The following is a 57,671-nucleotide window of genomic DNA, read 5'->3' on the forward strand; positions in this document are numbered from 1 at the left end:
AATACGCGGGGCTGCTGCAAAGCTCCACGGCGGCTGCCAGCGCATAGGTGATATGTACGAAAGGGTGTGGCGTCAGGTGAATGTCGCTCTATATACCTACAACACAAAGCCCAGAGGCGGGGTGGTACACACGCTGGCCTTAGCCGAGGCACTGAAGGAACAGGGATGTTCGGTTACGGTCTTTGCTTTGGGCTTAAACGGCACAAAGCAGTTTTACCGTCCGGTGGGTACGGAAACAACTGTGTTCCCGTTTGAAACCAGGGAACATGAAGGATTTGAAGACCGCATCCTTCGTTACATCGAAACGTATACCGACGCGTTAGAGAAGGAGCGGTTGGAGGCATTCGACATTCATCATGCGCAGGATTGTATCAGCGCCAATGCATTGACCCGACTTGGAAAGAAGGGCCTCGTTCCCTTCTTTCTTCGTACGGTCCATCATTTGGACGATTTCGTTACCCCGGCCTTGGTGGAATGCCAGCATCAATCGGTGCTTCAGCCGAGGGCCATCGTCACGGTCAGCCAAAGTTGGAAGGAAAAGCTGGAAAGCCTGTATTCGCGTTCATCGACGGTGATCCACAACGGCGTGGACGAGCGGTTCTTCACTTCCGATGAAAGCTCCATCGATACGGAGACGTTGGCCCCCTTAAAGGGGAAGATCGTTTACTTAACCATTGGGGGCATCGAACCCCGCAAAAACACGATCGAAACGCTTCGGGCTTTTGTTGAAGTAAAACAGCGTATTCCTCAAGCCGTGCTTGTCATCGCAGGGGGTACGACGCTGTTCGATTACCGGCCTTATCGTACCGGGTTCGAACGTTTGCTGGAAAGCCTGCCTGCTGAGATCAGGTCGGACGTGCGCATCATCCCCTCTCCCGATGATCGGACAGTCAAGCATTTATACCGGTTAGCGCATGTGTATCTTCAGCCTTCGATCAAGGAAGGCTGGGGGCTGTCCATTCTTGAAGCCATGGCCAGCGGAACTCCTGTTGTTGCTTCCAATATTGAAGTGTTTCAAGAATTTATGACGCATGAACATAACGCGCTGCTTTCAGATCCCATGGATTCAGGGGCTATCGCTGCCAATATGCTTCGTTTAACCCATGACCCCGCCTTGGCCGACCGTTTGCGCAAAAATGCCGGAATGACGGCCCGTCAATATACTTGGCCGCAAACGGCCGGAGGTCATATCAACTTGTATCGGAGGGTGCTGTCGAATGAATGAGTTAAGCAGGCTTGTGAGCCACCTGGCGGAATCCTCCGGATTTCGCAGAAAGAAGGATATTCAGATTCCCCTGCAAAAGTTCCAGTGGGATCCAAATGCTATGCTGGACCCGATCGGCGATGATGCCGCCGTGCTTCCAAGTGCCGAGGGTTACTTGTTGATGTCGTGTGACGGAATCATTCCTGGGCTGGTGAGGGAGGATCCGCTCTGGGCGGGTTACTGCGCAGTGCTCGTAAGCGTAAGCGATATTTACGCCATGGGCGGTCGGCCTGTGGCTATGGTGAATATGCTGAGCGCTTCGGATGAAGCGACAGCTTCTTTGATCGCCGAGGGAATGGCGGAAGGGTGCCGCAAGCTGGGGGTGCCTATGGTCGGAGGGCATTATTTGCCCGAGGAAACCGAAGGGGTGGCGACGGCCATCATCGGCAGAGCCACCCATCTTCTGCGGGCATCGAGCGGCAGGGCCGGGCAAGCTTTGATCGCTGCGGTAGATTTGGATGGAACCCCTTATAAACATTATTTACAGTGGGACTGCACCAGCGCCAAAGAACCTTGGGCATTGTTGAAAAAACTGGAGCTGCTTCCTGCCATTGCGGAGAAGGGGCTGGCCGTCGCCGCCAGAGACATCAGCAATGCAGGATTGTTAGGAGCACTTGCGATGCTGGCGGAAAATGCCGGCTGCGGTGCTTATGTCCATATCGACCGTGTGCCGAAACCGGAGGCCGTGGAGCTCGAACGATGGCTGCAAATGTTTCCCGGGTATGGTTTCATTCTGGCGGCGGATGCTGAGCATACGGAGGAGATCCTATCGATTTTTGCCAAGGAGGGAATCACCGCCGCCGTCGTTGGCGAATTGACTTCGGATACCCGGGTGCTTGTCGGGAACGGTGCGGAGGAAGTGGTGTTGATCGATTGGGCGAATGAATCCCTGGTGGTGGCCCGGCATGGATAGGAAAGCGCGCATTCCGTCAGGTTTCAAAGCGGCGGCGATTCAATTCAATCCGTCGCTCGGGGACACGTCATTGAACCGCGAGCGCATGGCCTGTCTTCTCCGGGAAGCGGCTGCAAACGGCGCCCGGCTCGTCGTATTTCCGGAAATGTCCTCCAGCGGGTATGTGTGGAAGAACCGGGAGGAAATCGCCCCCTATGTCGAAACGATCCCGGGTCCGACTACGGAAGCCCTTTGCTCTGTAACCCGGGAGTATGGCTGCTATGCCGTCGCTGGCTTGCCGGAAGTCGATCCCTCCACAGGCGCGTACTATAACTCCGCCGTTCTTATAGGGCCGGAGGGCGTGGTTGGGAGCTATCGGAAAACGCACCTCTTCGCAGCCGATCCGCGATGGGCCAGGGAAGGCAATGAGGGGTTTCCTGTCTTTTCCACCCCCATAGGAAACATAGCTATGCTGATCTGCATGGATGCGATGTACTTTGAGCCTGCCCGGATCGCGGCGTTAGAAGAAGCGGACGTGATCGCTTTTCCGACAAACTGGGTTGGCAGCGGGAATGGCGGACCAAGCAAGACTTGGTGCTTGCGCGCGAAGGAGAATGGTTTGTGCTGGATTGCGGCGAACCGCTCGGATACGGAACGAGGCGCCCGATTTACGGGAGGAAGCGCAATTATCGATGCCGATGGGTCCGTTCAGGAGTCGCTGATATCGGGTGAAGGGATTGTCTACGGGACGGTTCGGGCTGATCCGGACAAGAGAAAGAGAATCCTGAGAGGCCGGAGACCGGAAGCGTATCAGGAGATTTTGCTTCACCCGTATCTTTGGAAAGAAGGGGAAACGCGTCCAATCGGAGAACCGTCTCCATTTGAAGTCGTCGTCCTTCCGCTGGACATGAATGGGGATGGATCTGGAACCCTCGATCAATTGAGGCAATCGCTGGAGTCGGTTCAGCCGCGTTTAATGACCACCAATCGTTTATATGTCCTTCCTGAGATCGGTACAGCCGCCTTGGGCGCCTTGGGAACGGATCGGGCGGAAAAGCTTTTACACGAGCTTCAGCTGTTGGCCGGGTTATTCCGAGGTTATATCGCCCTGAGCGTCTTGGCATCTGATTCGGGAGAATGTGCCATGTACTTAGTCGGTCCTGAAGGGGTCGTCGGTTCCTATAAACAGGTTCATCACAAGCTCCATCGGGAATGCACCGGATTCCGCACCTTTGAAGTTCCTTTCGGGAGGGTGGGTATTCTGACCGGGAGGGATGCCGATTATCCGGAAGCTTATCGCGTGTTGGCCAAGCAAGGGGCGGATATCATTGCAGTCAGCGGTTCGGGACAGCATGACAGCGAAATCTGGATGAAGCGCATTTGGGCGTTCGAGAACGATGCGATATTAGCATGCGCTGTGCCTGCAGGCTCTTCCGGAAGTATGCTGTTTTTGCATCGTCAGGTGGCCTTGGAAGGAATAGAGCCTCCGGAACCTTATGTGCAGGCCTTCCAGCCTGAAATGATGGCTGTAGCCGGAAGCAGGCCATTCCTGCGGCGGATGAAAACGCATTTGTATGACCGGCTGGTCATGGCTGAACCACAAAGCTTGAAAGGATGAGAACCGGAATGAAAATGCTCGGGATATCGGGGACCATTATTGGAGAAAAAACAAGCTCGGTTGTGAGAAAGGTCGTGAAACATGCGGCGCTTCTGGAGCCGGACCTGAAAACGGAAATGCTGGATTTAAGAGATTATGAGGTGCAGTTTTGCGACGGCCGCAATCCGGCGGCGTATAACCTTGATACGCAAAAAGTAATGGCAGCCGTTTTATCGGCAGACTGCTTTGTGATCGGGACACCGGTCTTTCAGGCGTCTATGGCTGCCCCGCTTAAAAATGTGTTTGACCTGCTGCCTCCGGATGCTTTTAGGGATAAGGTCATCGGTTTTATCGCCACCGGCGGGACCTATCAGCACTTCCTGGTTATCGAGAATCAACTGAAGCCGATTGCCGGGTACTTCCGGGCTTATGTGACCCCGGATTATGTGTATGCGCACCGGGATCATTTTAACGACAGGCATGAAGTCGTCGATGCGTCCGTGCTGCAAAGAATCAAAGGTTTAGCCCGGCAAATCGTTGAAATGTCCAAAGCATTGCAAGGAATCCGAACAGCCGCGGGGTGAACAGTGATGTATAGAGCCGCGATAAGCGGGATCGGCGCTTATTTGCCGACGGGACGTATGACGAACGAAGATTTAAAGCGACTGATTTCTTTAGAAGATGAGTGGATCGTCAGCAGAACGGGCATCCGGGAGAGGCGGATATCGGGCGTCTCGGAAGCCACGTCGGATTTGGCTTATCTGGCCGCGTTAGATGCGTTGGATGACGCCGGCATCCTGGCATCGGAAATTGACTTGATTCTTGTTGCTACAGAAACGCCTGATCATATTCTTCCGCCTGTGGCTTGCCAAATTCAGCGTCAATTGGGATGTCGTCCTATCGGTGCCATGGATGTTCATTCCACCTGCGTCGGATTCTTATCTGCGCTTCAAATTGCCGACCAGTATATCAAGGCGGGGATGCACCGGTGCATCCTTGTGATTGGTGCGGATACATTATCCAAACTAACCGATTATTCCGATCCGTACACGAGCATCCTTTTCGGCGATGCCGCGGGAGCGGTTATCGTCTCCCGAATGAAGGATAACGATGAGGGTGAAATCATCTCGACATCGCTTCATGCCGACGGGGTAGCTTTCGAGTTTTTATATGTTCCGGGCGGGGGCAGCAGGCACCCGGCTTCGGAAGAATATAAATCCAAAATGGTCATGGATGGAGGGAAAATATTCAAGGCGGCTGTAAAAGCCATGACCTCGGGTGCCGAAGAAATATTGGAGAGGAGCGGGTATCGCATCGATCAAGTAGATTGGTTCATTCCGCACCAGGCCAATGAACGCATCATAGACGCTGTGGCACGGAATCTTCATTTTCCGGAAGAGAAAGTGGTCAAGACCATTCACAATTATGGAAACAGCTGCTCGGCAACCATACCGGTATCATTTCACGAAGCGGTAAGGGACGGGAGAATCCGGCATGGGGATACGATTTTAATGACGGCATTCGGTGCAGGCTTGGTATGGGGAGCCGCCTTGATCAAATATTAGACTGGCCGAAGGGAGATGGCAACCGCGGATTTGGCAGGAAGGTTGCTGTTTCAACCGCTCGGCATTCCCGCAGGCGTTATTACGGCAGGAATCGGCCCCCTTTTTCTTGTACCTTATGTTTAAGCGGAGGATGGCGCATGAAGGGGATTTACATTTTGATTGCATATTCGTCCTGTTATTGGGAAAGTTATAGGTAATCAAATGTATGGAGTGGACAAGATGGAAACTAAAGATGGAAGCTCGGGAATTTGGGTTGCTATAGTGAGTTGGGTTGTGCTTATAGCTTTCTTCATCGGAATATTTTTGTTGTTTGTCCGCACGTGAGTATGAATGCATGAATTCAGCGATAGCAAGCTTCCCGCGGTCCTAGGACAGCCGGGAAGCTTTTTACTGTCCGGAACTTCAGGAGGGACTTCCAGGAAAAGTAATGCCGGTGATGACAGGGGGAGTGTTGACAGAAAGACATAAACATCATAATATAATACCCATAGGGGTATAAGTATAAAATGAAAAGGAGTCATCGATATTTTGACATATGGAGGAGTGATAAAAGTGGCAGGTAAATATTCAAAAGAGATGAAACCTCAGGAAGTAAAACAAAGATTAGAACGGGGGGAAGCATTGACCATTCTGGATGTTCGGGAAGATAACGAATGGGAGTCCGGGCATATCCCCGGCGCCAGGCATATTCCATTGGGGCTGCTTGGTCAACGGCATACGGAGCTGGATCCTGAGAAAGAAACCATCGTCGTATGCCGCAGCGGCAATCGGAGTGGATTAGCCTGCGAAATGCTGGAGTCTTTCGGTTATAAGGTCATGAATATGCCGGGAGGCATGATGGAATGGACTGGAGAAGTCGAGTACTAATCTATTGGCTGCAGAGAAAAAATTCAAGCTTTTTTGATACGCATAGGAGTATAAGTATAAAATAATAAATCCAAAATGGAGGTTATGAGATGTCGACGCCGTCAGCGGTTCAAGCAGATCTAACATTGGATTGTAAAGGACTAGCTTGTCCGATGCCCATTGTCAAAACGAAAAAAGCCATGGACCAATTGAATCCCGGTCAAGTCATTGAAGTGCAGGCTACCGATAAAGGCTCATTGGCAGATATCCGGGGATGGGCAAAGAACACAGGGCATCAATATTTGGGAACCATTCACGAAGGAGAGGTATTGAAGCATTACCTGCGTAAAGCCAACCCGAATGAAGTCAAGGAAGCAACAAAATTTCCGCATACATTGACGAACGAGGAGCTGCAAATCAAGCTGGAATCCAATGAAAAACCGTTGGTGTTGGATGTGCGCGAACCTGCGGAATATGCTTTTCATCGGATTCCCGGGGCCGTTTCCATCCCATTGGGCCAGTTGGAAAACAGGCTCATCGAGCTGAAACCGGAGCAGGAAATACATGTCGTTTGCCAAACGGGCACCCGGAGCGATTTGGCCTGCCGGCTGCTCGCCGACAATGGCTTTAAAAACGTAAAAAACATCCTGCCCGGTATGTCCGGCTGGACCGGTCCGACCGAGAAAAATCAATAAAATAAACGGAGGTCATTCCTGATGTCAACGAAAGTCGCTATTATTGCCAGCAACGGCGGATTGTTCGATGCCTATAAGGTATTCAACATCGCCACGGCCGCGGCCGCTACCGATTCCGAAGTCGCTATATTCTTCACCTTTGAAGGACTTAATCTCATTCATAAACAGGGATATCGGCAGCTGCCGCTGCCTGCGGGTAAAGAGAATTTTATAGAAGGATTTAAAAAAGCCAACGTACCGTCCATTCCCGAGCTGGTTCATATGGCGCAAGACATGGGGGTCAAAATCATCGCCTGCCAAATGACCATGGATGTGATGAACATGAAGAAAGAAGATTTCATTGAAGGCATCGAAGTCGGCGGGGCCGTGACCTTCCTGGATTTCGCGAAGGATGCCAACGTCACTTTAACGTTCTAATTAAAGGGGGATCGGGCATATGGCTGCGGCAGACGATATACAGGGAATGACGGCGGAAGAAGCGGCAAGATTTATTCTCGATAAGAAAGAACTGTTCATTCTGGACGTCCGCAACGAAAGTGACTTTAACGACTGGAAAATGGAAGGGGAAAGCATCGAAATCCTCAATATCCCGTATTTTGAATGGCTGGAGGGAGCGGACTCTGTTCTGAGTCGGATTCCGGAAGGCAAACAGATTCTCGTTGTCTGCGCCAAAGAAGGATCGTCCAAATTTGTTGCCGAACAGCTTGCAGAGGCCGGCCGGAGCCCTATTTATTACCTTGAAGGCGGGATGAAGTCCTGGAGCGAGTATTTGGAGCCGGTCAAGATCGGCGATTTGAAGGACGGGGGCTCCATTTACCAGTTTGTCCGTATCGGCAAAGGCTGCCTTTCGTATATGATCGTTTCCGATGGCGAAGCAGCTGTTGTCGACATGGTTAGAATGACTGACGTGATTGAGCGCTTTGCCAAAGAAAACGGGCTGACGATTAAACACGCGATCGATACCCACCTGCACGCAGATCATATTTCCGGAGGAAGAATCCTGGCAGAGAAAACAGGAGCAGCCTACTGGCTGCCTCCAAAGGATGCGGCAGAGGTCGTGTTTGCCTACGAAAAGCTCGAGGACGGCAAAGAGATTACGGTTGGAAACACACGGATTAAGATTCAACCTGTATACTCGCCGGGCCATACGATCGGGAGTACATCGCTTATTGTCGATGATCAGTATTTGCTGACCGGAGACATTTTATTTATTGAATCGATCGGCCGGCCGGACTTGGCGGGGAAAGCCGAGGATTGGGCCGGGGATTTGCGTCATACCCTGTACAGCCGCTACAAAGAATTGTCCGACGATTTAATCGTGCTTCCCGCCCACTTCGGAAAAATATCCGAGCTGGGTGAAGGCGGAAAAGCAGCCGCCCGTTTGGGAGATCTGTACCAAAGCAACCCCGGGCTAAACATCCCGGATGAAGCGGAATTCAGACGCGCGGTTACCGATAATCTGCCGCAGCATCCTAATTCCTATCAGGCGATTCGTCAAACCAATATGGGCAAAATTCAACCGACGGACGAAGAACAGCGTGAAATGGAAATGGGTCCTAACCGTTGTGCGATTCACGATAAATAAGGAGGAATAAACACGAACTGGCCTGAGGCCAAAGCAAATGTATAAGATTTGGCAATCCATTCGAGGATTGCAGGATTGCAAAACCATACCGCACACGTTATATTACCTGTAGGGGTATAAGTAATATTTAAAAGGAAAGTCAACCTGTTTATTTAATAGCAATCATAGAAAATACAGTGTTCAGCTGGATGCAGGGCAGCCGCCGCAAACGGATACTTGAGGTTTGAAGCGGTTGCGGGTTTTTGCGAGGGGGAAGGAAAGTGTCTATTTTATTGGTGCTGTTGGCCATCGGATTGATATGGTTCATAAGAAGTGTCTGGCCTGTAAGCGGGCTGTCCTTCGTAGATTCGAGGATATTGGAGGCGGCACGGGAAGAAATGACGACGTTGAAAATTGTTGATGTACGGGACGCGGCGGATTATCAGAAAAATCATTATCCCGGCTCAATTAATATATCGTTAGGTCGTCTGCCGTTCGTCTGGCGGAATGAGCTTTCACCGGACGAGCCTGTCCTGATCCTCGCCGATAGCCGCCGTAAAAGCATAAAAGCCGCCCGTGTACTCAAAAATAAAGGCTTCTCTCAGTTGTATGCACTGCGCAGGGGGAGCGGCTATTAATATACCTGGACGGGATCGGAATGGAGGAAAATCGAATGATAAAATACGATGAAAGCGTGCTTCGTCGGGTTAAACGCATCGAAGGGCAAGTTCGCGGTATTTTGAAAATGATGGAGGAAGGCAAAGATTGCAAGGAGGTCGTGGCACAGCTTTCCGCTGTACGCAGCGCCGCAGATAAAGCGATGGCCTACATCGTCGCCGTCAATCTGGAGCAATGCATTATTGAAGAGAAGGAAAAAGGAAAGGATACGGGCATGATTGTGAAGGAAGCTGTAGACCTGCTAGTAAAAAGCCGATAAGAAAGCGGGATGATCATCGTTGGATTAGCATTATCTTGTCGCTGTGCAAAAATAAACTTAAAGAAGGCGGAATGATCAAATAATTCCGCCGTTCTTATCGATCTTGAGGATTAGACGTTCTTTGGAATCGTCTAAATGAATTTTGATAACGGATTTGATCTGTTGAACATTCCCGTCTCTTAACGATTGAATAATCGCCAGATGCTGATTGGCGGCAGTAGTAATCATATCCTCTGAAATTAAAGAGGTCTCGGCCGCCAAAAATCTGTAATTCATAATATTTTTATAAATTTCAGTATTTTTATTGTTTCTGCCCAACTCCATAAATTTCAGATGGAACGCCATATTGTAATCGTTTTGTAAATATTGTTTTAAAGACAATGTTTTTATATCTTTAAGCGATCTTTGAATAATGGCCTCCATCACCATTAATTCTTTTTCCAGTTCCTCCTTGGGGACATCAGCCAACTTTTCCGCCACCCAAAATTCCAGCATCATTCGAGTATCCATAATGTCTAATACATCATGAATCTCGATGCCATTAACAAAAGTGCCGACCTTGGATACCGTTGTCACCAAACCATCCATCTCCAAACGGTTTAATGCGTCCCGAATCGGTGTTCTGCTTACGCCAAGCTGCTCGGCCAATTCGGGGATTAAGAGCTTTTGATTCGGTCTAAATTCCCGGCGGATGATTCGTTCCTTTAATATATTATAGGTTTTATCCCATAAATTCGAAGTATCGATTTTAGGCAGTTCCATATATAAACTCCTTTTGATCCATTTTTCTTCATAAGAGACTATCATTAACCCTTCACGATTATGATGCCTATATGTTATATACATCATATTTCATTTTCTATATTACAGCCATTAACAAATGACGTCAATTGCAGAGAAGGTTTTCCCATTTTATTTGGAAGCGGTTATATAAATACGTTGACAAAATCATTAATCATCCATTATGATTTGATTAATGTTGTATACAACATAAAACAAAAAAAGAAGGTGAAAACGGGCAGCGATCGCCATGCCAATTTCAGGAGTTCATCTTATTCAGAAAGGATTGACTGTAAAAACCAATTCAAGTATGATGGCTCTAGCTACCATGTATACAACATTTAATATACTTGGTGTTCAATATCAGAATCAGTGGCCGTTTCATCATTACATTTATGATAGCGGTAACACTGTAGCACTGTATCGTTCTGGATCTTCTTATGCTATTTCATTATTCGGATTATGTTCGTTCGTACATAGAGGAGGAACCATCGAATGTTAAAACCAGAAGGCATTATTCCGGCTATGGTGACACCGTTTACATCATCGGAAGAAGTAAATGAACCCGTACTCCGCCAATTAGTTAAAAGATATGTGGACGCCGGTGTTCATGGATTATTTTGTTTAGGAACGAACGGAGAGTTTTTTTCACTAACGTTCGATGAAAAAATAAGAATTGCCGAAATCATTATAGATGAGGTCAAAGGGAAAGTACCGGTATATGTGGGTGCGGGCTGTATCACAACTTCCGAAACCGTTCGTATGGTCAAAAAGCTGGAGGAAATCGGCGCCGATGCGCTTTCCGTCATTACGCCGTATTTTCTGACGTTCACACAGGACGAGCTCGTGGAGCACTTTAAACGGATTGCCGATTCGACCCGCCTTCCTGTCGTTTTGTATAACATCCCATCCCGAACGGGGAACAGCCTGCTGCCAGGCTCGGTTGGGGTATTATCTCAAATTCCTAATATCGTCGGGATTAAAGACAGCAGCGGAAGCTTTGATAACACGCTGCAATATCTTGATGCCGTCGGACCTGAATTTTCCGTATTAGCCGGGACGGATTCCCTCATCTTGCCGACCCTGATGGCCGGAGGTAAAGGAGCTATAGCGGCGACAGCCAATATTTTACCGGAGACGGTCGTATCGATTTATACTCACTGGCAAGCGGGACGCTTTGCGGAAGCCGAGGAGGGGCAAAAACAGCTAAGGGCCATTCGATCGGCCATGGGACTGGGGACATTGCCAACCGTCTTAAAAGAAGCGATGAACATCATGGGCTTGCCTGTCGGGCCGGCCAGAGCTCCTGTTGCCGCGCTGCCTGAGGCAAAATACAACCAGCTCATGAAGGTTATGGATGCCTATATTCAGAAGGGCGTTATCCAGGCATCGAACGGTAGTGCAATGGTTTAAATGAATGCGCTTTATTATATATGTGTAAGTTGTTGATTGATATTCTATTAGGGAGGTCATTATACATGAAGAAAAATGTGATTACTATGATGGCTGTGCTGTTAACTTTAACTTTACTGTTCGGCTGCGCACAGGCGCCTAAGCAAGGAGAGCAAGCCCAATCGGGTCAGCCGGAAGCGGCAAAGGCCAAATTCCCGACCAAACCGATTAATTTAATCGTTCCCTGGGCTGCCGGAGGAAGCACCGATTTGATGGCCCGCACATTGGCCAAAGAGGTGGAGAAAGAGCTTGGCCAGCCGGTCATGGTGGTCAATAAGGCCGGAGGAGGGGGAACCTTGGCGGTTACGGAGGTTTCCAAGTCTGCGCCTGACGGATATACCTTGGTCATTAGCTCGAACAGCCCTTTCACTACGCAGCCGCTCCTGAACCAACTGGAATATTCCATTGATGATTTCAGAATCGTGCACGCTACGACCTTTGAAGATCTTGTATTTGCAGCGCATGTGGATTCCCCGTATAAAACACTTGATGATGTACTGAATGCCAAAGGCAGCGGTAAGGCGATTAAATATGCGACATCGGGCGCCGGCGGATTATCTAATCTGGCTGCGGAAACCTTCTTTGAAACAGCGGGGATGAAAAGACAGCACGTTCCTTACAAGTCGGGAGCGGAAGTAGCCACGGCCGTACTTGGCCAGCAAGTGGATATCGGTATAGCCCATCCGGGAGAACTGATGGAGTATGTGAAGTCCGGGAAAATCAGATTTATCGGCGTATTCAATGAAAAGCGTGTACCGGAAATGCCCGACGTGCCTACGATGAGCGAAAAAGGCATTGACGTCAAATGGGGCGTGTACAAATTTATCGCAGTTCCCAAAGGTACGCCGGAGGATGTATATCAGGTTTTAAACAAAGCATTCGCCAAGGCTTTCGCATCTGATGCGTTTCATGACTTTTTGACGAAATCAAACTTGATTGCCAATAACGACAGCCCGCATCAAGTGGAAGAAAAAATCCGTACAGAATTGAAAGTGACCAAAGAATGGATCGATAAGATCGGTTTTGGAAAATAAGATACTTCCATGCAGCGACTGGGCTGCTTACCATAAACAATCATGAGATGGTGCTTCACGGAGGGTAAGCAGTCTTTTTTAACGGCAGTAAAGAGCAATATGATTAAAGGATGTGTTTCCTTGTGAGAAATGCGGGGGTTTGGGTAGGCCTTGTCCTGCTGCTTTTTTCAGGCACGATGTTTTTCAGCTCCTTATCTTTGGAATATCGCGGTTCAATCGGGCCGGGACCGGGATTGTTCCCGTTATGGTTAAGCGGATTGCTGATCCTTCTGTCCGTGCTGTATATTATCGAATCCTTTATTAAAAAAGAAGTTGAGGTAAGCGACATCTTACCCAAGGGTAAAGCATTGCGAAGGGTGCTGCTTTTTGTTGGTTCGTTCCTTTTTTTTCTTCTGATTGTCCCGTTTACCGGTTTTTGTGTGGCAGGCATTGCGATGCTTTCCCTCATGTTCATGCAAGCCTACAAATGGTATGTGGGAATGGCCATTTCAACGGTGGTCACGCTGGTCTTTTTTGTCGTTTTTGCGGTTCTTCTAAAAATCCCGTTGCCGGTTAATTCTTTTGGATGGTAGGTGAGGCTGATGGAATCCTTCAACATGTTATTGCACGGATTTGAAACGGCCCTGTCCTTTTGGAATTTGTTGTATTGTTTGATCGGAGTAACCGTAGGGATGCTTGTGGGCGTGCTGCCGGGGCTTGGTCCGACAACCGCTACCGCCATTCTGCTTCCGATCAGCTTCGGTATGGAGCCTGTATCCGCCATTATTATGCTTGCCGGGATTTATTACGGCGCCATGTATGGGGGCACCATTACTTCGGTGTTAATTAACACCCCCGGGGAAGCTGCTTCCGTCATCACATGCCTGGACGGACATCCGCTAGCCAAGCAAGGGCGTGCGGGCGCCGCGCTTGGAATAGCAGGGATCGGTTCGTTTATCGGGGGGACCATCTCCATTATCGGGCTTGTTCTGATCGGTCCTCCCGTTGCCGAATATGCTCTGAAGTTTGGTCCGCCGGAGTTTTTTGGGCTGATGGTGTTAGGCATGATCATGGTCATTGGCTTGATGGGAAAATCCCTCATTCGCGGTCTCGTTGCAGCCGTCATAGGCCTGGTGTTGGCTATGATTGGCATGGACCCGATGACGGGAACGGTGCGCCTTACCTTTGGCCAGGATCAATTAATGGACGGCCTTGATTTTGTGATGATTGCGATGGGCCTATTCGGCTTATCCGAAATTTTAAGCGGACTCGAAAATCAGGAGAAAGCGCAGAAAATTCCGAAGGTGAAGGGCGTTCTGCCTAAGCGGGAGGAATGGAAGCCGTCGCTTAAATCCATTGGCAGAGGAAGCCTTCTCGGCTTTCTTATGGGGTTAATTCCCGGGACGAACTCCGTCATTCCGGCGATTTTGTCTTACTCGCTCGAGAAAAAATTGGCCAAAGATCCTTCCAGATTCGGAAAAGGAGCCATTGAAGGCGTGGCCGGTCCCGAAACGGCTAACAATTCTTATTGCGGCGGAGCTCTTATTCCGTTATTTACCTTAGGACTTCCCAGCTCGCCGACGATTGCGGTCTTGTTGGGAGCGTTCATCATGCATGGTCTTACCCCGGGGCCTACACTGTTTGTAAAAAACCCGGATATTGTATGGGCGATTATCGCCAGCATGTTTATCGGTAATCTGCTGCTTCTGATCATGAACCTGCCGCTTGCCGGGATTTGGGCCAAAATTGCGTTGGTTCCGGCAAAATTACTGTTTCCAATCATATTGATTATATCGATCATCGGATCATACAGCGTCAAAAACAGCTTGTGGGATGTAGCGGCTATGTTCGTTTTCGGCATTGTGGGATATGTATTCAAAAAAGTGGATATTCCGCTCGCACCCATCGTGCTCACTTTTGTATTAGGGGAACTGATGGAGAATTCATTATTGCAATCCCTTGCCTTGTTCGAAGGCCATTTTATGGGTTTCTTTACGCGTCCGTTAAGCGCAACATTGCTCGTGCTTTCTGCTATGATTCTGATCGCAAGCTTTGTTGCGGGGCTGATGAAAAAGAAGGATGGTCTTTCGGCGGATGTTGAAATGTAAACGTGGGTGTGATCCGGACGTGGATCGGCCTCGGCACGGTTTTTGATAATAGAAGAAAATCTAAGTTATCAGCGGAGCTGAAAGTTTTCTTTACCGCGAGAAAAGGTTCTAAAGGGGAGATTCAGTAATGAAAGTCGTATCCACATCGCCATCCTTTGCCAAATATTCGAATGAGCCTGTGAAATATCTAGAAAAACATGGGATGCAGTTGGTTCAATTGCCGGCGGATATTCAAGAGGAATCATTTATTGCCGAAATCCAGGATGCGGATGCCGCCATTGTTGCTTTTAATGCCATTACGCCGAATGTTCTGGCTCGTACGCCGAATTTAAAGATTATTTGCAAACATGGCGTAGGGGTGGATAACATCGATTTGGAAGCGGCCAGGAAAAGTCAAGTTTGGGTGACGAACGTTCCCAATACCAACAAGCATGCGGTAGCTGACTTTACCTTTGCCTTAATGCTTTCCTTGGCCCGTCAAATTCCGGCGGCCGTCGAATTAACCAAAAAGGGCGAGTGGCCAAGAATATTTGGCTCCGACGTTTATGGGAAAACGGTTGGCATCATAGGGCTCGGCAACATTGGCAAGGAAGTAGCCCGCAGGTCCAGAGGCTTTGATATGAATATTCTGGCCTTTGATCCTTACCCCGATCACAGCTTCGCGGAGAAGCATGAGGTCACATTCGTTTCCCTTGAAGAGCTTTTGAGTAAAAGCGATTTTGTAACTCTTCATATCGCGCTTACGGAACAAACGGAAAATCTCATCGGGCGCAAAGAAATGGACATGATGAAGAAAAGCGCCTATCTGATCAATGCTTCCCGGGGCGGGATTGTATCCGAAGATGCCCTGTACGAGGTTTTAAGAGACGGCTCCATTGCCGGAGCCGCATTGGATGTATTCGAACAAGAACCGGTTCGGGAGCATCCGCTGTTTGGTTTGCCCAATTGTATAGCCACGTCTCATATTGCAGGTTATACGAGCGGAGCTGTCAATGAAATCGGCATGATTTGCGTGCGGAATATCGTGGACGTTCTTGTGAACAAAAAAAGACCCGAGCATGTCGTAAACGGAATGTAGCCGCAGCGCCCGATCCTGAAACATGAGGAGAACGATGATGAATAAAATCATAGCATTACTGCGCGATATTCCGATTCCCAGGATGATCAAAGTACAGCAACACTTCATTGCTCCCGAAATTGGCGATACGGCATCGGTTGTCCGCAAAGCGATGAAGGAAGCCGGCGTTCTGCCGCGGGTTTCTCAAGGAGATCGGGTCGCTATAGCCGTGGGCAGCCGGGGAATAGCCGATATTGCCATTATCGTAAGAGAGGTCGTCCGCGCCGTCAAGTCTGCCGGTGCCCATCCCTTTATTGTACCGGCTATGGGAAGCCACGGCGGAGCGACGGCTGAAGGCCAGGCCGAAGTATTGGAGCAATTGGGGGTTACGGAACAATCCGTCGGGGCTCCCGTACATTCGAGCATGGACGTCGTGGAGGTGGGCTGATTACCTAAGGGTTTGCCTGTCTACACCGATAAAATTGCTTATGAAGCCGACAAGATTATCGTGATTAACCGGATTAAACCGCACACCGCCTTCAGCGGTCCGATCGAAAGCGGTTTGATGAAAATGATCACGATTGGCCTCGGGAAGCATAAGGGAGCTGATGCCGCTCATGCCTACGGTTTTAAATACATGGCTGAGCATGTCCCCGAGATGGCCCGAATCGTTCTTTCCAAGCTCCCTGTTATTTTTGGAGTAGCTGTTATTGAGAATGCTTATGACCGGCCCGCCAGGATCGCTGCCGTACCTGCCGAACGGCTGGAAGACATCGAACCCGGGTTACTGCTGGAAGCCAAGTCCCTCATGCCCCGGTTATTGTTCGATCCTATCGATGTCTTGATTGTAGATGAGATCGGAAAGGATATATCCGGCAGCGGCATGGACCCTAATATAACCGGACGCTTCCATACACCGTACGTCAAAAGCACGGCTCCCGCCATCAGCCGTATTGCAGTTCTGGGATTAACGGCCAAAACCCGGGGCAATGCGCTGGGCATCGGCTCGGCGGATGTGATTACGCGTAAGCTTTTTGATGAAATGGATTGGGAAAAGGGCTATATGAATGCTTTTACAAGCACGGTCCTAACCCCTGTCAAGGTTCCCATGGTTCTTCCGACGGAAAAATTGGCGATACAGGCGGCGATAAAAACGTGTAATGTGCCCGATTTTCATCAAGTGAGAATCGTCCGGATTAAAAATACGTTGGAATTAAAGGAAATCCGGATATCCGAAAATCTGCTGCCCGAAGCATTGGCTTCAAAGGCCATTGAGGTATTGACGGGGCCGGTTACGATGCATTTTTCCGACGTACCATAGAAAATTACAGGACTAACCCATGGGTTATCCAGAGGCGGTCTTGTCGGCGCCGGAGGCATCCTTGCGGGCCGATCGAAGCGCCAAGACAAGGACGGACACGATGATACAAAGGCTGCCGAGGAGCTGGACCGGGTCCATAGGCGTATGTAAAAATACGGTGGTAACCAGTACGGCTGTTAACGGTTCGGCGCTGCCGAGGATACTGGCCTGGGCCGGCGTGACAAACCGCAGGCTGTCCAGGAACAGATAGAATGGAGTAATGGTGCCTACGATGACAATAAACGCAAGCAAGGCAAACAGAAGCAGGGAGCCTTGGCTCCAATCGAAAAACCATGGCGGGTGAAACAGACTAAGTCCGACACCGCCGATGACCATGCTCCAGCCGACGACGGAAACCGGTCCCCAGGCTTTCAACAGCTTTGCCGGGAACAAGGTATAGAATGCCGCGGCTATGGCGGACAGGATTCCCCATATAAACGCTTCCAATGTTATCGTTAAAGAATCGACAGAGCCGCTCGTCGTCATGAAGAAAATGCCGGTCAGAGCTAACAGGAACGCAATGAGCTCCCGGCTGCCGGGCATTCGTCTGAACTGCAGGGAAACATAGACGATGATGAAGATCGGTCCCAAATACTGCAGCAGGGTGGCTGTGGCCGCATTTCCATGGTGAATCGCGGCAAAAAAGGTGTATTGAACGCCTAACATCCCTATTAAACCAAAGACAAGTAAGGTAAGCCGGTCCTTTTTATGCGACCAGACGGAAAAAGCGTTTTTGGTTCCCTGAATCAGGCTTTGCAGCAGGATCATGATGACACCGGCAGAGAGCAGACGAATAGAGACAAGGATGCCGGGCGCTGCCGCAAAATGCTGAAAAAACAGCTGAGCCGCGATTCCGGATAACGCCCAGCAGACAGCCGCGCACAGAACCATAAAAACTCCTTTGATCTTGATGTCGTTCTCCTCCTTGCAGCTTAAACAATAATAAGACAATATCTATTACACTACCATTATCTCCTCCATGTCGTAAACCCAAATTTCTAAATGATTCCATCCGCGCAAAAAGACCCTATTCCGTCCGGTTTCGGAGAGAACAGGGTCTTATTCATGATTCGGCTTCATCCAATCACCCTTTTTTTATTCGTACATCCGGCTGCGATACTGATTGTAAACCGAATTGGTTTTGTCTTCCTTGACTTCCAGAGCATCGATAAACTTGTTCAAAGCAGCCACCAATTTTTTTAACATTTGAACAACCTCCTCCCGATCTATAGCTTTATTATCGTATCTCCGTCAGGTTTTGACAAAGCCGATATTCCTCTATGAAAACGGCAATCATTTCCAATGAAAATCAATGAAAGCGGGTATCATGCCACTCGGTCTCAGGATTTTAACGAATTTCAGAGTTTTTCATCACTTTTCATAAAATCCGGTTTGAAACGGGGGAGTTAACACTCCGCAAACATTTGAAGTGTATAGTGGTAACAAGGCATGTGGAGGTGGAATTCATGAAAAATTATCCGATCATCGCTTCGGTCACTAAGGAGGAGCAAATACAAAGCGTGCTGGACAGCGGCGTCAAACGGGTGAATCTGATGGCAGGACATATCGGTAATCTGGAAACGATCATTCAGCAAATCCATGACAGCGGCAAACAGGTTTACGTCCATTTGGAGATGGTCTCGGGCTTGGGCAGGGATTCGCACACCGTGGACTACTTGGCGAAGCAATTTAAGGTGGACGGGATCGTAACGACAAAGTCTAATGCGGTAGCTGCGGCCAGGCAAGCGGGAATCCAGAGCATTCAGCGCATCTTTGCCATTGATACGGCGGCCGTCCATACGGCCATTCGAATGATCGCCAGCACACAGCCCGATGAGGTCGAACTAATGCCCGGTTTGATGCCAAGGGTCATTCGCGAGCTGAAGAACACGATTAAGCAGCCGTTGATTGTGGGCGGCCTGATCCGTTATGAGGAGGAAATAATCGAAGCGCTGGAAAGCGGCGCGGATTTTATTTCCAGCGGTGATCCGTCCATGTGGCGGCAGCGGCCTTCATGGAGAAATTTACAAAACAACAACATGTCGTTTATCGCCCCTTAACAAAACGATCTTATGATCTACCTATAAGTAGAACAGATTTACTGGTGAATATGGGTTGAGAAGAGGAGAAAACCCTTGTTCAGTAAAATGCCAAAAAAGCCGGAGCATCTATCCGATGGTTCGATGACGCTTTTTTCATTTTCGGACAAGGGTTATTTTTTGTGGAAAAGAGGCACGAAGGTGACAGGATATTGGACATATCGCAAAAGCAAGCACGATTTTAGGCGAAGGGAAGAGGCGAAGACCAAAGGGCAGTATGCCAAACGCCCCAAAAGTTTAAATGAATTTCATGGCTATTTGTTTGATCTGGACGGCACCGTGTATTCCGGTGATACCTTACTCCCGGGTGTGCTGTCCACGTTGAATCGTCTCCGCGAACAAAACAAATCGCTGCTGTTCGTGACGAATACGACCATACGTACGGTAGAAGAGGTGCGGATGCGTCTGGAGCAGCTTGGGGTCGTTTGCAGCGAGTCTGAAATTATGACAGCATCATGTGCTGCAGGCATGTATTTTCAGGAATATGAACCGGGCGCTAGGGTGCTGATGATCGGTGAACAGGCCATGAAGCGGGAGCTGGAGCGCTTTGACGTAGAAACGACCGAGGATGCGTCCGGTGCAACGCATGTACTGGTTGGAATGGACAGGCAGTTTACGTATGACCGGCTCACCCAAGGCATGAAGGCTCTTCGCAACGGGGCGCTGCTCATCGCGGCCAACCCGGACCCGTTCTGTCCGCTGGACGACGGGGCGATACCCGATACGTGGTCGTTGGTAAGGGCGTTGGAGACGGCAAGCCTGCGGCAGACGTTTACCGTGATCGGCAAGCCTTCGGCTTATTATGCGGAAAAGGTATTCCAGAAGCTGGATATCGCTCCGGAGGAGTGCCTGATGGTCGGCGACCGGATTGAAACCGACATCCGCTTCGGCAATGATCACGGCATGTATTCTGCGCTCGTCCTGACAGGAGCGGATTCACGCAAAGACATCGTGTTAACGGGGATCGAGCCGGATTATGTCCTTGCTTCCCTTAGGGATATACTGGCCGACTGGTAGGATGATACGGAGCGCGGTATGATGCTAACGGCAAGGATAAGAGATAGAAGACAATAGCAGGGAGAATTGAACGGCTGCGCGAATATGGCCATGCCTACGTCAGCGGCCATTTTTTATGGCATTATTTTGATATTATGTAAATTTGATTTTCATTTTAAAAACGCAATAAAAAGATTTACTGGAAAATTGTTCCTTTTATATAATTTAAATCGTACATCCCCGGGTACCCGTATCACATCTGGCTCGGAACCCCCATGTGGTACCATGGGCTGTTTAAAGAATGGTTTTTGAACTCGGTTGAAATTCCAAGCAAAACCGTTGATGCCTTATGTGAAAGCGCTAACAAAAATAATATCCACGTGGTAATCGGCATATCCGAACGCGACGGGAATACATGCTACAACACGATTTTGTTTATCGATAACCGGGGGAAAATATTCGGCAAGCACAGAAAATTGATGCCGACCCATGTGGAGCGCGTACACTGGGGCATGGGAGACGGAAGCTACCTGAATGTATATGATACGGATCTGGGCCGGATGAGCGGACTCGTATGTTGGGAACATACCATGGATTTGGTGCGCCATTCTCTTATTGCCCAGCGTGCTCAGCTTCATTGCGCCGTTTGGGTCGGATTCTCGAGCATTACGGGATGGGAAACCCTGTTCGACATGTCCACGGAACTTTCCGCCCGCTATCATGCGCATGTGGGAGAATGCTTTGTCCTAAATTCCCAAAGTACGGTCGACAAAGAAAACGTTGAGAAATTGTCGCAGACCGATTATCAGGGGCAGTGGATCAAACCTGGCGGCGGTTGGACGGCCATCATCGCACCCGGCGGGGCGATTCTGGCAGGTCCTTTGAAAGGAGAAGAAGGAATTCTATACGCTGAGGTCGATTTGAACATGATCGCCGACATGGCTCATTGGCATGATGCAACCGGACACTATTCCCGTCCGGATGTGGCAAGCTTGTTATTAAACCGCGAGCCTTATAAAGTGACGCGGAACATGAACAGCATTTCCAACAAAGCGGGATCGGCGATAGGTTTCGGAGCCTCCCAACAGTCTTCGGACCAGCTTTTGAAAATGATGCAACAATTAGAGGGTAAATTCGGCGATTCGGAAGAATGGACACGAAAATTAGCGGAGTTGAAGCAAGAGGCTTTGCAGAAAAAGAAATAGAAAAACAATTCAGTAAGGAATAGCGGTTGAATGAAGCTCTATAAATGGGCTTCATTTTTATTATATGGAACAACTCTGCTTGCCAATGAGGATCTTTGGGAGTACCGGCCAGAGCTAGCACGTCACAGCCGTAAGAGGTATGCTTCATACCGAGAAGCTGTAATATGTCTTAGGGAACGGGCAGTCCGTACTACTGCAAGAGAAAGCCAATATTTGACGGAGGTGCTATAATAGCATAGAAGTGATTTAGAAAGGGAATTCGGTATGGAAGCCAGTTCAGATTTTTTCAATCGAAAGCACAAAGACCACGGCGTGGCCTTAAATCATGTCCAGAAGCAGGCGGTTCTGCAGACGGAGGGGCCCTTGCTTCTTTTGGCGGCTCCGGGTTCGGGGAAGACGACTACGATGATTATGCGAATCGGCTATCTCATTGAAGTGAAGGGAGTGGCTCCGTCACGAATCAAGGCGGTGACCTTCAGCCGCGCATCGGCGTCCGATATGAAGGAGCGGTTCACACGCTTTTTCCCAGATCTTCCACCTGTCGATTTCTCTACCCTACACAGTCTGGCCTTTGAGATCGTCCGGGAGCATTTTCGTCAAACGGGAACAGCCTATCAAATGATTGAAGGGGACATCGATTTGGAGGAGCGGGTCGATTTTGATTCGGAGCACCCGCCGCTGCATAAGAAGCATATTTTAAGACATTTATTTAATACGATCGTTGGCGAAATCATCACGGATGATCAAATGGACGAGCTGACTACGTATATCAGCTATATTAAAAACAAAATGATCCCCAGGGAAGAATGGCCGCTCGTGGAGTGCGATGTCAAGGAAGCTGAACGGATTCTGCGGGAATATGAGGCGTTTAAACGGTCGGGCTCGGATAAGCTGCTGATCGATTACGATGATATGCTGACTCTGGGAAATGAGATTCTGGAGCGGGATAAGGTACTGCTGCGCAAATACCAGCAGCGATACGATTATGTGCTTACGGATGAAAGCCAGGACACCTCACTGGTGCAGCACGCCATCATAGAAAAGCTGGTCCGCCGGCATGGCAATCTTTGCGTCGTAGCCGACGACGATCAATCCATCTACGGCTGGAGAGGTGCGGAGCCTTCCTATTTGCTTAACTTCAAGCAAGTGTATCCGAAAGCCGTTATTTTGTTTATGGAGCAGAACTACAGGTCGTCCAAAGACATTGTAAGTGCGGCCAACCAGTTCATTAAACGAAACAAAAGCCGGTATGACAAAAACATGTTTACCCATAACCCGTCTCATCAGCCGATTAAAATCAGGAGCTTGGCCGATTATCAAGATCAGGCCAAATACTTGGTTCAGGAGATCCAAAAGGTGGAAAGCCTGCGTGATGTGGCAGTGCTGTACCGGAACAATGCTTCTTCCATTCCATTAATGAACGAATTTGACCGGGCGGGGATTCCTTTTTACATGAAGGATGGCGATATTCGATTTTTTTCCCATTGGGTAGTGAAGGACATCTTAAACTTTATGCGGATGACCTTTACGGATAAGCGTGCGGATATTTTGGAAGAGATTCACACCAAGATCAACGGGTATATTACCAGACGTCAAATGGCCGCACTGAAGGAAATAACCAATAACGAATCGGTCTTTGATAATTTGCTGAATTACGTCGAACTCAAAGATTATCAGCGTAAACCGCTGCAGGAGTGCAAAGAGACCCTCCAACAAATGAAAGGAATTCCGCCGTTGGACGCCATACGTGCAATTCGGAGAAAATTGGGGTACGAGAAAGCCGTTGAAAAGATGAGCGAGCGTCTGGGCTTCAGAAAGGAATACGTGTTCGGGATCCTGAACACCCTGGAAGAGATTGCCGACGGTCTTGAAACGATGGAGGATTTTGCGAAGCGGTTAAAGTATTTGGAATCGGTGATGAAAAGCTCAAGGTTCAATAAGAACCGCAATGCGGTAACCTTCTCCACGCTTCACAGCGCAAAAGGCCTGGAGTTTAAGCGGGTTTATATGATCGATTTGATTGACGGCATTATCCCTTCTAATGATGATTTGGAGAAAAACGGTGCAGGGAAGCAGGAGTTCATGGAGGAAGCGGTTCGTTTATTCTATGTGGGGATGACCCGGGCGAAAATGGAACTGAAGCTCATCACGTACCAAAAACGGGATGGCGAAAAGGTAAAAGAGTCCCTGTTTGTTTCGGATGTCCGCAGCATTATAGCTCCTCCAAAGCCGATGCAAACACAAGTGCCTAAAGAAGAACCGTCAAAGCCTCATAACCCGAAGGCAATCCGAAATAAAAATGAATTGAAATTGGGTAGCATCGTAGAACATCGTGTTTTTGGCCGGGGAGAAATTATTAAAATCAACGGGGAACGAATCCACATCCGCTTTCAAGCCGGCGTCAAGGCCTTGTCCATTCTTACATGCATCGAAGCGGGATTGTTGGAACCGGCGGTGCGGGTTGAAGCAACAAGCGGTGAAAACGGTTATCCGGTATGAAACGATAACGGTGCAAGCTGGGGGTTTTTCCTCAGCTTTTTTAAGTTTGGCTATTCTATTTGGTTATGATAAACAATGAGGAATATGAATGATATGCTTCTGCTCATTTGTGATACGCTGGAACCAAGCCGGATGAACAAATGGGATGAAGTTGTGCCGCAGCGATGCATGATCTGCTGCTGCGGTGGAGGAGGTGCAGATGAACAAATTGTCCGGAAATGCCACGGTGCTTAAGATTGTACTGCTGATCATGCTGGGATCTCAGCTGATGTTGAATATGTCCAGACCCGTGATCACTCTATTCGCTTCCAATCTCGGTGCAAGCACCCTTGAAATCGGCTTCCTTACCGCTTCCTTTGCCTTCTTACCCCTGCTGTTTGCTATTCGCGCAGGTAAAATAGCCGATCGGTTCGGTGACCGGCTGCCGGTCGTGGCTGGGGGGATCGGCTGTTCGCTGGGGATGGCGCTGCCTTTTGTTTTTCCGGCCATGTGGGCGTTGTTTGTATCCCAGGTCCTGGTGGGGTTATCGCATGTTTTTATTGCGATTTGTTTGCAAAATGTGTTGGGAAACGCGGCGGCGTCTAAAGAACAACGGGACCACTATTTCAGTATGTTAAGCATGGTGGTCGCCATAGCCCATTTTGTCGGACCTCTGGTGGGCGGATATACGGCGGAGCATTATTCATACCGGACGGTATTCCAGACGGCCATGCTGATCGGCATGGTTCCCATCCTTATTTCATTTTACATTCCTGTGATGTTGAGAAAGAAAGAGGAGACGGACCCGGCACCGTATTCGACGACTTTGCTCAGTCTGTTGAAGCTTCCTGTCCTTCGGAATGCGTTGGCGACGAGCGCATTGGTCCTGTATTCCAGAGATATATTTGTCGCTTACTTCCCGCTGTATGGCGAAAGGATAGGCATGTCGGATTCAAGTATCGGGTGGATTATAGCGATTCAAGGTCTGTCCATGGTACCCGTCCGGTTATTTTTATCCAGACTGACTGCGGCCTTTGGCCGGGAGCGTATCCTGCTTCTTTCCATACAAATCGCCGGCTTTGCCTTTGTTCTTATCCCCTATGCGGGACATATATCCCTGCTGCTCCTGTTAAGTGTATTCATGGGAATCGGTCTAGGGTGCGGACAGCCGCTGTCCATGTCAACAACGTATAGCGCGTCCCCCAAAAATAAAACGGGGGAAGTGCTGGGACTGCGGCTTGCAACAAACCGCCTGTCGCAGCTCATTGCTCCCCTTTTCTTCGGGGTGGTGGGCAGCTGGATCGGGTTGGTCTCCGTATTTTACGTGAGCGGGGCATTTCTTATAGGAGGCGCTTTGCTGACTAAAACGAAAGCCGGCCACCAGGATCAGGAAGGGGTAGGGATGTAACCAGGGATGAATCAGGGATGGACAAAATCAACGGATTCGCTCATATCCTGCAGATCGGTGGTTTTAATAAAGTCGACAAACGCTTTGACGACATTGTTTTGCAGCGATTCCTCATAGTAAAACATCCATGTTTCCCGCTTGAGAGGAATATTGTCCTTATCCGTCAGCTCGATTTTATAAATATCCTGTACATCCCTTAAAAACCTCGACGGCAGGAAGGCATAGCCGAGGCCGTTTTTCACCATTTCCTTGCAGGTGTCCGCCCGGTCTACCTTGATAGCGGTAAGCGGCGCCCTGGTATAACGATCCGCCCACCAACGATCGATGAGGGATTTAAATAAGGTATCGGTATAATAGTCGATTCTCGGCGCTTGGGGAAGATCGTTCAGATCGATCTTTTCTTTGGAGACGATCCATATCTTCTCCTCAAATAAAAGATGCTTCTCACCCGGCCAGCTGTAATCTCCGCGAACGAAACCGATGTGAATATCACGATGATAGGCCATCTGAAAAATATCTTTGCTGAATGCGGTGTCTAATTGAAAATCCACACGCGGATACTGATCCCGAAACCATTTTAATAAAGCGGGAAGCTCATATTTTCCAAAATAATGGGAGACGCCGATGCGGAGCGTTCCTGCAATGTCCTGATTCATGTTCAGCACGGCTTCCTTGATTTCGCGGAACGTGGAGATCAGCTGCCCGGCCCGTTTGGCCAAATACTCTCCCTGCGGGGTAAAATGGACGCCCCGGATTCCCCGATTGACGATTTTGACCCCGAATTCCTCTTCGATATGCATCAGCCGTTTGGTTAGCGCAGGCTGTGTAATATATAAAATTTGGGCGGTTTTTGTAATGTTTTTCTGCTCGTAGAGCACGTGCAGGATAGTCCAGTCGCGTTCGTCCATGACGTTGTCCCCCGTGTACATAGAAGTGTTAACTTCAGTTTACCCTGAACAGGCCATAAATGAAAATGGGATACTGGAACTCCCGTCTGCGGCAATGCTTTTGGTTTGGGATGAACAAAGCGTTGAGCCGGGAGCCTGTCACTTCAGATTCAAAAGCTGGGGAACGGTAAGCAGCTTATAGCTTCTGCCGCGCAGCGTTTGGATGACGACGGGAAGCGCGTCTACCGATCCCTGCAGGCTTTCGCCGACACCACCGGCGCTGTGCTGAAGAACAATCGATCCTGGACGGGTATGGGCGAGGATGTTGGCTGCGACCTGCCTGCCGCTCAACTGCATCCAATCGAGGCTGTCCACATTCCACAAAATGACTTTTTTCTTCGCTTTGACCGCTTCCTCTACGACCGTATCGCTAAGCGCTCCGTAAGGCGGCCGGAAGAGAACAGGAGTGATTCCCGTCAGTCTGCGGATCACTTCGTCTGTTCGTTGGATTTGGGAACGGACGTCTTCGGCGGCTGTCAGCTTCGCAAGATTGGGATGGTTCCAGCTGTGGTTGCCGATCACGTGTCCCTCTCTGGCGATACGCCGCAGCACATCGGGATTGGCTTCGCATCGGCGGCCGACGACGAAAAAAGTGGCCTTCACATGAAAGCGGGCGAGCGCATCGAGAACCATCGGTGTCCATAGGCCATCCGGACCATCGTCGAACGTCAAGGCCGCTTCTTTGCGCAGCGGACCGTGAAGGATGACCTCGGTCGGATATTTGGACGACCAATCGAGATGTTCAATATGGGGGGCATGTTCTTCCGGTCTCTCGGGCCCCCCGATGTGAGGCTCCACCGGCGCAGGCTCCCGTAATCCGCCATGCTGAATCGGCACGACGGGATGGCGGTTCCGCCAATCATATGCGGTGTATGGCGTTGCGCAGCGGGAAGGACCGTAAACAACTGAGCCTTGCCGATTTACCCAGGTAACCAAAGGGAAAGGCTTGCACATCGTTGTATCTCTCCTGAATGCTTTCCTGTTCCTGCGGAAAGCTTCGATGTTGGGGGGGCGAAACCTGCATCCAATATTGCAGCGGCTTGTGCGCCGATATGTTACAGCCTATGTACTAAAGCTTATGCAGGTTCCTTCCATAACAGATCTGTCCGGCTTTTGGACGGTCTGATTTGCCCATACCGAAAAAATCCAGTTGTAACCGCATACATTGGCCGTATGAGTCAAAAGTCCTTGTTTTTGTCGAAATTTCATAAAAAATCCTGAAAAAATCTAAAAGTTAGGGAGTGCCATGTCGATATATAAATATAGCCGTGTAAATAAAAAAATAACAATCCTTACTTTGGTGGGGAAGACATCGGCATCGAGCGGTTTGTTACTATACATAATGGAGGAGAACGCATGAAATGGTTTAAAAATTCGTTTAATTGGTTTAATAATTTAAAAATTTCAATGAAGTTTGTTTTGAGTTTCTCTATCGTGCTGCTTATTTTGGTAGCCATAGGGTTATTCGGAATCACTAACGCCAACAGGATCAATAATAATCTGGAAGATATCTATGCCAACCGTTTGGTGGCCATTACCGAGCTGGGGACGGTGTCCTCAAATTTGCATAGAATCAACAGCAGTGTCGGCAGTTATATGTTAAACACCGATCCGGAAAGCCGTAATGCGGAAAAAGCGAAGATTGAAGAAAGCTCCAAACAGATCGAAGAGGCGTTGCAACGGCTCTCCACTGTCCGACTCACCGATGCGGAACTCAAAGAATTGAACTTGTTTCAAAACTTATGGAAGCAGTATCTGCCTGAAGTGGACAAGGTATATGGTTACATCAACAATAACCAGATGGAGTTTGCGATAACCCAATATCAGAGACAAGTATTAAACCGAATGAGCGGGGTAGACAGAAGCTTCCAAAATTTCATTGAAATGAACAAAGAAAATGCTCATACGGCCTATGTGGAATCCAATAAAGTGTACCAGGGAGTCATTCAGTTCTCGGCGATTTTTATGGTGGTATCTTTTATCCTGTCGGCACTGCTGGGTTATCTGATGACGAACTCGATCCGCAGGCCGTTGAACCAGTTGTTAAGTCTTTCGGAGAGAATTGGCCGGGGAGATCTGTCTCAGACGATCAGCATCAAGCGGAAGGATGAATTCGGAGAACTGGCGGGATCATTTGAAAAAATGAGAGTGAATCTGATCGAGATCGTTGAGAACGTGAAGCATTCTTCCGCCATACTATCCGGCTTGTTTAATGAAATTCGGGATCATGCCGACAATACCGGCAAAGCGTCCACCATGTTCTATGAAGGTTTGCAGGAAAGCGCCGAAAAGTCGAGGGTTCAATCCGAGCAAGTCACCAACGATGCCGTTATTATCAAAGAGATGGCCCATGGTCTCCAGCAGGTAGCTGTCAGTATCGATCAAATCGGAATTCATTCCATTGAAATGGAACAGTCGTCTACCAGTGGAGTCGTTGTCGTTCAAAAAGCGGTTGAAAAGATTAGCCATGTGCAAAAAGAGGTCCATCATTCATTTGAAACCATGACTGAATTAATGGAGCTGTCCAAAGAGATTGGGCAGGTCATGCACACGATCAGAAATATTGCCGAGGAGACCAACCTGTTATCCTTGAATGCCTCTATTGAAGCGGCGCGTGCCGGCGAAGCGGGACGGGGATTTGCCGTGGTCGCGCATGAAGTCAGAAAGCTCGCGGACAACAGCAGCCAGGCGGCGAATCATGTACAGACGATGATTTCCAGAATTCAGGAAAGCAGCGAGAATGCCATGCGGTCGATCGAGCTCTCCCTTCGTGAGATCGACGAAGGTCAAGCCAGTGTTGGTGAAGCGGGTGCCGCCTTTACCGAAATTCAAAACTGGATTCTTAACATCAACAATAACATTCAGGATGTATCGGCTTCCGTTGAAGAACTGGCAGCGGGGAGTCAGCAGATCAATGTATCCATTCAAGGGATCGAACAATTCTCTTCTCAAACCGCTCAATCGAGTCAGGAGTTTGCCGCCATTTCCGCCGAGCAGATCCATTCTATGGATCAGGTGATCAGCTCTATTAAGCAGCTGTACGAGACGACGCAGGAAATGAACAAGGCGATTAACCGTTTTGTTTTGAAATAGCAGCATAGCAAGGGAACGCCGGGGTCTTAGGAAGCCGGCGTTTGCTGTTTTGTTGAAAGAGCGGCTTCTGCATGCATCGCATGACCGCAAAAAGTATCGAAACATGAATAAATTATTGTTGAAATTCCCCGAATGCAATGATAGAATACTTTTGGGTAAGGTGGTACTACCACTTATCCACTATACGACCCGATCAAAGTTAAAGGTGTGATAAACATGAATTATGCTCCGATAAAAAAACAAAAAGTACATGAGATTATCATAGGCAGAATTAAAGAGTCCATCGAATCGGGAAAGTTGAAGCCTGGAGACAAGCTTCCGGCAGAAAGAGAATTGGCGGCGATGTTTTCCGTCTCCAGAGGCCCTATTCGTGAAGCGATCAGCGTACTGGCTTCGAAAGGAATTATTACGGTAAAGCCTGGAAGCGGTATCTTTTTGAATCATAATGATGATTTGTTTTCGTTGTTCGATTCCATTCTGAACGATGGAGATCACGATATTTTTGAATTGCTGGAATTGCGTATTGGTGTCGAAAGCTATGCCGCCTTTTTTGCCGCCCAGCGAAGAACCGAAGAGGAACTGAAGCGAATCAAAAGCGCGCTTGACCAAATGGAAAGCTCCATCAAGCGGGGCGAGCTTGCCGTTGAAGAAGATTTTGCCTTTCATACGGCCATTATTGAAGCCAGCCATAACTCCCTGATGATCAACACGTTTAAATTAATCTCGGATATGTTTATTCGAGGGGTGTATCAGGCCAGGATCGATGCGCTTAAAATTCCGGGAAAAACGGAAGAGGTGTTTATTGAGCACAGACTGGTCTACGAAGCGATTCTTGCTTCCGATCCTGAAATGGCCCGGAAAGCGATGGCGGATCATATCGGCAATATCTCGCATCAATTGAACGCGATGGAAGAAATTTGATCTACGGGTTCTTTCCAAGCGATCTGGAAAGGACACCGTTTTATATATATGGAAGACGGTCATGCTTGGGTTGACGCATGTTCGCCGCATGACCGCACAAAGGAGATAGAAAGGGGCAGGCGCAACTTGGACAGCTACCAATATTTTATGCCCACGCATATGGAGTGTGGGCAGGGACTTGCGAGGAAAACAGGAGAGTTTCTGAAACCGTATACCAAAGATAAAGTTTTGATTGTTACTGATCCGGGCGTGAGAAAGGCGAACATTCTGGAGCCGGTCGAAGCGTCTTTGAAGCAGTACAGCATCCCATATGATATTTTTGATGAAGTGGAACCGAATCCAACGAGCAAGGTGGTTGATAAAGCCACTGCGTTTTTACAAAAGAGCAATTATGACCTTATATTAGCCGTTGGCGGAGGAAGCAGCATCGATACGGCGAAGGCTATAGCTGTAATGGCCAATAACAGTGGAAGCATTCTCGATTATGAGGGAGTGAACAAAATACCCAATCCTTCTCTTCCGTTGGTTGCCATTCCTACTACAGCCGGAACGGGGAGCGAGGCCACGCCATCGACGGTGGTTACGAACACGCAGACCTTATTTAAAACGGCCATTCTAAGTCCGTATTTATATCCGAAGCTGGCGATATTAGACCCTGAGCTTACCTTAAAGCTGCCGCCTTCCATTACTGCCGCAACGGGAATGGATGCGCTTACTCACGCGATTGAATCTTATACCTCCAAACTGGCGAGTCCTGTAAGTCAGTCTTTTGCGATTCACGCCGTAAAAATGATCGGGGATAACCTGCACAAAGCTTACTTCGTAGGGACGGACATGGAAAGCAGGAAAAATATGCTGGTGGCTTCTTTTATTGCCGGAATCGCTTTTGCGCACTCGCGACTCGGCAATGTACACGCGATTTCACATACGTTTGGAGGCGTTTTCAATATTCCTCACGGTATCGCGAATGCCACTTTGCTGCCGTATGTTCTCGCATTTAACCTGCCTGCATGTCCCGAGAAATTCAAGGATATTGCCGTAGCCTTAGGGGAAGATGTGAGTGGTTTATCTGCGATGGAAGCAGGAGGGAAAGCGATTGAAGCGGTCGTAAAGATGAACAAGGCCTTTAACATTCCGAACAATATCAAGGATTTGGGAGTATCATTGGATTACCTCCCGCAAATGATCAAGGACTCTATGAGAAGCGGTAATGTGTTGGCGAATCCGAGGCTGACCAGTGATAACGATATTAAGCAAATTATTGAAAACGCTTATCAGGGCGTTATATAAAAAAGGGGGTCATGATATTGAAAAAATCGATCTTATCCATGGTATTCGTACTTGCCGCAAGCGCTGCATTATCCGCATGTTCATCTGCAGGTTCTTCAGGGGATACAGGAGCCGGCTCGGGCAAAACGTATGAAATTAAGGTTGCGCACGCCTCTCCCGCCACGAATGACCGGCTTGAAACCTCTTTGCAGGAATTCAAAAAAGAAGTGGAAGCCAAAAGCAACGGCGCCATCAAAATCAACACCTTTCCAGCGAGTCAGCTTGGCGGAGAAAGAGAACAAATCGAGGGCGTCCAATTAGGCTCGCTGCATATGGCTGCTGTAAGTACGGGACCGCTTCCCGGTGTATTCAAGGACTCGATGGTGTTTGATTTGCCGTTTTTGTTTAACAATGAAGAACAGGCTTATACCGTATTGGATGGTCCGGTAGGCCAGGAGCTTTTGCAAAATATGGCGGCGCAGACGGGGATTCGCGGACTGGCATGGGGCGAGAATGGGTTCAGACATTTTACCAATAATATCAGACCCATACAAAAACCGGAGGATTTGAAAGGCTTGAAGATCAGAACGCAGGAAAATCCTCTTCATATGGATATGGTGAAGGCTTTGGCCGCCAGCCCGACACCGATGGCATTTGGAGAAGTGTACTCGGCGCTGCAGCAGGGAGTGATCGACGGCCAGGAGAACCCCATCTCATTGATTGAAAGCATGCGCTTTTACGAAGTGAATAAATACGCTACATTAGACGGTCACGTATACAGCCCTTATGTGCTTATGATCAATGACGCTTTCTATCAAACGCTTCCGCAGGATCTGCAAAAGGTGTTGGCGGATGCAGCCAAGAACTGGAGTACGGTGCAGCGTGATTTGAACAAAAAGCAAGTGGATGCCGGAGTGGAAACCCTCAAGCAAAAAGGGATGAACATTATTGAATTGACGGATGAGCAAAAGGAAGCCTTCCGGAATGCGACGAAATCCGTCTATGACAAATATCGTAATGAACTGAGCAGCGGATTGATAGATAAAGTCTTACAGGCTGCCGAAGAAGCGAAGTAAATGGAATAAGCCAGTCCGGGGAGCGCTCTTCCTGGAATGGTTGAAACAGATTGGGGGGCAGTATTATGCGGAATCTGGTTAAAAGGTTAGATAAGATTCTGACCAAAGTTGAAGAGAATCTGATTTTTGTTCTGATGCTCGCCATGCTTGTCGTCGTGTTTATCGGGATTATGAATCGCTTTATTTTAAAAGAATCATTGCCGTGGGCAGAAGAGCTTTCCCGGTATTTATTAATATGGTCTGCCTTGATTGGCGCGAGTTTGGGCGTAAAGCATTCCGTTCATATCAGCATCGATGCGGTTACGAACTTTCTGCCTGCGCGACTGCAGCGGGGCATCGTCATTTTGAGCTATCTGATTTCTTTTAGTTTTTGCATAACCGTGTTGGTCATCGGGATCCCGTTCGTGTTGAGATTAATGGAAACCAATCAGCTTTCTCCGGCCATGCGAATCCCGATTTACTTTGCGTATGCTTCTGTTCCGGTAGGTATTTTCTTCATGGCCATCCGTTATTTTTGCTTAACGGTTTATGAATGCACAACCAACCGTCACGCGGTTGAAAAAGTCGAAACCGATAAGGAGGTTTTGGCAGGGTGAGCGCTACATTATTTGTCTCGATGCTGACGCTGTTGGCATTAAATGTTCCGCTGGCGATCGGGATCGCATTTGCATCGATTATCGCTATTCTATTTGCGTCGGATGTACCTTCGTTTGTTGCGGTTCAAAGAATATTTACGGGTCTGGATTCGTTTACGATTATGGCCATCCCGTTCTTTGTTCTCGCCGGGAAGATCATGGAAAAGGGAGGAATATCCCAACGTTTGATCGGACTTGCGGCAAGCATTGTAGGTTCCACAACAGGCGGTCTGGCGATTATCGCGATTCTTGCCAGTATGTTTTTCGCCGCCATATCCGGGTCTGCGCCGGCAACGGTGATTGCAATCGGAAGCATCATGGTTCCGGCCATGGTGAAAGCAGGGTATGAAAAGGGCTTCTCCATTGCGCTGATGGCTACGGCTGGGACCATAGGTGTGATCATTCCTCCGAGCATCCCTTTCATTACTTATGGAATTACGGCAAACGTCAGTATTGGCGACCTGTTTATCGCAGGCGTCATCCCGGGACTCTTGATCGGGATATCATTGATGATTTACAGTTACTTCTATTCCAAGAAGCATGGATACCGTGGAGGAGAAAAAACCAGTTTTTCAAAATTTTTCAATCAATTAAGGGTTTCTATATTGGGCGTTCTCATGCCGGTGATTATTTTGGGCGGCATTTACGGCGGAATTTTTACTCCGACGGAATCGGGAGCAATTGCTTGCGTCTATGGTTTGATCGTTTCTTTTTTCTTTTATAGGGAATTAAAATTATCCGATTTAAAAGGGCTTTTTGTAGAAACTGGCTACATATCTGCGATGATTTTGCTGATTATGGCGGCGGCAAATATTATGAGCTGGATTCTGACAGCTGAGCAAGTGCCTAACAAAGTGGCGGAGATTGTGGGACCTTATGCTACAGACGGAATCATGTTACTGATTATTATTAACATTATTTTGTTAATTCTCGGGACTTTCCTGGAATTGAATGCAGCTATCATTATTGTCGTTCCTATCCTGCTGCCGTTACTGGCCCAGTTTGACATTAATCTTGTCCATTTTGGGGTTATTATGATTGTAAACATGGCCATTGGATTGTTAACCCCGCCGCTTGGAGTCAATTTATTTGTGGCCAAAACGCTGGGTGATATCAGTTTCAATACGATCGTCAGAAGGGTCGTACCTTTATTGGTTGTCGTATTGATTGATTTGATTTTAATTACTTTTATTCCAAAAATTTCGATGTTTCTGTTGGGATAGATGATATAATAAGAATGATTCTTCCGAATAGGGAATGAACAGGAGGCGGTTGACATGCTGTATATCAATGGGGAATTTTGTAAGGCAAAGTCCAATCAAACCTTTGACGTGATCAATCCGGCGACGGGTGAAATTGTAGAAAGCGTTGCCAAAGGGGGCGCGGAGGACGCGCAAGCCGCTATTGACGCAGCGCAGGCCGCACTGCAGCCCTGGTCCCGTTTAACGGCAAAGGAACGCTACGCGTATTTGACCCGGACGGCGGGAATCCTTCGCAGCCGTACCGAAACGATCGCGGAGCTGATCACCCGTGAGATGGGTAAACCGCTGGCCGAGGCGAGAGGAGAGATCGCTCTGGCCATTGACTACCTGGACTGGTATGCCGAAGAAGGGAAACGCATCTATGGAGATACCATACCGGCGTCGGCCCCGAACAAGCGCATCTTCGTTTTGCGTCAGCCGGTAGGTGTGGTCGGGGCGATCACCCCGTGGAACTTCCCGATCGCGATGATCACCCGCAAGCTCGCTCCGGCGCTGGCGGCAGGCTGTACGATCATTCTCAAGGCGGCATCGGCTACGCCGCTTGCGGCCATCGAGGTGTTCAAAGCGCTGCATGAGGCCGGTGTGCCCAAGGGTGTGGCCAACCTGGTCAACGGCTCCGCCTCCGAAGTGGTCGGTACGTTGATGGCCAGCCCCGTGGTACGCAAGATTACCTTCACCGGCTCCACCGAAGTCGGTAAAGAGCTCGTGCGCCAGTCGGCCGACACGATGAAGAAGGTATCGATGGAGCTTGGCGGACACGCTCCGCTTCTCGTATTCGAGGATGCCGATCTGGAGAAAGCGACAGAGGGCGCGATCGCCAGCAAGTTCCGCAACGCGGGCCAAACATGTGTTTGCACCAACCGCATTTATGTGCAGAAATCCGTCGCCGAGTCCTTTGCCAACATCATGGCGGAGAAAGTCAAGAAGCTGGTCATCGGCAACGGATTGAACGACGGCGTCCATATCGGTCCGTTGATCGACCAGGCGGCGGTGGCAAAAGCGCAGGAGCATATCGACGATGCGGTAGCCAAAGGTGCGACCATCCTAGCCGGCGGCAGCAAGCTGACTGAGGGCGAACTGGCCAACGGCTGCTTCTTCGCGCCGACCGTACTGCTGAATGCAACGCATGAGATGAAGATTTCCTATGAAGAAACGTTCGGTCCGGTCGCGCCGATCTTCACGTTTGAAACCGAGGAAGAAGCGATCCGCTATGCGAACGACACCGAATACGGACTGGCCTCTTACATTTATACCAAAGACGGCTCCCGCATGTTCCGGGTGGCCGAAGCGCTGGAGTACGGCATCGTCGGCATCAACGACTCGCTGCCTACCGTAGCGCAGGCTCCGTTCGGCGGGATCAAGGAATCCGGCGTCGGACGCGAGGGCGGCAAGTACGGTATTGAAGATTATTTGGAGTATAAATTCCTGTCCCTCCAGTTGGACCTGTAAAAGGATGATTGCTGTGGCTTACAGAAAAGTAGATTCGGACATCGTACGCAGAGTACGTGCCATCATTCCTGAACATAAGCGCGTGATGACGGAAAAGCCGGATTTGGCCGGCTATTCCTTTGACGGATCGTTTGGCACCTATATGCCGGAGCTGGTCGTGCAGCCCAAAAGCACCGCCGAGGTGGCGGCCATCGTCAAGCTGGCCTACGATGAAATCATTCCGGTGTATCCGCGCGGCCAGTCGACTTCGCTTTCCGGCGGACCGCTTCCTGTCGAAGGCGGCATTGTGCTGGACCTGTCCCGGTGGGATGAGAAGCTGGAGATTTACCCCGAAGATTTAATCGCTGTCGTTTCCCCGGGCGTATTGACCTCAAGTATACATGCGGCGGCGGAAAAGGCGGGGCTGATGTACCCGCCCGACCCGAGCAGCTCCGCCGTTTCGACCATCGGCGGCAACCTGGCCGAGAATTCCGGGGGCCCGCGCGGCTTGAAGTACGGGGTAACCAAAGACTATGTGCTGGGGCTGGAATTCGTCACGCCGCAGGGCGAAATTATCCGTACGGGCGGCCGTACGGTGAAGAACGTCACCGGCTACGATCTGACCAAGCTGATTGTCGGATCGGAAGGTACGCTTGGCGTCATTACGGAAGCGACGCTGCAGCTGATTCCCAAGCCGCCGAAAACGGCGACGCTGCTGGCGATCTTTGACGATATCGTGACCTCCGGGCAAGCGATCTCGAAGGTGCTGACCTCGGGCATCCTGCCCTCCAAGATGGAGATCATGGATCAGGCCTGTATTCACGCGGTGGAAAACTACGAGCCGAGCGGACTGCCTGTCGATGCGGAGGCGATCATCCTGATTGAGGTGGACGGTCATGCCCGCACGGTAGAGGAAGAAATCCGGGAAGCCGGTCGGATTTGTGAGGCCATCGGGGCCCGCAAGGTACAGATTGCCAGCACGGCAGCGGAGGAGGCCAATTTGTGGAAGGCACGCAAAATGGTGTCTCCGGCGATCACCCGGGTCAAGCCGACCAAGATTTCCGAGGATGCCACCGTTCCGCGCAGCCAGATTCCGGCGATGTTTGCCCGGCTGAAGGCGATCCGCGAAAAATACAACGTCAACCTCGTCGTATTCGGCCATGCCGGAGACGGCAATCTGCATCCGAACATTGTCGCCGACAAGCGGGACAAAGAAGAGATGAAGCGTGTCGAGCAGGCCGTGACGGAGATCTTTGAAGCGGCCATCGAGTTGGGCGGCACGCTGTCCGGCGAGCACGGCATCGGCAACATGAAGGCGCCGTTTATGGAGATGGAGCTGGGCAAAGCGGGGCTTCAGATGATGAAGCTGATCAAGGATAGTTGGGATCCGAAAAATATTATGAATCCGGGCAAGATTTTTCCTGCTCCCGGGCAGCGGCTCAACTTAACGGAGGGGTAGCGGCCGATGAAGCATACCAAAGAATTGCCATACGACGAAACGATCCAATGCGTCCAGTGCGGCTACTGTTTGCCGGCTTGCCCTACCTATGTGACCATGGAACGGGAGACCCATTCGCCCCGCGGCCGGATCAATCTGGTGAAGATGGCGGCGGAAGGACATCTGTCGCTTCATGAGCTGGAGGGGCCGCTCGATCTGTGTCTGGGCTGCCGCGCCTGTGAAACGGCCTGTCCGTCGGGCGTAGAGTACGGTAAAATTCTGGAAGGTGCGCGGGAAGTGCTGGCGGAGCATAAGGCCCGGCGCACCTCCAAGCCGCTGCGCAAGATGCAGGACGCCATGTTCCGGAACGTCTTTCCCGACTCGAAGAAGCTCAAGGTTGCGGCCGATATGATCTGGCTGTACCAAAAGAGCGGTCTGCAGAAGGTGGCGCACAAAGGAAAGCTGACGCGGGTTCTGCCCCAAAACCTGTGGGCCTTTGAGGAAGTGCTGCCGCAGGTGACTTCTCCCGCAGCGCGGCGCCATCGTCCGCGTCTCTTCGAACCTCCGCAGGGGACCAGGCCAAAATGGAAAGTGGCCTTTTTTACCGGCTGTATTATGGATGCGATGTTCGAGAAGATCAACCGGCTGTCCATGGAGCTGTTGGCGCTGGCAGGCTGCGAGGTGCAGGTGATCGCCGAGCAGACCTGCTGCGGGGCGCTTCACGCGCATGCCGGACGCAAGGACGATACGGTGATGCTGGCCAAGCAGAATATTGAGGCGTTTGAGCGGCTGGATGTCGATTTCATTATCAACAATGCGGGCGGCTGCGGCGCGATGCTGGTGGAATACGATCACCTGTTCCATGGTGACCCGGAGTGGGAAACGCGTGCGAAGGCCTTTGTGGCCAAAACCCGCGATATTACCCAGGTGCTGGCGCAATGTGAGCTGCCGCTGGCCAAACCGGTCGACGAGATCGTCACCTACCAGCGTTCCTGCCATATGACCAACGTCCAGAAGGTGGTCAAGGAGCCTTTGGAGCTGATCAAGCGGATTCCGGGGATCACGTATAAGGAAATGGCTAACCCGAATATGTGCTGCGGGTCGGCCGGGATTTACAATGTGGTTAATTACGAGGAATCCATGGAGATCCTCGACGTCAAGATGGAGACGGTAAAGACGACCCAGGCGACGACGATCGTCACCACCAACCCGGGCTGTCTGCTGCAGATGAAGCTGGGCGTGCAGAGAGAAGGCATGTCGGCCAAGGTTCGGACGGTTCACCTCGTTGAACTGCTGGCGGAGTCCTGCGGTATTTCATAAACATCAAGGGGCTGTCCCATAAGTCATCCTGACTGAGGGACGGCCCTTGTTATATGAAAGAAACGACGATAGGGCAGGAGTAAGGGGGGAAGCACAATCTCATCCAAAAACGTTTTGACGCGTGCTTCCGCATGTTTCAGATTCATACGGGTTTGGCGATTCACAAGCCACGACCAGCGTATGAGCATGGCCCACCCTATGAAAGATCATGTCTATATTGTAATTTATAAGAAAAGGCGCAGCGCTGCCGTATCCATTTACTTCGGATCATAGAATGGATATCCTTTTTTCAAGGAGGAGGTTACATAAAAGAAGAGAGGACGGGGCATTTTACCTTTTGTCCTGCGTTTGGCAATTTGCGGCGGAAGGAAACGATCGGCCTATGAATGACTTCAGTCGGCACCAAGGCTATAGACGGATGTTTAAAGAAAATCATTTGACGCTGGGACTGTTCTTTCCTTTGGAAGCGTATGAAGGAAGTATTCCGGTCATGAATGTGGAGGAACAAGTCAAGCTGGCAAAGAAAGCGGAGCAATGGAATTTTGCTTCCTTATTTGTACGGGATGTTCCATTATACGATCCCAACTTTGGAGACACCGGACAAATCTACGATCCCTGGGTCTATCTCGGATATATAGCGGCTCACACGGAAAAGATCGCTCTGGGTACGGGAAGTATTATAGTCACGCTAAGGCATCCTTTGCATGTCGCGAAAGCGGCTGCTTCTACCGACCTTATTTCCGGCAGACGGCTGATTCTTGGCGTGGCTACCGGCGATAGGCCTATGGAGTTTCCCGGCTTTTCGGTAGATTTTGATCAAAGAGGGGAACGGTTTCGGGAAGCCTTGTCCGTCATCAAAAACGTATGGAATCAATCATTTCCCGTCATTCAAACCCCCAGGGTACACATGGTCGGCGGAGATCTGCTGCCGAAGCCGGAATTGCGTGATATTCCGGTTCTGGTGACCGGCCATAGCGGCCAGTCGATGGAATGGATTGCGGCCAACGCAGACGGATGGCTGTATTACCCGCGCAATCTCTTTCATCAAACGAGCCTGATTCGGGATTGGCGTTCTCATTTGGAGGTCTTCAAGCCCTTTACCCAGTCTTTATATATCGATTTGGCGGAGGATCCGGATGAAGCGGCCAGCGCCATTCATTTGGGGTTTCGAATCGGCCGCAGGCGCTTGATCCAATTCATTGAAAATTTAAAAGCTGCCGGAGTGAATCATGTCGTATTCAATTTGAAATACGGCAGCCGTCCTGCAGCCGAAGTCATAGATGAGCTGGGCGAAGAAGTGGTGCCTTTGTTTCCTGCTTTAGATGTTTAGATGGTATTCTGACATGTGAAAGCATAAAAAATAAAAACGGACGGAGGGTTACCATGTTTGTAGTGAAACTGTATAATCAATCGGCGGAATGCCTGCATATCGGCCGTTTCGATGATCTTGCGTCATCGGAAGAAGCGGCCAAAAAGGGATTAAGATATAGTCATGTAGCGATCATATATGAAGGAGAAATGCCGGTAAAGCTGTATGATCAAGGCGAGTATAAAAACGGTTTTCCTTTAGGGGTCGGAAGCTATTAATCAAAAGACCGGCCAACCAAGCCAAAGTGAATCCAGGATCATCTATTAGATTCGCTTTGGTTTTTTTTATCCAGCAATTCCCGTATTGAAAAAAGAGGGAAAACCGGAGGGAACGAGGAACTATTACACTATTCAACTATTTCTCGATGATCTTATAAGTTAAAGCAGAATCGATAAGGAATTTATATTATGATAATATAACGTTTGTTAATAAAACGCAATACAAATTTGCGAAATAGCTTGTTAGTTTGCTCCAATAGTCCTCATAAATACGAAATACACCAGATGGTTTAAAATAAAGCGAATAATAAACATAAGCGTGTAAGCGATTTCAATCGTCCCTTGCCTTTCCAATCACATTACGATATATAATCCTACGATAAAAAAACATAATACGGATGTTAAATTGAGCATTTTAAAGCATGTGTGAGATTTATCACAGGAATTGAGCCAAAACTACCCAAATCTATTCTTGATAATATTCAAACAATTTTGTAAATTATGTATTGTATACGTAAGTCAAAAAAAACGTAATAGGAGGTTTTTAAACATGTCATCCGTATCTGTGAACAAGGAAACCGCACTGACACTTAAAAAAGAAAATGGAATCGCAGAAATTCATCTGCACGTGAACAAAACGAACTCCTACAGTCTGGACTTCTATCAAGAGTTGAATGCGGCGATTGACGATATCCGCTTTGATTCCTCGATTAAAGTTGCCATCCTCATGAGCGATGTACCGAAATTTTTCTCTGCCGGAGCGGATATTAACTTCTTGAAGGCGGCTGAGCCCCGTTTCAAAACGCAATTCTGCTTGTTCTGCAACGAGACACTGGATAAAATGGCGCGTTCCCCGCAAATTTTCATTGCCTGTCTTGAGGGACATACGGTCGGCGGCGGTCTGGAGATGGCGCTCGGGTGCGACCTTCGCTTTATGGGGGATCAAGCAGGTAAAATCGGTCTGCCGGAAATCTCGCTCGGGGTGCTCGCCGGAACCGGCGGAACGCAGCGGTTGGCGCGTTTGATCGGTTTCTCCCGCGCACTGGACATGAATATCACAGGCAAAACGATCTCGCCGCAGGAGGCGCTCGAAATCGGCCTGGTCAACGATGTGTTCCCGCAGGAGCAAACGCGCGAAAAAGTGCTGGAATACGCCAGAAAAATCGTCAACAGCGCATCCTATGCGGCTTCGAACATCAAGCTTTCCATCATGAACGGCAAAGAAATGCCGCTGAATGTGGCGATTCGTTACGAAGGCGAGCTGCAAAATCTGCTCTTCCGTTCCGAAGATGCTAAAGAAGGTTTAAGCGCTTTCCTGGAAAAACGGCAGGCAAACTGGAAAGGTCTGTAACAAATAAAACGGTTGTTACCCACAGTAGGCAAGAAAACCTCATAACGACGATATCCGCTGCAGCTTACAGCAGATATTGTCGTTATTCCTGCAGTCGTGCAATGAGTAATCCTGAACAAGAAGGTGGATATAACGATGGAATTGCGTGGAATCGGTTCTTCCTATAACGCGGCTACCCGTTTTATCGATGACAATGTGAGTAATGGATTAGGCGACAAAGCTGCTGTTTATTATAACGATCAGAGCATTACCTACAGTCAACTGCAAGAATTCGTTAATAGAGCGGGAAATGGGCTTAAAGAGCTGTCGGTTGAAATGGAGAATCGCGTTTTGCTGATATGCCACGATACACCGGAAATGATCGCCGCATTCTATGGTGCGGTCAAGATCGGAGCGGTTCCTATTCCGGTCAATACCATCATGGCGCCTGCCGATTATGAATATTTTTTAAATAACAGCAGAGCGAAAGCGGTTGTCGTCCATGAAGATATCTGGCATAAAATCCGTCATTTGCGTGACCGGTTTATTTATCTCAGGCATGTCATAGTGATTCATGATAGCGCTATCAAAGAGGCGGGCGTGATTGATTATCACGAATGGATCCAAGCGGCTTCGCCTCAGTTGGAGGTGGCTCTGACGGATCCCGGCGATTCGGCCTTTTGGCTGTACAGCTCGGGAAGTACAGGCAAGCCCAAAGGCGTGATCCATTTGCAGCACGATATGGAATGGGCTTATAACGCCTACGCCAAACAGATTTTGCAAATCAGGGGAGACGATATTACGTTTTCCGCCTCCAAGCTCTTTTTTGCCTACGGCTTAGGCAATGGCATGTATTTTCCGTTAGGTGCGGGAGCATCCACCGTATTATTGCGGGAGCGTCCAAAACCGGAGACGGTGCTTGAAACCATTGAGAAATATAAGCCGACGATCTTTTTCGGCGTACCGACGCTTTACGGTTCGATGATTGATTTAGTGGAGCGTTCGGGCAAAACGTACGATCTCTCTTCTCTCCGGCTTTGCGTATCGGCAGGAGAAGCACTGCCAGCTCAATTCATCAGGAAGTGGAGGCTGCTGTTCGGCGTCGATATTCTGGACGGAATCGGTTCTACGGAAGCGCTTCACATTTTTATATCGAACAGGGTCGGAGATATACGGGAAGGAAGCACAGGCAAGCTTGTTCCCGGTTATGAGGCCAAAATCGTGAATGAAATGGGAGAGGCTCTTCCTCCCAATGAAACGGGCGACCTGTTAATTAAAGGAGACAGCATCGCCAGCGCCTACTGGAATCTTCATGAGGAAAACAAAAACAAGTTTTACGGCGAATGGTTTCAAACCGGCGATAAATATTATATGGATGAAGAAGGCTACTTTTGGTATTGCGGCCGTTCCGATGACATGATTAAAGTCGGCGGCATCTGGGTCTCTCCTATTGAAGTTGAAAACGCTTTAATACGGCATGATGCCGTGCTGGAAGTCGCCGTGGTAGGCGCGAAACTGGACAGCAACCTGGTACAGCCTAAGGCCTATGTAGTGTTAAAGGAGGGGGTAGCCCCGTCGGATAGCTTAATGAATGATATGAAGGACTTTTTGAAGAAGGAACTGGCACCCTATAAATATCCGCGAATCATTGAATTTATCGATGAACTGCCCAAAACGGCTTCCGGTAAAATTCAACGCTTCAAGCTGAGAATCAGTTAGGGGACGAGTCCGTACCGCGGCCACCGTAATCTTGAAATTTTCTGAAAACTGGCATAATCTATTATCAGTGATTACCATTTACAATGAAGAAGGAGAACTTAACAAGAATGAAACCCAGATCACTGATGTTTACATTGTATGGTGACTTTATTCAATATTACGGTGGGGAAATCTGGATCGGAAGTCTGATTCGAATGATGGCTGAATTCGGAATCTCCGAATCGTCGGTACGCGGCGCAACGCTCCGTATGGTTCAGCAGGATCTTCTGCAGGTGAGAAGAGTAGGGAATAAAAGCTACTACAGCTTGACGGAAAAAGGAAAACGCAGAATCGAGGACGGCGTCAGAAGGGTATATTCGATCAAAAGCCACAAGTGGGACGGTTTCTGGCGAATTTTAACGTATTCCATGCCGGAGGAAAAACGCGACTTGAGAAATCAGGTCCGCAAGGAATTAAGCTGGACCGGATTCGGGATGATTTCCAACAGCACCTGGGTAAGCCCCAACCCCTTGGAAAAACAAATATTGGAAATGATCGAAACCTATGAATTAAAGGAATATGCGATGCTGTTCAGCTCCAGTTCCCTCTTATCGCATGACCAGCAGTACATCATTGACAAAGGCTGGAATTTGCAAAGCATTCAAGAGGATTACAAAACCTTCATCGAGACCTACAGGCCCAAATACGAGATGCTGAAAGAACGCGTCTGGAACGATTCCTTGACCAGTCTGGAAGCTTTTGTAGAACGAACATACCTTGTTCATTATTATAGAAAATTCCTGTTTAATGATCCCGGCTTTCCTCAGGATCTGCTGCCGCACAATTGGAACGGGAACGAAGCGAGGGATTTGTTTTGGAATATGCACCAGCTTCTCTCCACACTTTCGGTCAAATATTTTGAAAGCTTGTTTGAGCAGGCCCCTGACCGGGAAATTCAGGCCAAAAGGGAGAAGGCCATCAATCCGTTCGCAGAAATATATATTTGACCCATATTTGAAGGTCAATGCGTAAGGAGGAGCTTGCTTTGAAATCACATGCAACAAGAGTTGAATTGATTGAAGTTGCACAAGGTCGCCGTCCCGCGGATCTGTTCATCAAGGGCGGTACGGTGATTAACGTGTACTCGGGCGAGTTCCTGCCGCAGAACGTGGCTATCTACAAAGACCGCATCGCTTATATCGGGAATAGCGAAGCGGCAATAGGGGAACATACCCGGGTGATTCATGCCGAAGGGAAGTATGTCTCGCCGGGCTTTATCGAACCGCATGCACATCCATGGGTTGTATACAACCCTGTCAGCCTCACGATGAAATCGCTTTCATCGGGAACGACTACATTAGTGAACGATAATCTGTTTTTTTATCTCCATATGGGTGCTAGCGGGTTTAAAGCCATGCTGCAGGACCTTAGAGAATTGCCCGGAAATAATTTATGGCTCGTACGCCTGGTTTCGCAGGCGGAGTACCCGAGTGAGCGGGATGAGTTTAACGCCGGGGACGTCCGTTCTTTGCTTGAGCTTGAGGAGGTCGTCGGTACGGCGGAGATCACCCGCTGGCCGCTCTTGTATAAAGGCGATCCGTTTGTGATAGATACGATCGAATATGCCAAGCGTCTGGGGAAAATATCGGATGGACATACGGCCGGCTGCTCCTATGAAAAGCTGAATTCGATCGTGGCTGCAGGCATTAGCGCCTGTCACGAAGCGATTACCGCGCAAGAAGCTTTGGACCGGCTGCGTTTAGGCATGTGGACGACGCTGCGCAACAGCTCGCTGCGTCCGGATTTTCCCGAGATTATGAAGCTGATCACAGAAAATAAAGTGAGTACGAATCGTATTTTGCTGACGACCGATGGCCCTCACCCTGCCTTTATCGAGGAACAGGGCTCTGTCGACGGACTGCTGAGAATAGCGGTGGAGCTTGGATTGACTCCGATGCAGGCTGTTCAAATGGCGACGATTAATCCGGCCACCTTTCTCGGCCTGGATCAGGAAATCGGCGGAATCGCTCCCGCCCGGCGGGCCGACGTGCTGATTTTGCCGAACCTGGTTGATTTTCGTCCGGAGCTGGTCATTTCCGCCGGTACCATCGTAGCGTCGAAAGGCCAAATGCTTGTATCTCCACCGGTCATCGATTGGATGAAATACGTGGCCAAACCGGCGTTTACCATGGAACGGACGTTACTGCAGCATCCGGATTTGTACCGTTATCCGCATACCTCTTCAGCCGAACCCGTACCGGTCATTTATTTTCAAAGCAACGTGATCACAAAGAAAAAAGATACGGAGCTGCCTGTAAACAACGGGTATGCAGACCTGTCAAAGCATCCGGGGCTGGTGATGGCCAACCTGATCGACAGGGAAGGCCAATGGATCACCAAAGGCATTATGGAACGCTTTGCCGTAGATCTAGACGGGATGGCTTCCACCTATAATACGACGACACAATTGCTTGTCATCGGCAGGGATGCAGAGGCGATGGCGAAGGCGGCGGCACGTGTCCATGAGCTGGGCGGCGGTATTGTCATCGTAGACCGTGGAGAAATCATTGTAGAGATTCCGCTTCCGTTAGCCGGAATGATGACCACCGACCCTGAGTTTCACAAGGCGGTAGAGTATCAGGAAGTGCTGTTATCCGAGCTGAAGAAAAGGGGATTTCCTTTCCACGACATCCTGTATACGCTGCTGTTCCTGACATGCGATTTTCTTCCCGGGCTGCGATTAATTCCTCTTGGTCTTTATGACGTCAAGGCTGGCGGAGTCATTAAACCGGCCGCAGCGATCGAAACAGAAAGGGTGTAAGCCGTGAGCGAATATCAATGGATCGGCTTCTCGATCGAAGACAAGGTTGCCACTCTTGTATTACGAAGAGCTCCAGTCAATGTCATGAACATGGAAATGATGGAGGAAATGGTTCACGCATTTAGTTCACTCCATGGCAATGAACATTTGAATGCGCTTGTCATCCGTGCGGAAGGAAAAGTATTCTCCGCAGGGGTTGCGGTGGAAGACCATCTGGGTGATAAAACGGAGCCGATGATTCATCTGTTTCACCGCATGTTCCACTGCCTTGCTGACGTTCCCTGCCCGACGATTGCCGTGGTCGACGGCGCAGCGCTTGGAGGCGGATGCGAGCTGGCTACGTTCTGCGATATCGTGCTTTCCAGCGAACGGGCGAAGTTCGGTCAGCCTGAGATTCATCTGGCGCTGTTTCCACCCGTATCCATCGTGACCTTCCCCTGGATGACCGGCTATAACAGAACGATGGAGCTTTTATTGACGGGTGAGAGCATCAGTGCGGCCAAGGCTTATGAGTGGGGGCTGGTCAACCGGGTCGTTCCTCCAAGCGAGCTGGACGGCGCTCTGGAGCAGCTGCTCTCGCACTTGCGCACCAAAAGCGCCCTGGCTTTGCGTTTAACGCGAAAAACGGTCCGCGAATCCATGGCCCCATCCTTTGCTTCGGCGATCAAACCCGTGGAAAACATCTATTTAAGGGAACTGGTTCAATCCGCAGACGCTCAAGAAGGCTTGAAAGCGTTTTTGGAGAAGCGTCGGCCCGTTTGGCATAACAAATAGAGAGGCGCGCTTGAAGATGGAGCAGATTAGAAAAGGGCTATTCCGAATACCTATTCCGGTGCCGTTCCCGATGAAGTACATCTATTGCTATCTGGCGATAGGACAGCAAGGGATTGTCATGATCGATGCGGGTTTTAACTATAAGGACGCACAAGAGGCATGGAAACAGGCGTTTACCGAGCTGAGGATTCAGCCGAAAGATATCGAGGTCATTTACCTCACCCATTTTCATCCGGATCATTTCGGTTTGTCGGGATGGATGCAGGAATGGACCGGCGCCCCGGTCTATATCAGTGAAGCGGACATGGCGATGGTGGACAGGGCATGGAGAAACGGCGATGTTCAAGCCAAGCTTGTCGGGCAAATGGGCAAAGAGAATGGCGTTCCCGAGTCGTTGGCCGAGCAAATTGTTGAACATATGCTGAAGCTCCATGACCATGTGCTTCCCCTGCCTGAGCTCAGGCCGATGACGATGACGGAAGTAAGACTGGGCGATGAACTCTGGCAGGTGATTCCGACACCGGGTCACAGCGACGGACATCGTTGTTTCTATCAATCGGAGAACCGGTTGCTGCTCGCCGGAGATCATATTCTGGATAAAATTACACCGAATATCAGCTTGTGGCCCGGAGGCCGGTCCAATCCCCTGGAAGACTACGTTCAATCGCTGCAGCAAACGGCGGTGCTTGATATCTCGCTGGCGCTTCCGGCGCACGGCAAGCTGATCGATAACATTCCACAACGGGTATCGCAATTATTGGAGCATCATCAGCAGCGGTTAGAGCAAATGCGGGGGCTTGTGAGGCAGGGGAGGACCGCTTATGAAGTGGCCTCGGATGTGTTCCGGCATAAGGAGCTGACCCCGCACCAATGGCGGTTCGCTATGGCGGAGACCCTTGCTCATCTGGAATGTCTGGCGTTTCAAGGAAGATTGAATAAAAGTAAAGACGGTCAACTCAACATTTACACCCAAGCGAATCCCGACGAAATGTTTCTATAAGGATTCCAACGAAAAAAATCTTTTTCCCTCCGTGTTCCATAGTTATAAAAATATATAGGGGTGATCAAGGATGAAAAAAGTAAAAGGGAGTTTATTGATCGTTTTGGCTTTATGTTTGGTATTCGTTACGGCCTGTGGCCAGTCGGCGGGAACAACAACCCCAAGTAACAGTCCCGGTACAGGCGACGCTTCAACTCCCACTGCAAATGGTAAGGACCCTGTAAAAGTAGGAGCCATTTTGCCTTACTCCGGTGTCTACGCTTCTCTGGGTGAGAATTTGACCCGAGGCATGGAGCTTTATTTTGAAAGCGTGAACTGGGAAGCTGCAGGCAGAAAAATCACGCTCATTAAAGAAGATGAAGAGAACGATCCTCAGGGGGCGCTTCGTAAATTACGCAAGCTGATGGAAAAAGACAATATCGATATTTTGACCGGTCCTGTAAGTACGGCTGTCGCTTACGCCTTGCGCGATGAAGTGGACAGCAAAAAGCTGCCGTTTCTCGTATCTCACGCCGGCGGCAACGATTTGACGAGAACCAAACGCAGCGACTACATTTGGCGTTCATCGTTCAGCTCCTGGCAAATCGGGAACTCGATGGGGAAATACGCCTATGATCACATTGCCAAAAAGATTTATGTAACCGCTGCCGACTACGCCTTCGGCAAAGAGGTGGCAGGCGCCTTCAAAGAAGCGTTTACGGCTGCCGGCGGCGAGATTGTCGGTGAAGTGTATCCGCCTCTGGGCTCGAATGACTATGCTTCTTACTTAACGCAGATCAAAGGCAAAAAACCGGAAGCCGTGTATGCTTTCTTCGCCGGCGCCGACGCCGTGCGATTTGTCAAACAGTATGAGCAGTACGGCCTGAAAGGACAAATTCCGCTGATCGGCTCCGGATGGTTAAATGCGGAGGACATTCGCCCTGAACAAGGCAATTCCCCGGAAGGCATCACCAGCACCATGTTCTGGGATTATCATCTGGATACGCCGGAGAACAAAGCGTTCGTTGCAGCCTATGAGAAGAAGTACAATGCGCGTCCGAGCATCGAATCGGTTGAAGGCTATGACGCCGCACGCGTCATTGTCGAAGCCTTGAAAAGCTTGAACGGAGATACGTCCGATAAGCAAAAATTGTCTCAAGCGATCGGCAAGGTTCAATTTACAAGTCCTCGCGGACCGATCCAATTCGATCCGGAGACGCATCATGTGATTCAAAAGTTGTACCTGATCAAAACAGAAATTCAAAACGGCAAGACAGAGAACAAGGTTGTTGAAGAGATCGGGGAAATTAAAGATCCAGGGAAATGACGGGAAGGCCTTGATAGCCCCGCACCATGAAGGAGAGGGATGGTCTTGGATATTATAGCTATACAGTTAGTCAACGGTTTGTCATATGGTCTGCTCCTTTTTATGATAACCATCGGTTTGTCGTTAATCTTCGGAATAATGGGCGTTTTGAATTTGGCCCATGGTTCTCTTTACATGATAGGGGCCTATCTGGCCCTTAGCATTACTCAGCATATTGCTCCCAACTTTATGTATGCGCTGCTTCTGGCTCCCATTTTTGTCGCCGTTATCAGTTTCCTGCTTGAAATTTGCCTGCTGCGCCCCACTTATAAATTAGGGCACTTGTCGCAAGTGCTTCTGACCTTCGGAGTAGCCTACATTCTTCACGATGTGGTTCGTTTAATCTGGGGCGCCAATGTCAAATCCTTGACGCTTCCCCCTTGGTTAAGCGGGTCCGTAGAGCTGTTCGGTCAAACCTTTCCTCTATACCGCATACTGATTATGGGCTTTGGTCTGCTGGTTGCCGCCGTCATGTGGTACCTGCAGGAAAAAACCAGATGGGGAGCCATTATTCGTGCCGGCTTAAGCAACCGCGAGATGGTAAGCGGGCTGGGCATTAACATCAAAATCGTGTTCTCCGTCGTCTTTGCCATCGGAGGACTTCTGGCCGGACTCGGCGGTGTGGCCGCAGGTCCGGTGCTGGGGCTCTATCTGGGAATGGAATTTGAAGTGCTGATCCTTGCGCTGGTGATCCTGGTGGTCGGGGGACTGGGGTCCATCACCGGCACATTGCTTGCCGGCTTGATTGTCGGCGTAGTGGAAACCTTCGGCAAGGTGCTGTTTCCGCAGCTGAGCTTGCTCATCATTTTCGGACTGATGGCTCTCGTTCTGGTTGTAAAACCTACCGGAATGTTAGGAAAGCAGGTGCATTGATGGCTGGATTGAAAAAGAACCCGGTGGTCTTCTTAGTCCTTTTGGTTGCGCTTTGCATTGCCCCTTTTATCATGTCCAATTATTTCCTCAGCATTCTGGTTGAAATCTTAATTCTGGGCATTTTTGCTCTCAGCCTGAATATCCTGGTAGGTTATACCGGTCTGGTATCGCTCGGACATGCGGCATTTTTCGGTGTGGGGGCGTATACCTCCAGTCTGATTGCGATCCATTACACCTCGAATGTATTCGTCACTTTAATTGCGGGAATCCTTTTATCGCTGATGATGGCCGGTATGATCGGATTTTTCTGCAACCGGGTCAACGGATTTTATTTTCTGATGCTTACCCTCGCTTTTTCACAAATGTTTTATGCGCTCGTGTATCGTTGGGGCAGTCTGACCCAAGGGGACAACGGATTATCCGGAATTCCAAAGCCTACGCTATGGGTCAATGGGCTGTTGGATAGTCCGATCACGTTTTATTTCTTTATCCTGATCATCTTTTTGATCGTTTTCATCGGTCTGAGCGTGATTCTGCATTCCCCACTGGGCCAAATTTTCGTCGGCATCCGGGAGAACGAAACCAGGGTCAGAGTCATGGGCTACAATACGACGATCTATAAAAACATTTCTTTTATTCTGGCGGGAGGAATAGGCGGGTTGGCCGGAAGCCTGTATGCCTTTTTCAACGGATTTATATCTCCAAAAGATATTTATTGGACGATGTCCGGGGAAGTTCTGATTATGGTGCTGGTCGGAGGCGTCGGAACGTTGATCGGTCCGGTGCTGGGGGCGGCTTTTATCGTCATCCTGGAAACGTTCGTCAGCTCCTATACGGATATGTGGATGCTCATTGTCGGTATGACGTTCATCCTGTTCGTTATTTTTATTCCGAAAGGCATTGTCAGTATCGGGTCATTGTGGAATGAACGGAAAAACGTTAATCAGGGGAAGGGTAACGAGAAAGAGTTGAAGGTCAGGATGAGCGGGGTGATTCAGGATGAGAAATGAAGAGCATTCCATCGTGGCGGATCATGCGCTGCGTGTAGAAGGGATCGGCAAGCGATTCGGCGGTCTGGAGATATTAAAAGACATTACCTTTGCCGTTCAACCGGGTGAACGCCGAGCCTTCATCGGACCGAACGGAGCGGGGAAGTCGACCTTGTTTAACATGATTGCCGGAGATTTGGCGGCGTCCAGCGGAGATATTTACTATTTTAATGAGAATATTTCCCGGGTACCCAACCATCAACGGGTCAGAAAAGGCATGGTGAGGACTTTTCAAAAAAGCAATCTGCTTCAAGAGCTGACCGTGCTGGATAACCTGCTGCTGGTGCTGCAGGTGAAGTTTGGGCTCCATCATGTTTGGTTTCGCAAAAGAACCGCCCGACAATTTCCGGAGCTGTACAGCCGGGCAGAGCAGCTCTTGGATACTTGGGGGCTTGCGGACCGGAAGGACACCGTGGTCAAAAAGCTTTCCTACGGAGAGCAAAGGCAGGTCGAGATTATGCTGGGCATTGCGACGGAGCCCAAAGTACTGCTGTTGGATGAACCGACCGCCGGCATGTCCAACACGGAAACCCAGCATATTCTGAAGCTGCTGCAAAATATGCCCAGAGACCTGACGCTGTTGATCATTGAGCATGATATGGAGGTTGTATTCGGGCTGGCTGACCGCATTTCGGTTCTATATAACGGGAATATTTTCCTGGAAGGCGATCCTCAGATGATTAAGACGGATCTCAGAGTATATGAAATTTATTTTGGAAAGGAGGGGGCATAAGATGCTTCAGGTGGATAATATTCATTCCTATTACGGAGACAGCCATGTGCTGCAGGGCGTTTCCGTAAACGTGAAAAAAGGCTCGCTTTCCGTGCTGCTGGGACGTAACGGCATGGGAAAAACGACGACCATCCGCTCTATTATCGGCTTTACCCCTCCAAGACAAGGGAAAATCCGGTTTCAGGGAAACGAGATTCAGAAGCTGCCCTCGTACCGGGTGGCGCAGTTGGGAATCGGATTGGTTCCGCAGGGAAGAGGCGTGTTTCCCAATCTTACGGTAAAGGAAAATCTGACGATCGCCGCCCGGAACAGCTCCAGAAGAGGCTGGACATTAGACAGGATTTATGAGCTGTTTCCCCGTCTGAAGGAACGGGCGTCCTCCATGGGAGGAAACCTCAGCGGGGGCGAGCAGCAAATGCTGACCATAGGCCGTGCGTTAATGACCAATCCCGATCTATTGCTGCTGGATGAACCGTCGGAGGGCTTGTCGCCGCTGATGGTGCAGGAGGTCGAGAACATTATCTCCGCCTTGAAGCAGGAAGGCCTTTCCATGCTGATGGTGGAGCAGAATATATCTATGGCTTTGCATGTAGCCGATTGGGTATATGTGATGTGTAAAGGGGAAGTCGTATTCGATGGGTCCCCCGATGATTTAAAGCGGAATGACGAAGTAAAGCACAAATATTTAGGAATGAGCAGTTAACCGGACGAGGAACGATGGGGAAGATGGTGTTCATCAGGGCCTTCGCTGCTTTACCGCAGCCATAAAATAGGTTAGCCCATCATCGGAGGGATGTACTTGAATCAGCTGTTAGCCCATTTCTGCGCCATAGCGCCTTTTTGGAATTCTCTTTCGCAGGAAGATACGACGATCGGCGTATCGGATACCGAAAAGTTTCTGGAGTATATTCCTGGCCGAACCTTTACTTTAGGTCTTAAAGCCGGCGACCCCATTAAGCCGGGAGGCATTACCCATCGAACCCTGACCAGCGGGACGCGGCAAATCGGGTATGTGCCCAGGGAAGTGTTTGGCGTGCCCACCATTGCGATCGGCCTGCCTGTTTATGACGGGGACCGCCTTGTCGGGTGCATATCCACGGCGATTACACGCGAAAAGCAGGAGCAGTTATTTCATGCCGCTGAACGATTGTCGTCGTCCATGCAGCATTTAGCCGCCACTTCGCAGCAGTTCAGCGCCTCCTCTGCCGAAGTGGAACGGATTATTTCGCAAATCGCGGACCAAACCGTACGCTTAAGCCAAAATATTGACGGCATTGAAAGCATCACCAACCTGTTAAAGGAAGTATCGGTGCGGACTCATCTGCTGAGCATCAATACCAAGATTGAAACGGCTCACTTGGGCGACAAGGGCAAGGCGATGGGCGTAGTAGCCCAAGAAATCAACAAACTGTCCGCCGATACGAAGGAATCTTCAACATCGATTGCACATATGCTTGCTGAAATTGCGTCGGCCGTACAAATGATCAATGACCGAATGCAGATGGTCCACAAGATTGTATCCGAACAGCTGGATGGAATTGTAGACATCGCCAGAACGACAAGCGATTTAGCGGAGCATGCCGAGAAACTGCACCGGTTGTCCGAATTTGTTGCCGCCGACTAATGTGGGCTGTGCTCTCCACAGCTTCACGGTAAAGGGGGAAGGTAACCAGTGGATAAAACAGAAAAAAACGGGTGCACAGTATATCCGATCACCGTTTCAACGCCGTATGACGTTGGAGACGTAAATATGTATTTAATGGAAGAAAACGGTAATCTTACCTTAATCGATGCAGGTATGGATTCCGATGAATGCTGGGATGCGTTCCATTTGACGCTGTCCCAAAACGGTTATTCCTTAAACGATCTGTCACAAATTTGGATTACCCATAACCATCAGGACCATATCGGATTGGTCAATCGCATAACCGCACGGAGGGAAATCCCTGTTTACGCGCACCGGGAATCGATTCCCCGGCTAAAGAGAGACCCCGAATTTCTGTCGCTGCGCATTCGTTTTTTCGAAAAATTATATCGGTCTATGGGCTGCGGTGCGGCCGGAGATCAGCATATTCTCAAGCTGCAGGAGGCCGTCCGGCGGAATGAACAGTTTAAAATCCATGCGGAAATCATTCCGCTTTCCGATTCAGAATATCTGGGAAATGTTCAAGTGATAGAAGTTCCCGGACACGCTCCGGATCACATTGCTTTTTGGGATGCCCAAAGGCAGTGGTTGTTTGCCGGCGATCATCTGCTGAAGACGATCTCCAGCAACGCCTTCATTGAGCCTGACCTGGAAGGAAACCGGAAATTCACCTTGGTTGAATATACCCGTTCATTAAACAGATGCTTGTCTCTCCACGCGGACACCGTATTTCCGGGACATGGGGAGCTGATTGACGATCCCAAGGACCTGATTGAAAGAAGATTAACGCGAATCGGGCAAAAAGCAGAGAAAATACGGGAAATGATTCAAAGCGGCGGTTCGACGGCCTACGAGCTTGCTCAAAGCTATTATCCAACCAAGTATATCCACGTCTTTGCTCCAGTCATGTCCGAAATCATTGGCTTATTGGATTATTTAGAAATGAACGACCGTATTAAAAAGATATTGAAAAATGGCGTGTGGCATTATGAACTTCAGACCTCTTAAGTAAGAATAAATCCTTATTTAAGGGGTTTTTTTATGGGATAAAATGATCTTGACAGCGAAAAGAGTATATTATATTATTACGTTAAACGAACGAAAAATAAAAAAACATAATGAGGTGATAGCGATGCAGCAAGCTACATTGTTAAAAGAAAAGGTCAATGCGGGCTTCATGGTCGAACGGATAGAAGATATGGATGAGGAATATCTCAAAGCTTTGAAGCAGACGCTGGTGATTGTCGGCGACACGGAACTGCTTAGCGTTCCTCCTTTGTTAACCGTTTACAAACAAGCGCCTACGCTGAATAACAAAATTACGGCACTGGCTATAATGCAGGATGAAATCGGCCACGCGCATATCGCTTACCGTTTATTAAAGGACCTTGGCGTAGATGTGAACGAGCTGCTTTATGATCGGCCGGCAAATAAATGGAAGAATCCTTATGCTTTCGACTTCAAGCTTTCCAACTGGATTGAACTGGGAGTCTTCAATGCGTTGTTCGACCGCGCAGGCTACACGCTCCTTGGAGATGCGTACGAATTTACATCCTATGGACCGTGGAAGCGGGCGCTGGTCAAGGTGGATAAAGAGGAATTGTTCCATCTGCGCAACGGGGAAATTATTATGAGAGCCGCGATGGATAACCCGGAAACCGCCAAGCAGGTACAGAAAGCCGTGGATTGGATGTTCCTGATGGGGCTGGAGTTCTTCGGTGTAGCGGATGAATTGAAGAGCCGATCGGCTCAGCTGGATTATCGGCTCAAAGGCAGATCGAACGATGAGCTCAGGCAAAAATGGCTTTCTACCGCCGTTCCATTTTGCGAATCGATAGGGGTTAAGATACCGGCCCGCTGGAATGAGCAAATGCAAAAGTACGAGATTACCGTGCCATTTCCCTGTAAATTTGATGTTGAGAACAAAACATGGCTGCTGGATCAACCGGATACATGGGAAGGCGTCATCGCACGATTTAAAAAGAGAGGCCCGCAGAATGTGGAGTTCGTATCGCGTATCCAGCAAGGCGCCCACAAGATGGCGGCTCTCCGTAAAGAGGTGGGGTAGCATGCAGGATGTAAAGCAGGAGGTCAAGCGTTATTGGGAAGCTTTGAAAGAGGTAATGGATCCCGAATTTCCCGTTAGCGTCGTTGATATGGGGCTTATATACGAAATAGAAGAAACGGATGCGGTCGTCTCCGTTACCATGACGTACACGGCCGTCTCCTGCGCCTGTATGGAGTGGATCGAAGCGGATATCAAAAAAAGACTGCTGCAGGAACCGGGTGTGCGGGAAGTGCAAATCCATGTCGTGTGGAATCCGCCGTGGACCGTGGACCGTTTAAGCCCGGAAGCGCGCGAGAGAATGAAAAAATGGGGGGTTAGCGCCCGATGAGCCAAACAGGGACCCGATTTGAATATGAAGTGTTTACGCGGATCAAGAGAGGAGACAACCTGATCCATGTTGGAACGGTTGAAGCTCCGACGGATGAATTGGCCAAAGTATACGCGGGCTATATCTACGACGAGGAAGACTGGGTGGAGATGTGCGTCGTTCGCAGAGACAGCATCAAGTGGGTCATCCAGCCGGAGGGGCTACTTGTTAAAGAAGGAGCAGTGCGATATGAGTAACAAAACAGCCGGATTGGCCTCATTTATCGAAACCATCGAAACGATAGCGGATAATAAATACATTCTGGGAGATCTGTTGGTCGAAATCGGAGTCAGCGGCCCGGATCTTGAAGCGACCCTATCTACCATTGCCATGGCTCAAGGAGAGCTGGGACATGCGAGACTGCTTTACAACTGGGCGTTCGATTTGAAAGGAATCAAGAAACAGGAGATCGAACGCCAAACCGGTAAAGCGTTTACATCCGTGGTTGCCGTCGACAACTGGATTGACTTAATCGGTTCTTTATATGTGGTGAATGTAGGGCTGGAGCTTGTGCTTAAAGCCATGCTGAATGGACGCCATACCGATGTGGTTAACCGCATCAACAAGCTGTTGAGGGAGCAAAAAGAGCATATTATGTATTCCAGAGGCTGGGTGGAACAGCTTCTCAGGGATCAAGGCGCAGTCCCGCGCAAAATGGACGAAAGCATAAAAAAGGTATTTCCGGAGGTACAGGCTTGGCTGAAGGGGCTGGAGGATTCCAGTGCTTTGATTGAAGAGGGGTATCTAAAGCCCGGAGTCAGACTTGTGGCTCCCTTTCAGTCGCAAATCGGGAGTGTGCAGGCGCAAAGGGCTGAATCCGATGTCGTCTAAAGATGAAAAACAACCCCATTGTTCCTTTTGCAATTCGACGAATGTCGTGCTGTTATCCCGGTTTGGGACGGCGCAGCTGGTCAGGCAATATTACTGCAACGACTGCCGCAGCGCTTTTGAATATATCCGGTGGCAAAATGAGGATGCCCGGTGACGCGAGGTGTAAAGCCCGATGAAGGTACAGACGGTCGGAGTGGTTGGTTCAGGCACGATGGGCGCCGGTATTGCGCAAATCATCAGCCAAAACGGTTTTAGCGTTCTGCTGTACGATATCAACAAGGAGATTGTTACGCGGTCCTTAACACGCATTTATTCCCAGATTGATAAATTATTCGAAAAAGGCAAGCTGACCGAGTCGGAGTCACATGATGTAAAAACAAGAATTCGTACAACGGTTCAGCTGGCCGATCTGCAGGTGTGCCAAATCGTGATCGAAGCGGCTCCGGAAATCATGGAAATTAAACAAACTATTTTTCAGGATTTGGACCGGCACTGCCCGAACGAAACGATATTGGCTACGAATACGTCATCCTTCTCCATCACTGAAATTGCAGGGTTCACGGATCATCCGGAACGGGTTGCGGGATTGCATTTTTTCAACCCTGCCCCCTTGATGCCGCTCGTCGAGGTGATCAGCGGACTGCGGACCGGAGAGGACGTGATGGAGCGTCTTGCAGATTTTGCGCGGAGCATCAACAAGAGCCCTGTCACCTGTAAGGATACCCCGGGATTCATTGTTAACCGGATTGCACGCCCTTACTATAACGAAGCGTTGCGGATTATGGGCGATCAGATGGCATCCCCGGCACAGATCGACCGGATTATGACCAAAGCGGGGAAATTCC

At 49.4% G+C, this 57,671-nt stretch carries 56 protein-coding genes and 2 pseudogenes (2 of these 58 cut by a window edge); 54 read left to right on the forward strand and 4 right to left on the reverse strand.

Translation table 11 applies throughout. The features are described from left to right. From EXW96_RS17550 to EXW96_RS17605, 13 genes and pseudogenes are all read left to right on the forward strand, one after another. Positions 1–47: the 3' portion of a methylenetetrahydrofolate reductase gene (locus tag EXW96_RS17550; protein ID WP_062409599.1), read on the forward strand. 877 nt of this gene lie to the left of the window's left edge; the window shows 47 of its 924 coding nt (coding positions 878–924); its start codon lies beyond the left edge, outside the window; it ends in the stop codon at positions 45–47. A gap of 5 nt (positions 48–52) precedes the next feature. After that, entirely contained in the window at positions 53–1,225 is a 1,173-nt protein-coding gene (locus EXW96_RS17555) for an MSMEG_0565 family glycosyltransferase (protein WP_217437409.1), read from the forward strand. Continuing rightward, the gene (locus EXW96_RS17560; RefSeq protein ID WP_174351069.1) at positions 1,218–2,177 is read left to right on the forward strand and encodes a sll0787 family AIR synthase-like protein; all 960 of its coding nucleotides are present in this window, start codon (positions 1,218–1,220) and stop codon (positions 2,175–2,177) included. Before EXW96_RS17555 ends, EXW96_RS17560 begins: the two co-directional genes overlap by 8 nt. Further along, on the forward strand, positions 2,170–3,774 hold the full coding sequence (locus tag EXW96_RS17565) for a nitrilase-related carbon-nitrogen hydrolase (protein ID WP_174351070.1): 1,605 nt from the start codon (positions 2,170–2,172) through the stop codon (positions 3,772–3,774). The genes EXW96_RS17560 and EXW96_RS17565 overlap by 8 nt, the downstream gene beginning before the upstream one ends. An 8-nt stretch (positions 3,775–3,782) precedes the next feature. Beyond that, positions 3,783–4,337, forward strand: a complete 555-nt coding sequence (locus tag EXW96_RS17570) for an NADPH-dependent FMN reductase (protein WP_062409596.1) — start codon at positions 3,783–3,785, stop codon at positions 4,335–4,337. A gap of 6 nt (positions 4,338–4,343) precedes the next feature. Continuing rightward, complete coding sequence (locus EXW96_RS17575; RefSeq protein WP_074729886.1) at positions 4,344–5,318, forward strand: beta-ketoacyl-ACP synthase III; 975 nt, start codon at positions 4,344–4,346, stop codon at positions 5,316–5,318. A 21-nt stretch (positions 5,319–5,339) separates the two neighbouring features. Further along, positions 5,340–5,511: pseudogene (locus EXW96_RS27690) on the forward strand (iron chelate uptake ABC transporter family permease subunit); the annotation flags it as partial. A gap of 383 nt (positions 5,512–5,894) precedes the next feature. Then, positions 5,895–6,185, forward strand: coding sequence for a rhodanese-like domain-containing protein (locus tag EXW96_RS17580; RefSeq protein ID WP_062411026.1), 291 nt, complete (start codon positions 5,895–5,897; stop codon positions 6,183–6,185). Positions 6,186–6,274: 89 nt separating this feature from the next. Further along, positions 6,275–6,859: a sulfurtransferase TusA family protein gene (locus EXW96_RS17585; RefSeq protein ID WP_174351071.1), complete on the forward strand. Its 585-nt coding sequence runs from the start codon at positions 6,275–6,277 to the stop codon at positions 6,857–6,859. A gap of 21 nt (positions 6,860–6,880) precedes the next feature. After that, positions 6,881–7,276 carry a DsrE/DsrF/DrsH-like family protein gene (locus EXW96_RS17590; RefSeq protein ID WP_062409593.1) on the forward strand — a complete coding sequence of 132 codons (396 nt, stop codon included), beginning with the start codon at positions 6,881–6,883 and terminating at the stop codon, positions 7,274–7,276. Positions 7,277–7,295: 19 nt separating this feature from the next. Then, the gene (locus tag EXW96_RS17595; RefSeq protein WP_174351072.1) at positions 7,296–8,444 is read left to right on the forward strand and encodes an MBL fold metallo-hydrolase; all 1,149 of its coding nucleotides are present in this window, start codon (positions 7,296–7,298) and stop codon (positions 8,442–8,444) included. Between the two features lie 260 nt (positions 8,445–8,704). Then, positions 8,705–9,061 carry a rhodanese-like domain-containing protein gene (locus EXW96_RS17600; protein ID WP_174351073.1) on the forward strand — a complete coding sequence of 119 codons (357 nt, stop codon included), beginning with the start codon at positions 8,705–8,707 and terminating at the stop codon, positions 9,059–9,061. 35 nt (positions 9,062–9,096) lie between these two features. Continuing rightward, positions 9,097–9,360, forward strand: a complete 264-nt coding sequence (locus EXW96_RS17605; RefSeq protein WP_054817406.1) for a metal-sensitive transcriptional regulator — start codon at positions 9,097–9,099, stop codon at positions 9,358–9,360. 75 nt (positions 9,361–9,435) lie between these two features. Here the strand turns inward: EXW96_RS17605 and EXW96_RS17610 are convergent, their stop codons facing one another. Then, positions 9,436–10,122, reverse strand: a complete 687-nt coding sequence (locus EXW96_RS17610) for a GntR family transcriptional regulator (protein WP_062409590.1) — start codon at positions 10,120–10,122, stop codon at positions 9,436–9,438. Positions 10,123–10,635: 513 nt separating this feature from the next. Between EXW96_RS17610 and dapA the strand changes: the two genes are divergently transcribed. From dapA to EXW96_RS17640, 6 genes and pseudogenes are all read left to right on the forward strand, one after another. Beyond that, on the forward strand, positions 10,636–11,553 hold the full coding sequence (dapA, locus tag EXW96_RS17615; protein ID WP_174351074.1) for a 4-hydroxy-tetrahydrodipicolinate synthase: 918 nt from the start codon (positions 10,636–10,638) through the stop codon (positions 11,551–11,553). A 65-nt stretch (positions 11,554–11,618) separates the two neighbouring features. After that, complete coding sequence (locus tag EXW96_RS17620) at positions 11,619–12,626, forward strand: tripartite tricarboxylate transporter substrate binding protein (RefSeq protein WP_054817408.1); 1,008 nt, start codon at positions 11,619–11,621, stop codon at positions 12,624–12,626. Between the two features lie 122 nt (positions 12,627–12,748). Next, positions 12,749–13,198 carry a tripartite tricarboxylate transporter TctB family protein gene (locus tag EXW96_RS17625; RefSeq protein ID WP_062409587.1) on the forward strand — a complete coding sequence of 150 codons (450 nt, stop codon included), beginning with the start codon at positions 12,749–12,751 and terminating at the stop codon, positions 13,196–13,198. Between the two features lie 9 nt (positions 13,199–13,207). Further along, complete coding sequence (locus tag EXW96_RS17630) at positions 13,208–14,713, forward strand: tripartite tricarboxylate transporter permease (protein WP_174351075.1); 1,506 nt, start codon at positions 13,208–13,210, stop codon at positions 14,711–14,713. 127 nt (positions 14,714–14,840) lie between these two features. Then, positions 14,841–15,791 (forward strand): phosphoglycerate dehydrogenase, encoded by a 951-nt coding sequence (locus EXW96_RS17635; protein ID WP_062409585.1) that lies wholly within the window; start codon positions 14,841–14,843, stop codon positions 15,789–15,791. A gap of 37 nt (positions 15,792–15,828) precedes the next feature. Next, positions 15,829–17,091, forward strand: a pseudogene (locus EXW96_RS17640) (nickel pincer cofactor-dependent isomerase, group 22). A gap of 24 nt (positions 17,092–17,115) precedes the next feature. Here EXW96_RS17640 and EXW96_RS17645 read toward each other — a convergent pair. After that, positions 17,116–18,021, reverse strand: coding sequence for an EamA family transporter (locus EXW96_RS17645; protein ID WP_217437411.1), 906 nt, complete (start codon positions 18,019–18,021; stop codon positions 17,116–17,118). A gap of 575 nt (positions 18,022–18,596) precedes the next feature. Here EXW96_RS17645 and EXW96_RS17650 point away from each other — a divergent pair. The 5 genes from EXW96_RS17650 to EXW96_RS17670 all read left to right on the forward strand — a co-directional run bounded on the left by EXW96_RS17650 (position 18,597) and on the right by EXW96_RS17670 (position 25,316). Then, on the forward strand, positions 18,597–19,190 hold the full coding sequence (locus EXW96_RS17650; RefSeq protein ID WP_054817412.1) for a glycerol-3-phosphate responsive antiterminator: 594 nt from the start codon (positions 18,597–18,599) through the stop codon (positions 19,188–19,190). 180 nt (positions 19,191–19,370) lie between these two features. Further along, entirely contained in the window at positions 19,371–20,246 is an 876-nt protein-coding gene (locus tag EXW96_RS17655) for an HAD-IIA family hydrolase (RefSeq protein ID WP_309225138.1), read from the forward strand. Between the two features lie 254 nt (positions 20,247–20,500). Next, entirely contained in the window at positions 20,501–21,430 is a 930-nt protein-coding gene (locus tag EXW96_RS17660; protein ID WP_174351076.1) for a carbon-nitrogen hydrolase family protein, read from the forward strand. Positions 21,431–21,694: 264 nt separating this feature from the next. Next, the gene (locus EXW96_RS17665) at positions 21,695–23,929 is read left to right on the forward strand and encodes an ATP-dependent helicase (protein ID WP_174351077.1); all 2,235 of its coding nucleotides are present in this window, start codon (positions 21,695–21,697) and stop codon (positions 23,927–23,929) included. A 199-nt stretch (positions 23,930–24,128) separates the two neighbouring features. Further along, a complete protein-coding gene (locus EXW96_RS17670; RefSeq protein WP_174351078.1) occupies positions 24,129–25,316 on the forward strand; it encodes an MFS transporter in 1,188 nt (395 codons plus the stop codon). 11 nt (positions 25,317–25,327) lie between these two features. Here the strand turns inward: EXW96_RS17670 and EXW96_RS17675 are convergent, their stop codons facing one another. Together EXW96_RS17675 and EXW96_RS17680 are read right to left on the reverse strand one after the other, a co-directional pair. Next, entirely contained in the window at positions 25,328–26,224 is an 897-nt protein-coding gene (locus EXW96_RS17675; RefSeq protein WP_062409581.1) for a LysR family transcriptional regulator, read from the reverse strand. 138 nt (positions 26,225–26,362) lie between these two features. Further along, positions 26,363–27,217 carry a polysaccharide deacetylase family protein gene (locus EXW96_RS17680; protein WP_174351079.1) on the reverse strand — a complete coding sequence of 285 codons (855 nt, stop codon included), beginning with the start codon at positions 27,215–27,217 and terminating at the stop codon, positions 26,363–26,365. A gap of 402 nt (positions 27,218–27,619) precedes the next feature. Between EXW96_RS17680 and EXW96_RS17685 the strand changes: the two genes are divergently transcribed. The 30 genes from EXW96_RS17685 to EXW96_RS17830 all read left to right on the forward strand — a co-directional run. Continuing rightward, complete coding sequence (locus tag EXW96_RS17685) at positions 27,620–29,356, forward strand: methyl-accepting chemotaxis protein (protein ID WP_174351080.1); 1,737 nt, start codon at positions 27,620–27,622, stop codon at positions 29,354–29,356. A 216-nt stretch (positions 29,357–29,572) separates the two neighbouring features. Further along, positions 29,573–30,277: a FadR/GntR family transcriptional regulator gene (locus EXW96_RS17690; RefSeq protein ID WP_062409580.1), complete on the forward strand. Its 705-nt coding sequence runs from the start codon at positions 29,573–29,575 to the stop codon at positions 30,275–30,277. Positions 30,278–30,403: 126 nt separating this feature from the next. Further along, a complete protein-coding gene (locus EXW96_RS17695; RefSeq protein ID WP_174351081.1) occupies positions 30,404–31,567 on the forward strand; it encodes an iron-containing alcohol dehydrogenase in 1,164 nt (387 codons plus the stop codon). 17 nt (positions 31,568–31,584) lie between these two features. Beyond that, positions 31,585–32,622, forward strand: coding sequence for a TRAP transporter substrate-binding protein (locus EXW96_RS17700; protein ID WP_217437413.1), 1,038 nt, complete (start codon positions 31,585–31,587; stop codon positions 32,620–32,622). 65 nt (positions 32,623–32,687) lie between these two features. Then, entirely contained in the window at positions 32,688–33,218 is a 531-nt protein-coding gene (locus EXW96_RS17705) for a TRAP transporter small permease (RefSeq protein WP_174351083.1), read from the forward strand. Further along, on the forward strand, positions 33,215–34,480 hold the full coding sequence (locus EXW96_RS17710) for a TRAP transporter large permease (RefSeq protein ID WP_174351084.1): 1,266 nt from the start codon (positions 33,215–33,217) through the stop codon (positions 34,478–34,480). Before EXW96_RS17705 ends, EXW96_RS17710 begins: the two co-directional genes overlap by 4 nt. Positions 34,481–34,534: 54 nt before the next feature. After that, on the forward strand, positions 34,535–35,968 hold the full coding sequence (locus tag EXW96_RS17715) for an NAD-dependent succinate-semialdehyde dehydrogenase (protein ID WP_174351085.1): 1,434 nt from the start codon (positions 34,535–34,537) through the stop codon (positions 35,966–35,968). A gap of 4 nt (positions 35,969–35,972) precedes the next feature. Further along, the gene (locus tag EXW96_RS17720; RefSeq protein ID WP_137670839.1) at positions 35,973–37,406 is read left to right on the forward strand and encodes an FAD-binding oxidoreductase; all 1,434 of its coding nucleotides are present in this window, start codon (positions 35,973–35,975) and stop codon (positions 37,404–37,406) included. A gap of 6 nt (positions 37,407–37,412) precedes the next feature. Then, entirely contained in the window at positions 37,413–38,705 is a 1,293-nt protein-coding gene (locus tag EXW96_RS17725; protein WP_074729482.1) for a (Fe-S)-binding protein, read from the forward strand. A 382-nt stretch (positions 38,706–39,087) separates the two neighbouring features. Next, on the forward strand, positions 39,088–40,035 hold the full coding sequence (locus EXW96_RS17730) for an LLM class oxidoreductase (RefSeq protein ID WP_174351086.1): 948 nt from the start codon (positions 39,088–39,090) through the stop codon (positions 40,033–40,035). 53 nt (positions 40,036–40,088) lie between these two features. Beyond that, positions 40,089–40,292 carry a hypothetical protein gene (locus tag EXW96_RS17735; RefSeq protein ID WP_054817419.1) on the forward strand — a complete coding sequence of 68 codons (204 nt, stop codon included), beginning with the start codon at positions 40,089–40,091 and terminating at the stop codon, positions 40,290–40,292. 550 nt (positions 40,293–40,842) lie between these two features. Continuing rightward, the gene (locus tag EXW96_RS17740) at positions 40,843–41,643 is read left to right on the forward strand and encodes an enoyl-CoA hydratase/isomerase family protein (protein WP_074729485.1); all 801 of its coding nucleotides are present in this window, start codon (positions 40,843–40,845) and stop codon (positions 41,641–41,643) included. Positions 41,644–41,778: 135 nt separating this feature from the next. Then, positions 41,779–43,341 carry a benzoate-CoA ligase family protein gene (locus tag EXW96_RS17745; RefSeq protein ID WP_062409572.1) on the forward strand — a complete coding sequence of 521 codons (1,563 nt, stop codon included), beginning with the start codon at positions 41,779–41,781 and terminating at the stop codon, positions 43,339–43,341. Between the two features lie 107 nt (positions 43,342–43,448). Next, entirely contained in the window at positions 43,449–44,327 is an 879-nt protein-coding gene (paaX, locus tag EXW96_RS17750) for a phenylacetic acid degradation operon negative regulatory protein PaaX (RefSeq protein WP_074729486.1), read from the forward strand. Positions 44,328–44,365: 38 nt separating this feature from the next. Then, positions 44,366–46,141 carry an adenine deaminase C-terminal domain-containing protein gene (locus EXW96_RS17755; RefSeq protein ID WP_174351087.1) on the forward strand — a complete coding sequence of 592 codons (1,776 nt, stop codon included), beginning with the start codon at positions 44,366–44,368 and terminating at the stop codon, positions 46,139–46,141. Positions 46,142–46,144: 3 nt separating this feature from the next. Further along, on the forward strand, positions 46,145–46,915 hold the full coding sequence (locus EXW96_RS17760; RefSeq protein WP_054817421.1) for an enoyl-CoA hydratase/isomerase family protein: 771 nt from the start codon (positions 46,145–46,147) through the stop codon (positions 46,913–46,915). Between the two features lie 16 nt (positions 46,916–46,931). After that, positions 46,932–47,915 (forward strand): MBL fold metallo-hydrolase, encoded by a 984-nt coding sequence (locus EXW96_RS17765; protein ID WP_074729488.1) that lies wholly within the window; start codon positions 46,932–46,934, stop codon positions 47,913–47,915. 70 nt (positions 47,916–47,985) lie between these two features. Beyond that, complete coding sequence (locus tag EXW96_RS17770; protein ID WP_074729489.1) at positions 47,986–49,221, forward strand: ABC transporter substrate-binding protein; 1,236 nt, start codon at positions 47,986–47,988, stop codon at positions 49,219–49,221. 45 nt (positions 49,222–49,266) lie between these two features. Beyond that, positions 49,267–50,133: a branched-chain amino acid ABC transporter permease gene (locus EXW96_RS17775; RefSeq protein WP_054817466.1), complete on the forward strand. Its 867-nt coding sequence runs from the start codon at positions 49,267–49,269 to the stop codon at positions 50,131–50,133. Next, the gene (locus EXW96_RS17780) at positions 50,133–51,143 is read left to right on the forward strand and encodes a branched-chain amino acid ABC transporter permease (protein ID WP_174351088.1); all 1,011 of its coding nucleotides are present in this window, start codon (positions 50,133–50,135) and stop codon (positions 51,141–51,143) included. Before EXW96_RS17775 ends, EXW96_RS17780 begins: the two co-directional genes overlap by 1 nt. Next, positions 51,133–51,915, forward strand: a complete 783-nt coding sequence (locus EXW96_RS17785) for an ABC transporter ATP-binding protein (protein ID WP_074729490.1) — start codon at positions 51,133–51,135, stop codon at positions 51,913–51,915. Before EXW96_RS17780 ends, EXW96_RS17785 begins: the two co-directional genes overlap by 11 nt. A 1-nt stretch (position 51,916) precedes the next feature. After that, positions 51,917–52,618, forward strand: a complete 702-nt coding sequence (locus EXW96_RS17790) for an ABC transporter ATP-binding protein (RefSeq protein WP_074729491.1) — start codon at positions 51,917–51,919, stop codon at positions 52,616–52,618. Between the two features lie 96 nt (positions 52,619–52,714). Further along, positions 52,715–53,539 carry a methyl-accepting chemotaxis protein gene (locus EXW96_RS17795; RefSeq protein WP_062409565.1) on the forward strand — a complete coding sequence of 275 codons (825 nt, stop codon included), beginning with the start codon at positions 52,715–52,717 and terminating at the stop codon, positions 53,537–53,539. Between the two features lie 48 nt (positions 53,540–53,587). Then, positions 53,588–54,568, forward strand: a complete 981-nt coding sequence (locus EXW96_RS17800; RefSeq protein ID WP_309225139.1) for an MBL fold metallo-hydrolase — start codon at positions 53,588–53,590, stop codon at positions 54,566–54,568. Positions 54,569–54,692: 124 nt separating this feature from the next. Continuing rightward, entirely contained in the window at positions 54,693–55,628 is a 936-nt protein-coding gene (locus tag EXW96_RS17805; protein ID WP_054817427.1) for a Phenylacetic acid catabolic protein, read from the forward strand. A gap of 1 nt (position 55,629) precedes the next feature. Beyond that, positions 55,630–55,956: a metal-sulfur cluster assembly factor gene (locus EXW96_RS17810; protein WP_062409563.1), complete on the forward strand. Its 327-nt coding sequence runs from the start codon at positions 55,630–55,632 to the stop codon at positions 55,954–55,956. Next, on the forward strand, positions 55,953–56,192 hold the full coding sequence (locus EXW96_RS17815) for a hypothetical protein (protein ID WP_054817428.1): 240 nt from the start codon (positions 55,953–55,955) through the stop codon (positions 56,190–56,192). The genes EXW96_RS17810 and EXW96_RS17815 overlap by 4 nt, the downstream gene beginning before the upstream one ends. Beyond that, a complete protein-coding gene (locus EXW96_RS17820) occupies positions 56,185–56,826 on the forward strand; it encodes a Phenylacetic acid catabolic protein (protein ID WP_054817429.1) in 642 nt (213 codons plus the stop codon). Before EXW96_RS17815 ends, EXW96_RS17820 begins: the two co-directional genes overlap by 8 nt. Further along, positions 56,816–56,980: a PaaD-like zinc ribbon domain-containing protein gene (locus EXW96_RS17825; RefSeq protein ID WP_171005986.1), complete on the forward strand. Its 165-nt coding sequence runs from the start codon at positions 56,816–56,818 to the stop codon at positions 56,978–56,980. Before EXW96_RS17820 ends, EXW96_RS17825 begins: the two co-directional genes overlap by 11 nt. An 18-nt stretch (positions 56,981–56,998) precedes the next feature. Then, positions 56,999–57,671, forward strand: the 5' portion of a protein-coding gene (locus EXW96_RS17830; protein WP_062409562.1) for a 3-hydroxyacyl-CoA dehydrogenase NAD-binding domain-containing protein. It continues 185 nt past the right edge of the window; the window shows 673 of its 858 coding nt (coding positions 1–673); it begins with the start codon at positions 56,999–57,001; its stop codon lies off the right edge, out of view.

It is taken from the genome of Paenibacillus sp. JMULE4, assembly GCF_013337105.1.
GTDB classification, from domain to species: domain Bacteria; phylum Bacillota; class Bacilli; order Paenibacillales; family NBRC-103111; genus Paenibacillus_G; species Paenibacillus_G naphthalenovorans.

Coding starts and splice junctions, on each gene's coding strand:
- EXW96_RS17605 (WP_054817406.1), top strand. CDS start 9,097: ATGATAAAATACGATGAAAGCGTGCTTCGTCGGGTTAAACGCATCGAA.
- EXW96_RS17620 (WP_054817408.1), top strand. CDS start 11,619: ATGAAGAAAAATGTGATTACTATGATGGCTGTGCTGTTAACTTTAACT.
- EXW96_RS17740 (WP_074729485.1), top strand. CDS start 40,843: ATGTCATCCGTATCTGTGAACAAGGAAACCGCACTGACACTTAAAAAA.
- EXW96_RS17670 (WP_174351078.1), top strand. CDS start 24,129: ATGAACAAATTGTCCGGAAATGCCACGGTGCTTAAGATTGTACTGCTG.
- EXW96_RS17630 (WP_174351075.1), top strand. CDS start 13,208: ATGGAATCCTTCAACATGTTATTGCACGGATTTGAAACGGCCCTGTCC.
- EXW96_RS17725 (WP_074729482.1), top strand. CDS start 37,413: ATGAAGCATACCAAAGAATTGCCATACGACGAAACGATCCAATGCGTC.
- EXW96_RS17650 (WP_054817412.1), top strand. CDS start 18,597: ATGAAAAATTATCCGATCATCGCTTCGGTCACTAAGGAGGAGCAAATA.
- EXW96_RS17565 (WP_174351070.1), top strand. CDS start 2,170: ATGGATAGGAAAGCGCGCATTCCGTCAGGTTTCAAAGCGGCGGCGATT.
- EXW96_RS17635 (WP_062409585.1), top strand. CDS start 14,841: ATGAAAGTCGTATCCACATCGCCATCCTTTGCCAAATATTCGAATGAG.
- EXW96_RS17560 (WP_174351069.1), top strand. CDS start 1,218: ATGAATGAGTTAAGCAGGCTTGTGAGCCACCTGGCGGAATCCTCCGGA.
- EXW96_RS17580 (WP_062411026.1), top strand. CDS start 5,895: ATGAAACCTCAGGAAGTAAAACAAAGATTAGAACGGGGGGAAGCATTG.
- EXW96_RS17575 (WP_074729886.1), top strand. CDS start 4,344: ATGTATAGAGCCGCGATAAGCGGGATCGGCGCTTATTTGCCGACGGGA.
- dapA (WP_174351074.1), top strand. CDS start 10,636: ATGTTAAAACCAGAAGGCATTATTCCGGCTATGGTGACACCGTTTACA.
- EXW96_RS17685 (WP_174351080.1), top strand. CDS start 27,620: ATGAAATGGTTTAAAAATTCGTTTAATTGGTTTAATAATTTAAAAATT.
- EXW96_RS17705 (WP_174351083.1), top strand. CDS start 32,688: ATGCGGAATCTGGTTAAAAGGTTAGATAAGATTCTGACCAAAGTTGAA.
- EXW96_RS17715 (WP_174351085.1), top strand. CDS start 34,535: ATGCTGTATATCAATGGGGAATTTTGTAAGGCAAAGTCCAATCAAACC.
- EXW96_RS17720 (WP_137670839.1), top strand. CDS start 35,973: ATGATTGCTGTGGCTTACAGAAAAGTAGATTCGGACATCGTACGCAGA.
- EXW96_RS17610 (WP_062409590.1), bottom strand. CDS start 10,122: ATGGAACTGCCTAAAATCGATACTTCGAATTTATGGGATAAAACCTAT.
- paaX (WP_074729486.1), top strand. CDS start 43,449: ATGAAACCCAGATCACTGATGTTTACATTGTATGGTGACTTTATTCAA.
- EXW96_RS17665 (WP_174351077.1), top strand. CDS start 21,695: ATGGAAGCCAGTTCAGATTTTTTCAATCGAAAGCACAAAGACCACGGC.
- EXW96_RS17815 (WP_054817428.1), top strand. CDS start 55,953: ATGAGCCAAACAGGGACCCGATTTGAATATGAAGTGTTTACGCGGATC.
- EXW96_RS17785 (WP_074729490.1), top strand. CDS start 51,133: ATGAGAAATGAAGAGCATTCCATCGTGGCGGATCATGCGCTGCGTGTA.
- EXW96_RS17590 (WP_062409593.1), top strand. CDS start 6,881: ATGTCAACGAAAGTCGCTATTATTGCCAGCAACGGCGGATTGTTCGAT.
- EXW96_RS17780 (WP_174351088.1), top strand. CDS start 50,133: ATGGCTGGATTGAAAAAGAACCCGGTGGTCTTCTTAGTCCTTTTGGTT.
- EXW96_RS17810 (WP_062409563.1), top strand. CDS start 55,630: ATGCAGGATGTAAAGCAGGAGGTCAAGCGTTATTGGGAAGCTTTGAAA.
- EXW96_RS17660 (WP_174351076.1), top strand. CDS start 20,501: ATGTGGTACCATGGGCTGTTTAAAGAATGGTTTTTGAACTCGGTTGAA.
- EXW96_RS17595 (WP_174351072.1), top strand. CDS start 7,296: ATGGCTGCGGCAGACGATATACAGGGAATGACGGCGGAAGAAGCGGCA.
- EXW96_RS17745 (WP_062409572.1), top strand. CDS start 41,779: ATGGAATTGCGTGGAATCGGTTCTTCCTATAACGCGGCTACCCGTTTT.
- EXW96_RS17735 (WP_054817419.1), top strand. CDS start 40,089: ATGTTTGTAGTGAAACTGTATAATCAATCGGCGGAATGCCTGCATATC.
- EXW96_RS17570 (WP_062409596.1), top strand. CDS start 3,783: ATGAAAATGCTCGGGATATCGGGGACCATTATTGGAGAAAAAACAAGC.
- EXW96_RS17680 (WP_174351079.1), bottom strand. CDS start 27,217: ATGTGCAAGCCTTTCCCTTTGGTTACCTGGGTAAATCGGCAAGGCTCA.
- EXW96_RS17825 (WP_171005986.1), top strand. CDS start 56,816: ATGTCGTCTAAAGATGAAAAACAACCCCATTGTTCCTTTTGCAATTCG.
- EXW96_RS17770 (WP_074729489.1), top strand. CDS start 47,986: ATGAAAAAAGTAAAAGGGAGTTTATTGATCGTTTTGGCTTTATGTTTG.
- EXW96_RS17585 (WP_174351071.1), top strand. CDS start 6,275: ATGTCGACGCCGTCAGCGGTTCAAGCAGATCTAACATTGGATTGTAAA.
- EXW96_RS17690 (WP_062409580.1), top strand. CDS start 29,573: ATGAATTATGCTCCGATAAAAAAACAAAAAGTACATGAGATTATCATA.
- EXW96_RS17765 (WP_074729488.1), top strand. CDS start 46,932: ATGGAGCAGATTAGAAAAGGGCTATTCCGAATACCTATTCCGGTGCCG.
- EXW96_RS17790 (WP_074729491.1), top strand. CDS start 51,917: ATGCTTCAGGTGGATAATATTCATTCCTATTACGGAGACAGCCATGTG.
- EXW96_RS17675 (WP_062409581.1), bottom strand. CDS start 26,224: ATGGACGAACGCGACTGGACTATCCTGCACGTGCTCTACGAGCAGAAA.
- EXW96_RS17645 (WP_217437411.1), bottom strand. CDS start 18,021: ATGGTTCTGTGCGCGGCTGTCTGCTGGGCGTTATCCGGAATCGCGGCT.
- EXW96_RS17805 (WP_054817427.1), top strand. CDS start 54,693: ATGCAGCAAGCTACATTGTTAAAAGAAAAGGTCAATGCGGGCTTCATG.
- EXW96_RS17820 (WP_054817429.1), top strand. CDS start 56,185: ATGAGTAACAAAACAGCCGGATTGGCCTCATTTATCGAAACCATCGAA.
- EXW96_RS17555 (WP_217437409.1), top strand. CDS start 53: ATGTACGAAAGGGTGTGGCGTCAGGTGAATGTCGCTCTATATACCTAC.
- EXW96_RS17730 (WP_174351086.1), top strand. CDS start 39,088: ATGAATGACTTCAGTCGGCACCAAGGCTATAGACGGATGTTTAAAGAA.